This window comes from Nesiotobacter zosterae (assembly GCF_033843645.1).
GTDB classification, from domain to species: Bacteria; Pseudomonadota; Alphaproteobacteria; order Rhizobiales; family Stappiaceae; genus Pseudovibrio; species Pseudovibrio zosterae.
In genome coordinates this window covers 1-57,671 of record NZ_JAWXVZ010000007.1, presented here as the reverse complement: position 1 = coordinate 57,671, position 57,671 = coordinate 1, and the positions used below count along the sequence as shown (strand labels likewise).

The 57,671-nt window shown below is 56.3% G+C and carries 52 protein-coding genes (1 of these 52 running past the window's edge); 16 read left to right on the top strand and 36 right to left on the bottom strand.

The annotated features are described in order from the left end of the window. The 3 genes from hydA to aptA form a co-directional block, all read right to left on the bottom strand. On the bottom strand, window positions 1–1,226 hold the 5' portion of the coding sequence (hydA, locus tag Q3Y58_RS11770) for a dihydropyrimidinase (protein ID WP_319622362.1). 229 nt of this gene lie to the left of the window's left edge; 1,226 of the gene's 1,455 nt are visible here — the first part of the coding sequence; it begins with the start codon at window positions 1,224–1,226; the stop codon falls past the left edge of the window. 66 nt (window positions 1,227–1,292) lie between these two features. Beyond that, complete coding sequence (locus tag Q3Y58_RS11765) at window positions 1,293–2,561, bottom strand: Zn-dependent hydrolase (protein WP_319622361.1); 1,269 nt, start codon at window positions 2,559–2,561, stop codon at window positions 1,293–1,295. A 152-nt stretch (window positions 2,562–2,713) separates the two neighbouring features. Further along, window positions 2,714–4,042 (bottom strand): omega-aminotransferase AptA, encoded by a 1,329-nt coding sequence (aptA, locus tag Q3Y58_RS11760; RefSeq protein WP_319622360.1) that lies wholly within the window; start codon window positions 4,040–4,042, stop codon window positions 2,714–2,716. Window positions 4,043–4,788: 746 nt separating this feature from the next. On the opposite strand from aptA, the gene cofG reads away from it, so the two are divergent. From cofG to Q3Y58_RS11720, 8 genes are all read left to right on the top strand, one after another. Then, entirely contained in the window at window positions 4,789–5,928 is a 1,140-nt protein-coding gene (gene cofG, locus Q3Y58_RS11755; RefSeq protein ID WP_319622359.1) for a 7,8-didemethyl-8-hydroxy-5-deazariboflavin synthase CofG, read from the top strand. Continuing rightward, entirely contained in the window at window positions 5,925–7,232 is a 1,308-nt protein-coding gene (gene cofH / locus Q3Y58_RS11750) for a 5-amino-6-(D-ribitylamino)uracil--L-tyrosine 4-hydroxyphenyl transferase CofH (protein WP_319622358.1), read from the top strand. The genes cofG and cofH overlap by 4 nt, the downstream gene beginning before the upstream one ends. A 4-nt stretch (window positions 7,233–7,236) precedes the next feature. After that, window positions 7,237–8,217, top strand: coding sequence for a 2-phospho-L-lactate transferase (gene cofD, locus Q3Y58_RS11745; RefSeq protein WP_319622357.1), 981 nt, complete (start codon window positions 7,237–7,239; stop codon window positions 8,215–8,217). Beyond that, window positions 8,214–8,906 carry a 2-phospho-L-lactate guanylyltransferase gene (cofC, locus tag Q3Y58_RS11740; protein ID WP_319622356.1) on the top strand — a complete coding sequence of 231 codons (693 nt, stop codon included), beginning with the start codon at window positions 8,214–8,216 and terminating at the stop codon, window positions 8,904–8,906. The genes cofD and cofC overlap by 4 nt, the downstream gene beginning before the upstream one ends. After that, window positions 8,903–9,715, top strand: coding sequence for a coenzyme F420-0:L-glutamate ligase (gene cofE, locus Q3Y58_RS11735; RefSeq protein ID WP_319622355.1), 813 nt, complete (start codon window positions 8,903–8,905; stop codon window positions 9,713–9,715). Before cofC ends, cofE begins: the two co-directional genes overlap by 4 nt. Further along, on the top strand, window positions 9,712–10,380 hold the full coding sequence (npdG, locus tag Q3Y58_RS11730; protein ID WP_319622354.1) for an NADPH-dependent F420 reductase: 669 nt from the start codon (window positions 9,712–9,714) through the stop codon (window positions 10,378–10,380). Before cofE ends, npdG begins: the two co-directional genes overlap by 4 nt. Window positions 10,381–10,430: 50 nt before the next feature. After that, on the top strand, window positions 10,431–11,459 hold the full coding sequence (locus Q3Y58_RS11725) for a TIGR03842 family LLM class F420-dependent oxidoreductase (RefSeq protein ID WP_319622353.1): 1,029 nt from the start codon (window positions 10,431–10,433) through the stop codon (window positions 11,457–11,459). A gap of 282 nt (window positions 11,460–11,741) precedes the next feature. Then, window positions 11,742–12,368: a TetR family transcriptional regulator C-terminal domain-containing protein gene (locus Q3Y58_RS11720; protein ID WP_274219629.1), complete on the top strand. Its 627-nt coding sequence runs from the start codon at window positions 11,742–11,744 to the stop codon at window positions 12,366–12,368. Window positions 12,369–12,437: 69 nt separating this feature from the next. On the opposite strand, the gene Q3Y58_RS11715 is transcribed toward Q3Y58_RS11720, so the two are convergent. From Q3Y58_RS11715 to Q3Y58_RS11700, 4 genes are all read right to left on the bottom strand, one after another. Further along, window positions 12,438–14,237 carry an IlvD/Edd family dehydratase gene (locus Q3Y58_RS11715; RefSeq protein WP_274219628.1) on the bottom strand — a complete coding sequence of 600 codons (1,800 nt, stop codon included), beginning with the start codon at window positions 14,235–14,237 and terminating at the stop codon, window positions 12,438–12,440. A 46-nt stretch (window positions 14,238–14,283) separates the two neighbouring features. Then, window positions 14,284–15,606 (bottom strand): TRAP transporter large permease, encoded by a 1,323-nt coding sequence (locus tag Q3Y58_RS11710; protein WP_413697816.1) that lies wholly within the window; start codon window positions 15,604–15,606, stop codon window positions 14,284–14,286. Beyond that, on the bottom strand, window positions 15,606–16,169 hold the full coding sequence (locus tag Q3Y58_RS11705) for a TRAP transporter small permease subunit (RefSeq protein WP_274219627.1): 564 nt from the start codon (window positions 16,167–16,169) through the stop codon (window positions 15,606–15,608). Before Q3Y58_RS11705 ends, Q3Y58_RS11710 begins: the two co-directional genes overlap by 1 nt. A 78-nt stretch (window positions 16,170–16,247) precedes the next feature. After that, window positions 16,248–17,273, bottom strand: coding sequence for a TRAP transporter substrate-binding protein (locus Q3Y58_RS11700; RefSeq protein WP_319622352.1), 1,026 nt, complete (start codon window positions 17,271–17,273; stop codon window positions 16,248–16,250). 171 nt (window positions 17,274–17,444) lie between these two features. On the opposite strand from Q3Y58_RS11700, the gene Q3Y58_RS11695 reads away from it, so the two are divergent. Continuing rightward, entirely contained in the window at window positions 17,445–18,479 is a 1,035-nt protein-coding gene (locus Q3Y58_RS11695) for a LacI family DNA-binding transcriptional regulator (protein ID WP_319622351.1), read from the top strand. Window positions 18,480–18,585: 106 nt separating this feature from the next. On the opposite strand, the gene Q3Y58_RS11690 is transcribed toward Q3Y58_RS11695, so the two are convergent. The 4 genes from Q3Y58_RS11690 to Q3Y58_RS11675 are packed head-to-tail and all read right to left on the bottom strand — an operon-like array spanning window position 18,586 to window position 23,855. Continuing rightward, entirely contained in the window at window positions 18,586–19,074 is a 489-nt protein-coding gene (locus Q3Y58_RS11690; RefSeq protein WP_319622350.1) for a DUF2306 domain-containing protein, read from the bottom strand. Window positions 19,075–19,119: 45 nt separating this feature from the next. Continuing rightward, the gene (locus Q3Y58_RS11685; protein WP_319622349.1) at window positions 19,120–20,301 is read right to left on the bottom strand and encodes an osmoprotectant NAGGN system M42 family peptidase; all 1,182 of its coding nucleotides are present in this window, start codon (window positions 20,299–20,301) and stop codon (window positions 19,120–19,122) included. Beyond that, window positions 20,298–22,076 (bottom strand): N-acetylglutaminylglutamine synthetase, encoded by a 1,779-nt coding sequence (ngg, locus tag Q3Y58_RS11680; protein ID WP_319622348.1) that lies wholly within the window; start codon window positions 22,074–22,076, stop codon window positions 20,298–20,300. The genes Q3Y58_RS11685 and ngg overlap by 4 nt, the downstream gene beginning before the upstream one ends. A gap of 3 nt (window positions 22,077–22,079) precedes the next feature. Next, window positions 22,080–23,855, bottom strand: coding sequence for an N-acetylglutaminylglutamine amidotransferase (locus Q3Y58_RS11675; RefSeq protein WP_319622347.1), 1,776 nt, complete (start codon window positions 23,853–23,855; stop codon window positions 22,080–22,082). An 85-nt stretch (window positions 23,856–23,940) separates the two neighbouring features. On the opposite strand from Q3Y58_RS11675, the gene Q3Y58_RS11670 reads away from it, so the two are divergent. Then, the gene (locus tag Q3Y58_RS11670) at window positions 23,941–24,417 is read left to right on the top strand and encodes a MarR family winged helix-turn-helix transcriptional regulator (protein WP_274219620.1); all 477 of its coding nucleotides are present in this window, start codon (window positions 23,941–23,943) and stop codon (window positions 24,415–24,417) included. A 42-nt stretch (window positions 24,418–24,459) separates the two neighbouring features. On the opposite strand, the gene Q3Y58_RS11665 is transcribed toward Q3Y58_RS11670, so the two are convergent. After that, window positions 24,460–26,292 carry a PHA/PHB synthase family protein gene (locus Q3Y58_RS11665; protein WP_319622346.1) on the bottom strand — a complete coding sequence of 611 codons (1,833 nt, stop codon included), beginning with the start codon at window positions 26,290–26,292 and terminating at the stop codon, window positions 24,460–24,462. Between the two features lie 226 nt (window positions 26,293–26,518). Further along, a complete protein-coding gene (locus Q3Y58_RS11660; RefSeq protein WP_274219618.1) occupies window positions 26,519–26,827 on the bottom strand; it encodes an ArsR/SmtB family transcription factor in 309 nt (102 codons plus the stop codon). A gap of 250 nt (window positions 26,828–27,077) precedes the next feature. Between Q3Y58_RS11660 and Q3Y58_RS11655 the strand changes: the two genes are divergently transcribed. The 4 genes from Q3Y58_RS11655 to Q3Y58_RS11640 all read left to right on the top strand — a co-directional run bounded on the left by Q3Y58_RS11655 (window position 27,078) and on the right by Q3Y58_RS11640 (window position 30,331). Further along, the gene (locus Q3Y58_RS11655; protein ID WP_319622345.1) at window positions 27,078–27,965 is read left to right on the top strand and encodes a LysR family transcriptional regulator; all 888 of its coding nucleotides are present in this window, start codon (window positions 27,078–27,080) and stop codon (window positions 27,963–27,965) included. A 112-nt stretch (window positions 27,966–28,077) separates the two neighbouring features. Then, on the top strand, window positions 28,078–28,710 hold the full coding sequence (gene wrbA / locus Q3Y58_RS11650) for an NAD(P)H:quinone oxidoreductase (RefSeq protein WP_319622344.1): 633 nt from the start codon (window positions 28,078–28,080) through the stop codon (window positions 28,708–28,710). Window positions 28,711–28,712: 2 nt separating this feature from the next. Further along, complete coding sequence (locus Q3Y58_RS11645) at window positions 28,713–29,357, top strand: DsbA family oxidoreductase (protein ID WP_319622343.1); 645 nt, start codon at window positions 28,713–28,715, stop codon at window positions 29,355–29,357. Window positions 29,358–29,461: 104 nt separating this feature from the next. After that, a complete protein-coding gene (locus Q3Y58_RS11640) occupies window positions 29,462–30,331 on the top strand; it encodes an EamA family transporter (RefSeq protein WP_319622342.1) in 870 nt (289 codons plus the stop codon). A gap of 30 nt (window positions 30,332–30,361) precedes the next feature. Here the strand turns inward: Q3Y58_RS11640 and Q3Y58_RS11635 are convergent, their stop codons facing one another. From Q3Y58_RS11635 to Q3Y58_RS11585, 11 genes are all read right to left on the bottom strand, one after another. After that, on the bottom strand, window positions 30,362–30,952 hold the full coding sequence (locus Q3Y58_RS11635; RefSeq protein ID WP_319622341.1) for a TetR/AcrR family transcriptional regulator: 591 nt from the start codon (window positions 30,950–30,952) through the stop codon (window positions 30,362–30,364). A gap of 163 nt (window positions 30,953–31,115) precedes the next feature. Further along, the gene (gene phnX / locus Q3Y58_RS11630; RefSeq protein WP_274219612.1) at window positions 31,116–31,898 is read right to left on the bottom strand and encodes a phosphonoacetaldehyde hydrolase; all 783 of its coding nucleotides are present in this window, start codon (window positions 31,896–31,898) and stop codon (window positions 31,116–31,118) included. Between the two features lie 12 nt (window positions 31,899–31,910). Next, entirely contained in the window at window positions 31,911–33,107 is a 1,197-nt protein-coding gene (locus Q3Y58_RS11625) for a 2-aminoethylphosphonate--pyruvate transaminase (protein ID WP_319622340.1), read from the bottom strand. Between the two features lie 55 nt (window positions 33,108–33,162). Beyond that, a complete protein-coding gene (locus tag Q3Y58_RS11620) occupies window positions 33,163–33,924 on the bottom strand; it encodes an inositol monophosphatase family protein (RefSeq protein ID WP_319622339.1) in 762 nt (253 codons plus the stop codon). Between the two features lie 98 nt (window positions 33,925–34,022). Then, the gene (locus Q3Y58_RS11615; RefSeq protein ID WP_319622338.1) at window positions 34,023–35,525 is read right to left on the bottom strand and encodes a sulfatase-like hydrolase/transferase; all 1,503 of its coding nucleotides are present in this window, start codon (window positions 35,523–35,525) and stop codon (window positions 34,023–34,025) included. Then, window positions 35,525–36,031: a GNAT family N-acetyltransferase gene (locus Q3Y58_RS11610; protein WP_319622337.1), complete on the bottom strand. Its 507-nt coding sequence runs from the start codon at window positions 36,029–36,031 to the stop codon at window positions 35,525–35,527. Before Q3Y58_RS11610 ends, Q3Y58_RS11615 begins: the two co-directional genes overlap by 1 nt. Further along, window positions 36,028–37,059: an ABC transporter ATP-binding protein gene (locus tag Q3Y58_RS11605; protein WP_319622336.1), complete on the bottom strand. Its 1,032-nt coding sequence runs from the start codon at window positions 37,057–37,059 to the stop codon at window positions 36,028–36,030. The genes Q3Y58_RS11610 and Q3Y58_RS11605 overlap by 4 nt, the downstream gene beginning before the upstream one ends. After that, window positions 37,056–38,057: an ABC transporter ATP-binding protein gene (locus Q3Y58_RS11600; RefSeq protein WP_274219606.1), complete on the bottom strand. Its 1,002-nt coding sequence runs from the start codon at window positions 38,055–38,057 to the stop codon at window positions 37,056–37,058. The genes Q3Y58_RS11605 and Q3Y58_RS11600 overlap by 4 nt, the downstream gene beginning before the upstream one ends. Continuing rightward, the gene (locus Q3Y58_RS11595; protein WP_319622335.1) at window positions 38,057–39,178 is read right to left on the bottom strand and encodes an ABC transporter permease; all 1,122 of its coding nucleotides are present in this window, start codon (window positions 39,176–39,178) and stop codon (window positions 38,057–38,059) included. Before Q3Y58_RS11595 ends, Q3Y58_RS11600 begins: the two co-directional genes overlap by 1 nt. Then, window positions 39,178–40,182: an ABC transporter permease gene (locus Q3Y58_RS11590; protein WP_274219604.1), complete on the bottom strand. Its 1,005-nt coding sequence runs from the start codon at window positions 40,180–40,182 to the stop codon at window positions 39,178–39,180. Before Q3Y58_RS11590 ends, Q3Y58_RS11595 begins: the two co-directional genes overlap by 1 nt. A 76-nt stretch (window positions 40,183–40,258) precedes the next feature. Beyond that, entirely contained in the window at window positions 40,259–42,292 is a 2,034-nt protein-coding gene (locus tag Q3Y58_RS11585; protein ID WP_319622334.1) for an ABC transporter substrate-binding protein, read from the bottom strand. A gap of 129 nt (window positions 42,293–42,421) precedes the next feature. Between Q3Y58_RS11585 and Q3Y58_RS11580 the strand changes: the two genes are divergently transcribed. Further along, window positions 42,422–43,300 carry a LysR family transcriptional regulator gene (locus Q3Y58_RS11580; RefSeq protein ID WP_274219602.1) on the top strand — a complete coding sequence of 293 codons (879 nt, stop codon included), beginning with the start codon at window positions 42,422–42,424 and terminating at the stop codon, window positions 43,298–43,300. Between the two features lie 93 nt (window positions 43,301–43,393). Here Q3Y58_RS11580 and Q3Y58_RS11575 read toward each other — a convergent pair whose 3' ends face one another. The 7 genes from Q3Y58_RS11575 to Q3Y58_RS11545 all read right to left on the bottom strand — a co-directional run bounded on the left by Q3Y58_RS11575 (window position 43,394) and on the right by Q3Y58_RS11545 (window position 51,494). Then, window positions 43,394–44,440, bottom strand: a complete 1,047-nt coding sequence (locus Q3Y58_RS11575; RefSeq protein ID WP_319622333.1) for a M42 family metallopeptidase — start codon at window positions 44,438–44,440, stop codon at window positions 43,394–43,396. 140 nt (window positions 44,441–44,580) lie between these two features. Next, a complete protein-coding gene (locus Q3Y58_RS11570) occupies window positions 44,581–46,023 on the bottom strand; it encodes a carbon starvation CstA family protein (protein ID WP_319622332.1) in 1,443 nt (480 codons plus the stop codon). Window positions 46,024–46,185: 162 nt separating this feature from the next. Then, entirely contained in the window at window positions 46,186–46,896 is a 711-nt protein-coding gene (gene btsR, locus Q3Y58_RS11565) for a two-component system response regulator BtsR (RefSeq protein ID WP_274219599.1), read from the bottom strand. Further along, window positions 46,896–48,578: a sensor histidine kinase gene (locus tag Q3Y58_RS11560; RefSeq protein WP_319622331.1), complete on the bottom strand. Its 1,683-nt coding sequence runs from the start codon at window positions 48,576–48,578 to the stop codon at window positions 46,896–46,898. Before Q3Y58_RS11560 ends, btsR begins: the two co-directional genes overlap by 1 nt. A gap of 169 nt (window positions 48,579–48,747) precedes the next feature. Then, the gene (locus tag Q3Y58_RS11555; RefSeq protein ID WP_319622330.1) at window positions 48,748–49,521 is read right to left on the bottom strand and encodes a heme ABC transporter ATP-binding protein; all 774 of its coding nucleotides are present in this window, start codon (window positions 49,519–49,521) and stop codon (window positions 48,748–48,750) included. A gap of 12 nt (window positions 49,522–49,533) precedes the next feature. Next, on the bottom strand, window positions 49,534–50,637 hold the full coding sequence (locus tag Q3Y58_RS11550) for a FecCD family ABC transporter permease (protein ID WP_319622329.1): 1,104 nt from the start codon (window positions 50,635–50,637) through the stop codon (window positions 49,534–49,536). 14 nt (window positions 50,638–50,651) lie between these two features. Further along, window positions 50,652–51,494, bottom strand: coding sequence for a heme/hemin ABC transporter substrate-binding protein (locus Q3Y58_RS11545; RefSeq protein ID WP_319622328.1), 843 nt, complete (start codon window positions 51,492–51,494; stop codon window positions 50,652–50,654). Window positions 51,495–51,841: 347 nt separating this feature from the next. Between Q3Y58_RS11545 and Q3Y58_RS11540 the strand changes: the two genes are divergently transcribed. Beyond that, the gene (locus tag Q3Y58_RS11540; protein WP_319622327.1) at window positions 51,842–52,156 is read left to right on the top strand and encodes an antibiotic biosynthesis monooxygenase family protein; all 315 of its coding nucleotides are present in this window, start codon (window positions 51,842–51,844) and stop codon (window positions 52,154–52,156) included. Window positions 52,157–52,420: 264 nt separating this feature from the next. On the opposite strand, the gene Q3Y58_RS11535 is transcribed toward Q3Y58_RS11540, so the two are convergent. The 5 genes from Q3Y58_RS11535 to Q3Y58_RS11515 form a co-directional block, all read right to left on the bottom strand. After that, a complete protein-coding gene (locus tag Q3Y58_RS11535; protein ID WP_274219594.1) occupies window positions 52,421–52,807 on the bottom strand; it encodes a RidA family protein in 387 nt (128 codons plus the stop codon). Beyond that, on the bottom strand, window positions 52,804–53,673 hold the full coding sequence (pdxY, locus tag Q3Y58_RS11530; protein WP_319622326.1) for a pyridoxal kinase PdxY: 870 nt from the start codon (window positions 53,671–53,673) through the stop codon (window positions 52,804–52,806). Before pdxY ends, Q3Y58_RS11535 begins: the two co-directional genes overlap by 4 nt. Before the next feature lie 33 nt (window positions 53,674–53,706). Continuing rightward, a complete protein-coding gene (gene mtr, locus Q3Y58_RS11525) occupies window positions 53,707–54,978 on the bottom strand; it encodes a tryptophan permease (RefSeq protein ID WP_319622325.1) in 1,272 nt (423 codons plus the stop codon). Between the two features lie 76 nt (window positions 54,979–55,054). Then, complete coding sequence (locus Q3Y58_RS11520; protein ID WP_274219591.1) at window positions 55,055–56,455, bottom strand: tryptophanase; 1,401 nt, start codon at window positions 56,453–56,455, stop codon at window positions 55,055–55,057. 982 nt (window positions 56,456–57,437) lie between these two features. Beyond that, the coding region (locus Q3Y58_RS11515) for a hypothetical protein (RefSeq protein WP_319622324.1) at window positions 57,438–57,671 on the bottom strand (234 nt) is incomplete at its 5' end.

Below are 57,671 nucleotides of genomic sequence, written 5' to 3'. Positions count from 1 at the left end.
ATCACGGATTGCTGGCTGGTCGCGCTGATGGTCTTGGACCGGTTCGGATCCCACACCACAATGTCTGCATCCGCGCCTTCCAAAATGGCCCCCTTGCGAGGGTAGATGTTCAAGATCTTTGCAATGTTGGTGGAGGTGACGGCCACGAACTCGTTCATGGTTAGCCGGCCGGTGCGCACGCCATGGGTCCAAAGCATGGGCATACGGTCTTCCAGGCCACCGGTGCCATTGGGGATCTTGGTGAAGTCACCAATGCCAAAGCGCTTCTGCTCAATGGAGAAAGCGCAGTGGTCTGTCGCCACCACCTGCAAGGACCTCGCCTGTAAGCCGGCCCACAGACTGTCCTGATGCGCCTTGTTGCGGAACGGCGGCGACATGACACGCTGTGCTGCATGGTCCCAATCCGGGTGCTTGTACTCGCTTTCGTCCAGTGTCAGATGCTGGATCAACGGCTCTCCGAACACGCGCATTCCCTTCTGGCGCGCACGGCGAATGGCCTCATGTGCTTGCTCACAGGATGTATGCACGATGTAGAGCGGCACGCCGGCCATGTCGGCAATCATGATTGCGCGGTTGGCGGCTTCCCCCTCCACTTCAGCAGGGCGAGAATAGGCATGGGCCTCAGGACCGTTGTTGCCTTCTTCCAGCAGTTTTTGCTGCATGGTGGCAACCACGTCGCCGTTCTCGGCATGCACCAAGGGCATGGCGCCAATGGCCGCGCAGCGACGGAATGAGTCAAACATCTCGTCGTCGTCCACCATCAAGGCCCCCTTGTAGGCCATGAAGTGCTTGAAGGTGTTGATGCCCCGATCGACAACCTGTTGCATCTCGTTGAAAATCTGCTCGTTCCAGGAGGTGATCGCCATGTGATAGGAGTAGTCGCAGTTCGCCGCGCCCGACTTGCGCTCCCAGATCTCCAGCGCCTCCAGCAGCGATTGGTCCGGGGTGGGCAGGCAAAAATCCACCACCATGGTCGTTCCGCCAGCAAGGCCTGCGCGCGTACCGCTCTCAAAATTGTCCGCAGAAAAAGTCCCCATGAAGGGCATTTCAAGGTGCACGTGGGGGTCGATCCCGCCCGGCATCACATAGCAGCCGCTGGCATCCAGCACCGTATCGCCGGTCAGGTTCTCGCCAATCTCAACAATGCGATCGCCTTCAATCAGAACATCCGCCTCATAGGTCAGATCAGCGGTTACAATCGTGCCGCCCTTGATAACTGTTGTCATTGTTGTCCCTCCTTCTATGGAAAGGGCGCTGTCTCATCCCGCGTTCGGGAGAGCAGCGCCCTGTTTTTATTCCGCAAGCTCGGCTGTCTCGACGATGCCAGCCGTTTCCAGCACCGCATGGTAGAGAACATCGGCCCCCGCCTTGGCCCAGTCCTTGGTGATCTCCTCATCCTCGTTGTGACTGAGACCATCCACACAGGGGCACATGATCATGGCTGTGGGCGCAAGTCGATTGATCCAACAGGCGTCATGACCCGCACCGGAAATGATGTTCTGGTGCGAATAGCCCAGTCGTTCGGCTGCCTCCCGCACCTTGGATACGCACGTTGGGTCAAAGGTCACGGGATCAAAATGTCCGACAACAGCGATCTCTATGCCCAGTCCCAGCTCCGCAGCAATCTTCGGCGCTTCTGCTTCCAACTTTGCCTTCATGCCATCCAGCACGTTCTGGTGTGGGGAGCGGAAATCGATGGTGAACACCACCTTGCCCGGGATCACGTTTCGAGAGTTGGGATAGACGTCGCAATGGCCGATCGCACCCACAGCTTCCGGTTGGTTTTCCATGGCGATCTGGTGCACCAGCTCGGTGATGCGGGCCATGCCCAGACCGGCATTCTTGCGCATGCCCATGGGGGTTGAGCCGGTGTGGCTGTCCTTGCCGGTCAGCGTCACTTCCAGCCACCACAAGCCCTGCCCGTGGGTGACAACGCCGATGTCTTTTTGTTCCGCTTCCAGAATAGGGCCCTGCTCGATGTGCAACTCAAACATTGCATGCAGCTTGCGCTGGCCCACAGGCTCTTCGCCCACATAACCAATGCGCTTCAGCTCATCGCCAAACTTCTTGCCTTCAGCATCTTCCCGGTCATAGGCCCACTCTTGGCTGTGCACACCTGCAAACACGCCCGAGGCCAGCATGGCCGGGGCAAAGCGGGTGCCTTCCTCATTGGTCCAGTTTACCACTTCAATGGAGCGCTCGGTCTTGATGCCTTGATCGCGCATGGAGCGCACCACTTCAAGGCCTGCCAAAACACCCAGCACACCATCATACTTGCCGCCTGTTGGCTGCGTGTCGAGGTGCGACCCGATCATGACCGGCTCAAGGTCCGGATTGGTCCCTTCAAGACGGGCAAACATGTTGCCCATGCTGTCGATGGCCATGGTCATGCCCGCCTCCTCACACCACTTGGTGAACAGGCGGCGGCCCTCCGCATCCTCGTCGGTCAAGGTTTGCCGGTTGCATCCACCGCGCACACCCGGGCCAATCTTGGCCATTGCCATCAGGCTGTCCCATAGACGGTCTGCGTCGATGCGGTGGTTGGACCCTGGATTGCTCATTGCTCTCCCCCAAACGTGAGTGGTCACGGGCAGCCGTGCGCGCGCCCCTCGTCTTGATGATTTTCACGGTCTGCACGCGTCGGAAGGTGATGTTGTTATAAGTGTCGCGTGCGGCTTTGGGCGGCGGGTTTCCCCGCCACCGAAAAAGAGTGTCAGTCCAGTGACTTCAGGACGTCCCCAAGCGTGCCGATCAAGGTGTCTATCTCGTGCTTTTCAATGATCAGCGGCGGTGACATTGCAATGATGTCGCCCGTAGTGCGGATCAGCACACCCTTTTCATAGGCCTTCAGGAACGCGCTGAAGGCACGCCGGGTTGGCTCACCCGCGATCGGCTCCAGCTCTACCGCGCCGATCAACCCCCCACAGCGGATGTCGATCACAAAGGGATGATCCTTCAGGCTGAACAACGCCTCCTGCCAGTAGGGGGCCAGCTCATGCGCACGCTCAAAAAGCTGCTGCTCTTTGTAAACGTCCAGCGAGGCGAGACCTGCCGCCGAAGCCAGCGGGTTACCGGAATAGGTGTAGCCGTGGAACAGCTCGATCATGTATTCCGGGCCGTTCATGAATGCGTCGTGGATTTCATCACTCGCCAGCACAGCCCCCATGGGCACAATACCGTTGGTCAGGCCCTTTGCAGTGGTGATCATATCCGGCTGGACACCAAAGTAGTCTGCTGCAAACGGCGCGCCAAGGCGGCCAAACGCAGTGATAACCTCGTCAAAAATCAGCAGAATGCCATGCTTCTTGGTGATCTCACGCAGGCGTTTCAGATACCCCTTCGGCGGGAACAGCACCCCGGTCGAACCGGCCATCGGCTCTACAATACACGCCGCCACAGTCTCCGGCCCGTGCAACGCAACAATGCGCTCCAGCTCGTCAGCCAGCTCCATACCGTGCTCTGGCATTCCGCGGGTAAAGGCATTCTTCTCCGGCAGATGCGTATGCGGAAGGTGATCAACGCCTGTCAGCAGGCTGCCGAAATGACGCCGGTTGTTGACGATCCCGCCTACCGAAATGCCGCCGAAGTTCACACCATGATAGCCCCGTTCGCGGCCCACAAGCCGGGTGCGCGAGCCCTGCCCTTTGGCCCGATGGTAAGCAATGGCAATTTTCAGCGCGGTCTCAACCGACTCCGAACCGGAGTTGGTATAGAACACGTGGTTCAGATCACCCGGCGCCAGATCGGCCAGCCGGTTTGCCAGCTCAAACGCCTTCGGATGCCCCATTTGAAATGCGGGCGCATAGTCCAGTTCCGCCACTTGCTTCTGAATGGCTTCAACAATCTTTGGCTGTTTGTGCCCTGCATTCACACACCAAAGCCCAGCGGTTCCATCCAGCACCTGACGCCCATCCGCCGTGGTATAGTACATGCCCTCAGCAGCAACAAACATGCGGGGTTCACGCTTGAACTGGCGGTTGGACGTGAACGGCATCCAGAATGCGCTCAAGTCATTTGGTGCCGATGTGGAAGCTTCACTCATAGTCCCCTCCTGGCCTTTTTTGACCATTTGATAAATTCTGATGGATTTTGCAGTCTAGTCAACAATCCTGATTTATCAGATTGGCGCTGCTCTGCGTATCAACGCCCATTTTCTGGGCTCATCAAAGTTTTTTATTTAGAATTTCAATCAGGTAAGCATGGTTATTATTTGGCCTTTATACGCTAAAATTTGCGCATCTCAGCCCTCTACAAACCCTCCTCCCGGAATTATTATGTACTCTCGTAGGGTCGGCAGCTCCCCCTTGAACAAAACACGATGGATGAAACGGATTCGCATTTTTCGCTCCCGCAAATGATCATCTGTCGTTTCGGACCATGCAACTTGCTGCCATCCGCTTCAATGAGCATAAAGGTCAAGGCCCCTCCCCGCGCATCACCTAGCGTCATAAGGGAATATATTTTTATCTTATGGTCAAATAATTTTTTCGCTGGAGCAGCCTCACCGGCATCAATCACTGTCGCCAGTCAATGAATCATGCACCTTCAGACCCGAATCTCGTTTAAGCAATAAAAATATTCAACCGTCGCACATACATTAATCATTCTTCTACTTTTTGATCAATTCGATATCATTGTGCTGTTCTCCAGTAATATTCGAACTCTGATTGCGCAAAATTTTATTTTCAATCATTTCAATAACCTAGGGTCATCTTGCTGCGCGCATCACGAAATCCGAGTTGACAGATTTTTACCTACCGATAAATTTTTTATCAGGAGGTAAAATTTATGATTTCACTTCATGACGCGAAAATGCTCGCTGATGCCTCACCAGCTGTCCTAGAGGAACTGATGCAAGCGGCCTGCGAAGTACGCCGCGCCCACTGGGGCGATACCGTGACGTATTCGCGCAAAGTGTTCGTACCTCTTACCAATATGTGCAGGGACACCTGTGCGTATTGCACCTTTGTCAAACATCCGGATCACCCAGAGGCAACCATCATGTCGCCGGACCAGGTGCTGGCCGTTGCTCGGCGGGGGGAGGCCGCAGGCTGCAAGGAACTTCTGTTCAGCCTCGGAGAAAAGCCGGAGCTGCGCTATGAGAAGGCGCGCAAGGCGCTGAACATGCTCGGTCACGACTCCTTGGTGACCTATCTGGCGGAAATGTGCCAGTTGGTGCTGGATGAAACCTCCCTGCTGCCCCACGTGAACGCGGGCACATTGGCAGACGATGAGATCGATCAGCTGCGTCCTGTCAGCGCCTCCATGGGCATGATGCTTGAAACCATCAGCAAGCGGCTGACGAAAAAAGGGGAAGCGCACTACGCCTGCCCCGACAAAGTGCCCCTGCAACGCCTCAGAACGCTTGAGCGCACCGGTCAAAAAAGCGTCCCTTTCACAACGGGGCTACTCATCGGCATCGGCGAAACCTGGGAAGAGCGTATTGAAGCCCTGTTCGCCATCAACGAAGCGCACAGGCAGTACGGCCATATACAGGAAGTCATCATTCAGAACTTCCAGCGCAAGCCTGACATCGCCATGGCGAACCATCCTGAGCCCACCCTTGATGACATGCTGCTCACGCTGGCCGTGGCCCGCCTCATGCTTTCCCCCACGATCAGCATTCAAGCACCGCCCAACCTGCACAAGCGCCACGCCGACTATCTTGCCGCTGGCATCAATGACTGGGGCGGCATTTCGCCCGTCACCATTGACTACATCAATCCCCAGCACGAATGGCCGCAGATCGACCGGCTTGCACAGTCCAGCGCCAAGGCGGGCCTCACCCTGCAGGAACGGCTCACGGTCTATCCCGCCTATCTGAAGAAACCACAGCAATTTCTTGATGAAAAGTTGGTGTCCCGCGCAACAGCCATGGCCCGTGCCGATGGCCTTGCCCGCCACCAGGTTGCAGGAGGCACCCAATGACCTACGCTTTTGACAATGTGGTGCCTTTGGCATCCACGCGGCACAGCCTTTCCCTTGAAAGCCTTGGGGTCGACACCGCCGGGCTGTCCGCGCCCGTGCGCAGCGCTTTGGAGCTGGTTCTTGATGACGGCGAAGTGTCCCAAGCGCAGGGCAAAACGCTTTTTGAAGCACAAGGCGCTGACTTGCAGGCTATTTTGCGCACAGCGGATGCCCTGCGCGCGCGTACCAATGGCGATCGGGTTGGCTTCGTTGTCAACCGGAACATCAACTTCACCAATGTATGCTACATGGGCTGCAGGTTCTGTGGCTTTGCCAAACGCACGGAAGATGCGGACGCAGAGTGGCTAACGCTTGAGCAGATCGTGGGCCGCGCTCAGGAAGCATGGGACCGGGGCGCAACAGAGCTGTGCATTCAAGGAGGCCTCCATCCGAAAATGGATGGCACCTACTACCGGGATATCTGCCTCGCCATCAAGGCAGCTCTACCGGATATGCACCTTCATGCCTTCTCCCCCTATGAGGTCTGGTATGGGGCGCAAAAACGGCGCATGTCGTTTGCCGACTTCCTGCAGGATCTCAAAGAATGCGGTCTTGGCTCCATGCCCGGCACTGCCGCCGAAATCCTTGATACGGAAATTCGCAGGCAACTGACCCGCAACAAGCTGAGCACAGAGAACTGGGTGGAGATCATCCGGGCCGCCCACAGCGTAGGCATTCCGACCACTGCAACCATCATGTACGGTCACATTGATGGTCCGGAACATTGGGCCGCCCACATTGCCTTGCTGCGCGACATTCAAAAAGACACGGGCGGTTTCACGGAGCTGGTTCCCCTCAGCTTCGTTCATACGGACAGCCCGCTTTATCTGGAAAACCCGGAGAAGGTACGTCAGGGGCCGACCGCCAACGAAGTGGACAAGATGCACGCGGTGAGCCGCATCATGCTGCATGGCTGGATTGAAAACATTCAGGTGTCTTGGACCAAGCTCGGCGCGGAACGCGCCCGCGCTTTGCTTGCCTACGGCGTCAATGATCTGGGCGGCACCTTGATGAACGAGAGCATTTCTCGAGCCGCGGGGTCAGACCATGGTCAGGAAATCACCGCCCACGAAATGGTGCAGATCATCCGCAGCGCAGGACGCATCCCCTATCAGCGCAACACGGTCTACCGGGAGCTGGAGTGCTTCGAGCATCACAACCCCAAAGAGCAGAAGCCTTTGGTGGAGCGGAAGGCCCAGCATCAACCACTGGATTTTTTGGAGATGTTCCCAGAAGTCGCCCCACAGACTGCAACAGGAGCATGAGCTGATGTGTTGCCAACTGCTCGAAAAGCCCAAGGTTGTTCTGCTTGCTGGCGGGGTCGGCGGTGCCAAGATGGCAGAAGGCCTTGCAGGGATTGCGGGCATCGACTTGAAGATCATCGGCAACATTGCAGATGATGAGGCCTTCCATGGTCTTTGGGTCTCTCCAGACATTGACACCCTGACCTACTCTCTGGCTGGCGTCATCAATCGGCAGCAGGGTTGGGGGCTTGCCGATGAGGGCGACCGCGCACTCACAATGCTCAAGTCTTTGGGCGCAGATACCTGGATGTTCCTTGGCGACAAGGACTTCGGCCTGCACATTTACCGCACGGCGCGCCGGGCAAAGGGTGATCGCCCCTCACAGATCGCAGCAGACATAGCCACGTCACTTGGCGTTTCAGTTCCTCTTCTGCTGCCCACCGACGACGTGGTTCAAACCCGCGTCCAGACCGACGACGGATCTATTTCGTTTCAGGAGTACTTCGTCAAACTGAGGTGCGCACCAGAAGTACGCGCACTTTCGTTTGAGGGCGTAGAGCAGGCAAGGCCCACTTCGGAAACCTTGGCTGCAATTGAGGCGGCGGACCTGATCGTCTTCGCACCATCAAACCCGCTTGTGAGCATTGGGCCCATTCTGGCAATTCCGGGCATAAAGGAGGCGCTCCTTAATGCCCCTGCCCGCAAGATTGCTGTCAGCCCAATCATTGCAGGCGGTGTGGTGAAAGGCCCTGCAGACAGAATGATGGCATCCCTTGGGCTAGAGGCCAGCGCCCTCGGCATTGCCCGTCATTATGCGCGGATCATCGATGCGTTGGTGATTGATCGGCAGGACGCCGACAGCGCCAACAACATTGAGGCCCTCGGCATTGCGGCCTTCAGCGAAGACATCCTCATGCGCTCCAAAGAAGACAAGATCCGTCTTGCTCATGCGGTTCTGGACTATGGGTTTGCCATGTCGGGCTACCATGTGGAGGCCTTGCCATGACACCGCATCAGGCGCTCCCCCAATCAAGACTGCTGATTGCCATCCCCATGAAGGACCCGCAGTTTGCCAAGTCCCGTCTGGCAACCGTCTTGCCGGAGGAAGCGCGCAAGCGTCTTGCCATGGGCCTATACAAACAGACACTTGCCTTCTTCAGCGCCTTTCGGAAAACGTCAGGTATTCGCTACGATCTTCTTGTTGTCACCGGCAGCGAGCAGGTTGCTGATTTGGCCCGCGCTCACGGCGCCTACACATTGCCAGAGGATGCTTGCGAGGGGCTCAATGGCGCAGTAAGTGCCGCAGCACAGTGGGCCGCCGCCTGTGGCTATCACACGCTTTGTGTAGTGCCAGCTGATATCGCTGATCATGATGAGGCCGAGTTTACCCGCTTGCTTTCCTGCGAGATGGCAGAGCGCAGCGTGGTTTTGTGTCCTGCGCACGATCAGGGCACCAACGCGCTGCTGGTGGCCCCTCCAACCGCGCTGCCGTTTGCATACGGCAACAAGTCGTTCCACCGCCATCTTGCCCATGCAGAGCGCCTTGGCCTTTCCACGCGCATTCTGCCGTTACCGGGCATTGCGCAGGACATTGACACCTCAACGGATCTGGCCCTCCACCTGCCCGGTTTCTCTGAAGGAAAACCGGCGGCGGTTCGAGGTGCAACTGGCAGTGTTGTGAGGTCACCATCATGAACTCAGCGATCCCCAACCCGTTCGCGCCCCAGTCTGGGCTGTGCACCCTACAGATGGCGGCAGTTCCGGGCATCCCGGAAATCCATGAGGGGGACAACCTCCCCCAGATCATTGGCGATTGTCTGGAACGCGCGGGCCTGCATCTGGTGGACGGGGATGTCATCACCTCCGCGCACAAGATCTTCTCAAAGGCTGAGGGCTGTGTGGTGAACATGGCCGACGTCACGCCCGGGGAAGAGGCCCACCGTTACGCTGCAATGCTTAACAAGGATCCGCGCAAGGTGGAGGTCATCCTGCGCGAGAGCCAGTCCGTGGTCAAAGCCTTCAAGCACCCTGCGCAGCGCGAAGGCACCATGATCTGCGAGCACCGGCTCGGTTTCAAGTCGGCGAATGCCGCCGTTGATGAGTCCAACACTGGGGAGGATGGCGCGCTCATTCTCCTGCCCAAAGACCCGGATGCCAGCGCCCGTGCGCTGCGTGATGCGCTGTCAAAGCGCTTCCGGGCGCGGATCGGTGTTGCCATCACGGACACCTTTGGCCGCCCATGGCGCCTTGGGCAGGTCAACGTGGCCGTCGGGCTTGCGGGCGTACCCGCAACCATCAAGGAGCAAGGCAATGAAGACGCCTACGGCCGCCTGCTCAGTGTCACCGAACCCGCCTTTGCGGACGAACTTGCCGCCGCTTCTGGCCTCGTCATTCGCAAAGCAGCCCAAACCCCGGTGGTGCTGTTCCGGGGGCTGGACTGGCAGGAAACAACAAGCAGCGCGGCGCATCTGCTTCGCGCCCAGAAGGAGGACATGTTCAAATGACCATTGCGATACTCGGAGGCACCGGCCCACAAGGCCAGGGTCTCGCGCTTCGCTTTGCCCGCGCTGGTGTGCGCGTTGTGCTCGGCTCCCGTGACGGGGCCCGCGCGGCGGAAATCGCGAGCGAGCTTGCAGCTAAACTGCCTGCTGGTTCTGCCGAAATTGCCGGCATGGACAATCTTGCGGCAACTGAAGCGGCGGAAGAATTCGTCATTCTCGCCGTGCCATTCTCAGCCCACAACGCCACCCTTGAGGCTTTGAAGCCTGTGCTTGAGGGCAAGATCCTCGTTGATATCGTGGTTCCGCTTGCGCCCAACGATCCAAAGCTCGTGGAAATGCCACCGGAAGGCTCGGCCACCGAAGCGGCTCAAGCTCTGCTCGGCCCAGACATCCCGGTCATTGGCGCGCTGCACAACGTTTCAGCGGTCACACTCAACAATCTGGAGTGGAAGATCAACTGCGACATCCTCATCTGCGGCAACTCGCTGGATGCTCGCAAGAAGGTGATGGCGCTGGTCGATAAACTGGAGGTGCAAACCTACAACGCCGGTAACGCTCAGGCGGCACGCTGCATTGAGGCCATCACGCCCATCCTTATCCGCCAGAACATTTCCAAGGCCGTTCCCTTCACCCACGCCGGGATCAAGATCTGGGCGCCAGATCACTGAAAATCTAGATAAAACCATATAAAACAACACCTTGCCAGAGGAGTAGCACTATGGAGTTTGGGATTTGCTTTAAGGGCTTTGTAGAGCCTGAGCGCGCTCGCGCACTTGTACGTCAGGCCGAAAACGCCGGTTTCACCTATTGCTGGTTCTACGACAGCCACATTCTTTGGCGTGAGAGCTACATGGCCATGGCTATGTGCATGGAGCACACAACAAAGATGCGCTTCGGTCCCTGCGTCACCAATCCGAACACCCGCGACTGGTCGCTGGCCGCGTCCATGTTCGGCTCGCTTGCCAAGCAGTCGGGTGGCCGCTTTGACATTGGCCTTGGCCGCGGCGATAGCGCGGTGCGCGTCATGGGCAAGAAGCCCGCCCCGCTGAAACGCCTTGAAGAATTCACCCATGTGGTCAAGGCGCTGGTGCGCGGTGACGAAGCGCAATACGGCGAGTGTCCGGAGCCGGTGAAGTTCCCTTGGGCCACCGGGTACGAGCTGCCCGTATGGGTCGCTGCGTACGGTCCAAAGGCGCTGTCTTCGGCAGGCCGCGTCGGGGATGGTCTCATCCTGCAAATCGCGGAACCAAAGATCTGCAAGTGGCTTGCCGATCAGGCAAAAGAGGCTGGAAACGCCGAGGGCCGCGACATGTCCGGCTTCCGTGTCATGGCTGCCGCCCCAGCTCACACCGGCCCGCTGGATGAGGCGATTGAGAAAGTGCGCTGGTTCCCGGCCATGGTGGGCAACCACGTGGCGGACATTGTCGAGAAATACGGCACCGACAACAAGGACATCCCGTCCAGCCTGACCTCCTACATCGAGAACCGTCGCGGCTACGACTATTCCAAGCACGGCCAGAGCGACAACCCGTATCTGGACTTCATCACGGAAGACATCGTGAAGGAGTTCTGTGTTCTGGGCACGCCGGATGAGCACATCGCCAAGCTCAACGAGCTTGAAGCTGCTGGCGTTACCCAGTTCAACATCTATCTGGACAGCGGCGACGAGGAAAAGATCATCGCGGATTATGGCGACAAGATCATCCCGGTCTTCAACGAGAAGGCAAAGGAGAAAGCCGCCGCCTGATCCTTCGCGAATGCACCCGGCTCTTCTCAGGGCCGGGTTGCCCTGCCCTGTTGGGCACAGCTTGGAGCCCTCACCCTTGGTCGTCCCAGAAGGTTCGTTTGGCAGCGGCAGAACGATCTGCTATTTGCTCCTTCAAAGGTCACTGTGCGGTGAGAGCGACTGAGTGCAGCAGGTTCAACTTTGGGCCTGCAACCGTTGGTCACGCTCTCATAAAGAGAACCGGGATGTAGACTTCACCGTACTATATGGCCTGACAACAAACCAACGGGACGACAAACCGGCATGGCACGCGCTGCGAACTCAAAGGGCAGAACCCGCATTCAACAGGAAAAGACGGAGAAGATCCTTGCTGCCGCTCTGGATGTTTTTTCTGCCTACGGCTTTCGCGGCTCCACCATTGATCAGGTGGCCGAACGAGCTGGCCTGTCCAAACCCAACTTGCTCTACTACTTCGACAACAAGGAAGCGATCCACGCCGAACTGATCAAGCGCATGCTCTATATCTGGCTTGATCCGCTTCATCAGGTCCGTGAAGAAGGGGACCCCATTGAAGAGATCTGCGCCTACGTACAGCGCAAGCTGGAGATGGCACGTGACTACCCTCGCGAAAGCCGCCTGTTCGCCAACGAGATGTTGCAAGGGGCACCGCGTATTGGCCCGATGATCTCCGGTCCGCTGAAAACCATGGTGGATGAGAAAGCGGCCCTTATCGAAAGCTGGTCAAAGGCGGGCAAGATCGCCGATGTGGACGCCTACCATCTTCTGTTTTCCATCTGGTCCACCACCCAGCACTATGCAGACTTTGACGTGCAGGTCACAAAGCTGATGGGCAAACGCGCAAAGCACCGCTTCACCGACGCCTCAAAGTTCCTCGACCACTTGTTCCGCAGCGCATTGCAGCCCGAGTGAACATGAGAACGGCGCGATCCACCGACCGCGCCGCATTCATTTATCAAGACTGTTCTTGTTCGTGCCGGGTCAGTGACTGTGGCGCGGCATGATGGCGTTGCCAATATCACGATACTTGTCGGCATCCTCCAGGATCATGCCTTCGCTGAAAGGACGCACGTGCTGACGGAAGATCTGCTGCCACGGGGTCTGGCTGTCCGGGCAAGCGAAACCTCCTTGCTCTTCCAGCGCCTTGTGCCGCGCTGAAATCTCTTCAGCGCTTAGCTGCAACGTCACCTTTCGCAGCTTCAGATCAACGCGCAGCCGGTCCCCATCCATCAAGATCGCGAGATTGCCGCCATCCGCCGCTTCCGGGGACGCATTCAAAATGGACGCAGAACCGGATGTGCCGGATTGTCGGCCATCGCCAATACAAGGAAGTGTGTGTACCCCCTGCTTGATCAGGTAGGACGGTGGCCGCATGTTCACCACTTCCGCGCCGCCCGGATAGCCCTTTGGCCCCGCCCCGCGCATCACCAGAATGCTGTCCGGCGTAATGCCAAGTGCGGGATCGTCAATGCGTTTGTGGAAGTCCTCCGGGCCTTCGAACACAAACACCGGGCCTTCAAAAGCCAAGGGGTCAGCGGCATTGGACAGGTACCGATCGCGGAACTCGTCGTTGATGACGGAAGTTTTCATGATCGCCGTATCAAACAGGTTTCCAGTCATGTTCAGGAAGCCTGCGTGAGCCGTCATTGGCTGATCCAGCGGCTTGATCACCTCTGTATTCTCAATTTCACAGTCGCTGTAAAGGCTCTCGAACGTCTCGCCGGTGGCCGTTACAACAGACGGGTGCGGGATCTTGTTGTTGCGCAAGAGCTCGCCAATCACCGCAGGCAAACCGCCTGCCAGATGGAAATCCTCACTCAGGTACTCACCTGCTGGCTGCACATTGGCAATCAGCGGCACCTCATAGCCAAATTTCTCCCAGTCTGCGTTGGTCAGCTCGATGCCAAGCTGACGCGCGATGGCATTCAGGTGGATCGGTGCGTTTGTCGAGCCGCCAATGGCGGAGTTCACCGCAATGGCATTTTCAAAGGCCTGGCGGGTCATGATCTCGGAAGGCTTCATGTCTTCGCGCACCATCTCCACAATGCGCTTGCCGGTATAGTACGCCATCTGCGCACGCTCACGGTATGGCGCGGGAATGGACGCAGACCCCGGCAACTGCATGCCAAGCGCCTCGGCAAGGCTGTTCATGGTGGAGGCGGTCCCCATAGTGTTGCAGTAGCCAACGGAAGGTGCAGAAGAGGCAGCCATCTGCAAGAACTGCTCGCCATCAATTTCACCTGCGGCATGCATTTGGCGCGCCTTCCAGATCACCGATCCGGAACCGGCCCGCTCCCCTTTGTGCCAGCCATTGAGCATGGGGCCCACAGAGAATGCCAGCGCTGGAATGTTGACAGTGGACGCCGCCATCAGCAGCGCTGGCGTTGTCTTGTCACAGCCGATTGTCAGCACAACACCGTCAATCGGATAGCCAAACAGAGACTCCACCAGACCCAGATAGGCAAGGTTTCGGTCCAACATGGCGGTTGGCCGCTTGCCGGTTTCCTGAATTGGATGAACCGGGAACTCCAGAACAATGCCGCCCGCATCGCGAATGCCTTCGCGCACCCGTTTGGCCAGTTCAAGGTGATGGCGATTGCACGGTGACAGGTCTGACCCAGTTTGCGCGATCCCGATGATCGGCTTGCCAGAGCGCAGTTCTTCCAGTGTGTAGCCGTAGTTCAAATACCGCTCGATGTAGAGCGCAGTCATTTCCGGGTCACTGAGGTCGTTGAACCACGCCTCTGAGCGCAGAGGCTTCTTGGGCGTTCTTGTTGTCATTGTCTACTCCTTTCCGGCGAAGGGAACTGGCCTGCTGAAAGCAGGCTCAGCGACCCGTGATGCCGGGGAACATGATGAGCACAGCGAGAGCAAGGATTTGCAGGCAGATGAACGGCAGCAGTGACCGGAAGATTTCGCCAAGGGAAATGTCATCCGGTGCCACGGACTTCAGATAGAACGCCGCCGGTCCGAATGGTGGGGACAGGAAGCTCACCTGCATGTTCATAGCAAACACAACACCGAACCAGATCGGATCATAGCCAAGGCTTTTCACGATCGGCACGAAGATCGGCATGCAAAGCAGCGCAATCCCGACCCAGTCGAGGAACATGCCAAGCACGAACAAGATCGCCATCATGAACAGGATCACGATGATCGGCTCCTCGGAGATGCCAGTGATCAGACCGGAAACGAAGTTGATGCCACCCATCAGGTTGAACACGCCAACCAGAGCTGATGCACCAATGCCGATCCACACGATCATGCCAACGGTCCGCAAGGTTTGCTTGGCTGCGCCGATTACCAACTCTCTGGAGAACTCACCACGAATGATGGTGGAGAGCGTAACGCCGATAACACCAATTGCAGAGGCTTCCGTCACCGAAGCGATCCCGCCGTAGATTGAGCCAAGCACAAAGATCACCACCAGAACCGGAAGGAACAAACCTTTGAGCAGGCGCATCTTTTCGCGTGCGCTGATCTCTTCTGGCTCGGCAATCGGGGCCAGCTCCGGGTTCATGTAGGCGCGGATCAAAATGTATGCGGCATAAAAGCTGGCCAACATGAGACCCGGCACGAAAGCCGAGGTGAACAGATCCCCAATGGAAACGTTTGCCGTCAGGCCGTAGATGATCAACACGATGGAAGGCGGCACCATGGTACCAAGAGCTCCACCGGCACAGCACACGCCAATCGCAAGCCGGCGGTCATAGCCCAGGCGCAGCATCTGCGGCAGAGCGAGCAAGCCGAGCAAGATCACTTCGCCGCCAATAATGCCGGACATGGCCGCCAGAATTACCGCTACCAGAAGGGTCTGGATCGCCACACCGCCACGGATACGGCCAGCAAGCACCTTCATGGCGTCGAACAGGTCGCGGGCGATGCCCGAGCGGTCGAGAATGGCTGCCATCAGCACGAACATTGGCACCGAAACGAACACAAACGAGTTCACAAAGCTGAAGATACGGCTTGTGATCAAGGGCAGCGCCATGGGGCCGAACCAGCCCAAAGCAAAGATCAAGGCAACCAGAAGCGTCACGAACGCCAAAGGCATGCCGGTGAGAAGCAGTGCCAACAGCGCGGCGAACATCGCCAGCGTCGCACCCTCGATGCCGAGGGACTGCAGGTCAAAAAGGAAGGACATATCCATCAGTCAGCTACCTTGCGCCGCGCGTAGTTGAACGCCAGCACCAAAAACTGAATCGCCAGAACGATAAGAATGAAGAAGAGAAACACCTTCAGATAACCCGGAAACGGCGGGTTCCAGGCACTTCCGCTGGTCTCAAAGTGCAGGTCGCCAGTTGGCGTCCACACGGCACGCTTGACACTCTGCCATGCCGCCCAGGCAAAAAAGCCGGAGGCAATCATGCAAACACCTGAGATCACCACGTCGAAGGTCCGGCGCAGCCATGGGCTCAGATTGTCGTAGAACAGCACGACACGGATGTGCTTGTTCAGCGATGCCGCATAAAGGCCGCCGAAAATGAAGGCGGAGGCGTTGAGGAACACAACCGTCTCGTGCGCCCAAACCGTTGGCGCGTTGAAGACATAGCGCATGATCACTTCCCAAAACAGGATCAGCGCGGAAATCACGATGCCGATGGCAAAAACCAGACCGACCTTGACAATCCCGGCACCCAAGATGCCGGCTTCTGGGATGGCGCGATCGGGATCGTGATGCAGTAATTCTTTTTTTTCGGAAGGCTCGGACATATCAACCACCCCTTGTTCATGCCCTCAAGGTGTCCTTCCGGCGGGGCGCCGGAAGGACGAACGATCACAAGGTGGCGATCAGTTTGCCAGCATGCCGTTCTTTTCAAGGTAAGAAATCAGAGTGTCGTAGACCTTCTGAGAGTTTGCGGAGGCTTTCGCAGCTTCCTCCCACTGGGTGCGGGCGATAGAACGGAACTTTGCGCGCTCTTCAGCAGACCAATCGTGAACGGTTACCTTGCCAGCAGCTTTTGCTTCTTCGACAGCCGCCAGATCGCGCTCGTTGATTGTGTTGGACTGATAGGAAGAGAACTCGACAACACTTTCTGTCAGCGCGTTTTGCAGCTCCTCAGGCAGCGCGTCCCACTTTGCCTTGTTCACGCTGACTTCAACCAGCGGCATGGAGTGGAAACCTGGATAAACAGGGTGGTAGGCGATGTCGTGCAGCCCCTGCGCCTGGTTCGTTGAAAAGGCGCTGTAGTCAGCAGCGTCAATGACGCCTTTGTCCAGAGCCGTGAACACTTCAGAACCCGGCAGGTTTACCGGAGCAGCGCCTGCTGCCGCAAAAACCTTCTGCACCATACCTTCCGGCGCGCGAAGCTTGAGGCCCTTCAGGTCGTCAACGCCATCGAGCGGCACCTTGGAGACGAACGCTTCAAGACCCGGTGTCGTTGCACCAATGAAATGCAGGCCATACGGCTGAAGCATTTCGTTCATCAGCTCCTTGCCGCCACCAGTATTGATAAAGTCAAACATTTCCTGAGGCGAAGACCAAGCTCCCACTGGGTTTGCGATCAGGCCGAACGCTGGATCTTTACCTGCGAAATACGAGGTGTCAGTAAAGTGACCATCCAGAATGCCCGCAGCAACGGCATCCTGTGTTTCGCTATGCGCCACGATTGTGCCAACCGGCAACATCTGAATTTCAACGCGGCCATCTGTCTTCTGCTTCACCATCTCAGCCCATTCTTGCTGGAGCTGATAGTTGGTGTTGCCTGCGGGGTCAGATGACTGAATGCGGAACAGATATTCCTGCGCCATAGCGCTTGAAGCCATCAAGCTGGCTGCAACGCCACCCAGTACCATTAGTTTCATCTTGGAAAACATGTCGTCTTTCCTCCCTGGTCTCCACAAGTGCCTCAGTGATCAGTCCGCCAAGAACTCTATGAATCGGCCCCTGAACAACGCGAGTATTTGCACATTAATGATTGCGCTATCATTTGTCAAAGGTGTATACTGCGTACTGATGTTTCAGAACGGTTAGGCCTTGTATTAGCTATGAAAAAAAATGCGGATCTGTCTCCCGGCAGCATAACGCTGGTGGATGTAGCGAAAGAAGCAGGTGTTAGCGCTATCACAGTGTCGCGCACGATCCGCAGCCCTGAAATTGTTTCAGAAGCTTCCAGAAAAAAGGTTGAGACGGCCATCGCCAAGCTCGGCTATGCGCCAGATCCGGCGGCATCTGCTCTGGCGTCCAAAACGACTTCAACCATCGGCTTGCTTGTACCTTCACTCACCAACAACGTTTTTGCCGATGTGGTGCGCGGGGTTTATGACGGCATTGAAGGGACACGCTATTTCGTCCAGATCGGTAACTTCCGATACAGTGCCTTGAAAGAAGAAGATCTGCTCCGGGTCTTCCTTCGCCAAAAGCCTGCAGGTCTGATCGTCTCTGGCTTTGACCAAACCGCACAAGCTTGCGACCTGCTGCGCAATGCGCCCTGTCCGGTGGTTCAGATCATGGACTTCGGACCCGAGCCTGCGGATATGGCCATTGGCTTTGAGCATCGTGACGCAGCGCGAGCCGCAACACAACATCTTTTGGATAGCGGTTACAAGAAACCCGGCTTTCTGGGGGCCCGGATGGACCCACGCTCCCAAGCACGTCTGGAAGGCTTCAAGGATGTGTGCCGCGCAGCAGATATTATGGATGAGGCACGCATAGTAACTACACGACAACCCTCCAACGTGGGCATGGGACGCCAGCTGTTCGAGCTGCTGCTCTCGCGCGCCCCGGATACGGATGCCGTTTTCTGCAACAACGATGACTTGGCCATCGGCGTTCTCATGGAGGCCCAACGGCGGAATATTACCGTCCCGACGGATTTTGGCGTCTGCGGTTTTAACGACATCGAGATCGCTCGCAACATGGTCCCAGAGATGACCTCTGTATCCACACCGCGCTATGACATCGGACGCCGCGCCATCCAGATGATCCTGGACGAGATCAAATCACCGGGCTCGGTTGAGGACAGAAACTGCAATCTGGGTTTTGAGCTGATTGAGCGCAGTTCCACGCTCAGAAGATCCTGAATTCTTTCAGAGCAACGCAAAACCAACGCAAAGCGACCGGCCGAGAACCAGCACCTGAAGCGCCACCGCGCAGCAACCGTTAGCCGTGCGTTATTCATGAGAGCAGCTAAGCCATAGCCTTCTGTCGTCGTGCCGCGTAAAGGATCACGGCAAGTGTGATGACACCCACCCCAATAAAGCCCAGCCAACTACCGCCAAAGATCATCTCGTTCATCAGTCGGTCAGGCAAGAATGCCAAAACACCGGCCCCGCCAAGCGCGTAGGCCGCAAGCTGGCGCATGGTGCTGCCATGCCGGTCGATCTGCCTGCGCCGGGCCTGAAAGAGCGCACGGGTTAGCTGGATCAGCGTGTAGATGGACAGCAGATGGATCGGACTGAAAGGCCCAACGATTTGAAGGCCTTGCAGCCAAAAAGAACTGACGGCAAGCACGGTCATTGCCAGAGCCCAGCTATATCCCAACAGCTTGTGCAGCGTATCTCCCTTCCGGCGCCCCAGAATTGCGGGAAGGAAGATGACGGCGGCAACAGCCGCCCCAACATGGACCTGCAAAGCCAAGTCGGCATCCAGCAATCGCCCAAAAGATGCGTCTTGCATCGGCTCCCCCTCGATTTGCCCCCCTAGGCGACCAGCCTGAGCCGCCTAGCTTTGAGCATCCGCAGCCAGCTTGTCCGGCTCATTGACCTCGGGCACAAGTTCTTGATCCGCCTCACCAGTTGGCTGGTGGGTAAAGCCCTTGATACTGGCAAACTCGCGCGCATCGCGGGCAATTTCCACCGGACTAAGCGCATAACTCACGCACAACTCCGCCAAAGACCGGAGAGCATGCATGTGAATGCGCTCATAACCGTGACTGGCATCAACACCAAAGGTCGCCAGTGCCGTGCGTACATCCGCGCCCGCTTCCACGGCAGAGGCCGCATCAGAGCGGTAGTAACGGAAAATATCCTTACGTACCTTGATGTTATGCTCCTTGCAGAGGTGCACCAGCTTTTGAGTGAGGTGGTAATCAAACGGACCTGTCTGGTCTGCCATGGATATCGTCACCCCGAACTCGGCAGAGTTCTGCCCCGGCGCGGTGGTGCCGTTATCAATAGCCACCATGGAAGCAATTTCCGGCGTCAAGATGGACGTAGCGCCGTGACCGATTTCTTCGGCGATTGTGAAGAGCCAATAAACATCCACTGTCGGCTTTCGGTCGCACTCAACGAGCGCCTTCATGGCCGCCAACATCAAGGCAACCCCGGCCTTGTTGTCGAGATGGCGAGAGACGATGTACCCGTTCTCCAGGAACTCCGGCTGCGCATCGAAGGCAACAAAGTCACCTATCTCAATACCAAGCTTTTCCAAATCGCTGGCGGTGTTGGCATAGGCATCTACCCGCAGTTCCACATAATCCCAACCGATCGGCATGGTGTCGACGCCGTCGTTGTAGGTATGTCCTGAAGCGCGAAGCGGAAGGACAGTTCCTGTGTAGGAACCGCGCTCACTAAACAGTGTCACCCGGCCGCCCTCTGCAAAACGGGCAGACCAGTGTCCGATCGGCACCAGCTCCAAGCGACCGTTTTCCTTCAAGGATTTGACTTGAGCACCGAGCGTGTCGAGATGGGAAACCATTGCACGCGCGGGCTTGCTGGCCTGTCCCTTGATACGGGCACGGATCGCCCCACGCCGGGTGAGCTGATAGGGAATCCCCAGCCGGTCGAGTTCTTTACCAACCCGATGCGCAATTTCATCTGTATAACCGGTCGGGCTTTGCAGATGCAGCAGATCCTTGAGCGTCGCCGCCAAATACTCAAGGTCGATCACTGGAAGGTTCGTCACGTATCCCTCGCTTGATGAGCCGTCTCGATTGAAGTTTTGGTCAAGGGAAACAAAAAGTCGATAAATTTTTCTGCAGTTGGCTGTGGTTCGTGGTTTGCAAGACCCGGACGCTCATTGGCTTCGATGAAGCGATACTCCGGCTCGCGCGGTGATTTCACCATCAGATCAATGCCTGTTACCGGAATACCAATAGCTTTCGCCGCCTCTATGGCCGCATTTATCAGCTCGCGGTTGGTCTCACCAGTCACGTCATGAATGGTGCCTCCAGTGTGCAGATTCGCAGTCCGCCTTACGAACAGGCTTTGGCCTGCATCCGGCACACTTTCCAGCGTATATCCCGCAGCGCTTAAACAGCGTTCCGTTTCCTCGTCAATCGGGATTTGGGATTCCCCGCCCGTGGCGGCGGAGCGGCGGCGGCTTTGCGCCGTAATCAGCTCCTTGATGGAGCTGCGTCCGTCTCCGGTCACCTCCGCTGGTCTGCGCACAGCAGCAGCCACCACACGGTAATCGATTACGATAAGGCGCAGATCCTGCCCTTCTACAAACTCTTCAATGAGAACATCAGAACAGTATTGCCGTGCGGTTTCGATGGCAGCTTTCACCTCATCCAAGGTCGTCAGTCCAACGGAAACGCCCTTACCTTGCTCGCCGCTTGCCGGTTTCACCACCGCCGCACGATGCCGGGTCAAGAACTCTTCAATCGCCTCGTTGTCTTCACTGCCCAACCGTTCCGGCACATGAATGCCGACCTGCTCGACAAGTCTGCGCGTCACTGTCTTGTCATCGCAAATGGAGAGAGCGACAGCACTGGTAATCTCGCTCAAGGACTCCCGACAGCGGATTGTTCGCCCGCCATGGGTCAGGCTGAAGAAGCCTCCCTCTGCATCAATGATTTCCGTGTGAATGCCACGTCGGCTCGCTTCATTGACGATGATGGCACCGTAGGGATTAAGGCCATGCCCCTTCGTCTTGCCGATAAACAAGGACTCGTTGATCGGATTCTTGTGCTTCACGGCGAAGAACGGCACACGCGTAAAGCCCAGCTTTTCATAGAGACTGATGGCCTTGTCGTTGTCGTGCATGACAGACAGGTCCATGTGCGGGTTGCCGCGGGCCTGAAACAGTTCTGCCAAGCGACGCACCAACTCCTCCCCCACACCGGCAGGCCGTGCCTGCGGGGAGACAGAAAGGCACCAGAGCGACGAACCGGGATCACCGCCCTTCGTCGCTCGATTGTGGTCCACGCCCATCGCGGTGCCGATGATTTCACCGGTGTCATCGTCTTCCGCAACCAGCACAGCCAGCACCTTGGGGTCCATGGCATCCCAGAAGAAATCCGGCGGGATGGTCACCATCCCCCGCGCCGCGTACAGCACATTCAGCGCTTCGGCATCCTCACGGGAAGACAGGCGCCGGATCGTGAACCCACGACGGCGATTGCGTCCCGCGCGATACGTGGCAAGCATCAAACGGTAGGTGTGAGACGGGTCGAGAAACAACTCCTGCGGCGCGGACGCGATCAGCACATGCGGATCGCGCACGTAAAACGCGATATCGCGCCTGTCACGTCGCTCTTGCCTGATTGTCTCCAGAAGAGGCTCTGGCTCCATAAAGGTACTGCCGAGGATCAAACTACCCCAACCGCAATCAACGCTGACATTCTCAAGCGTCTGTTCTTCGCCTTCTCGCAGTTCATGCGGCATCGCGTTGTCACGCATCCGGCGCAAACGATGATCATAGGCAGCCTTGAGACGGTGGTTCACCTGATCAGCCATGCCTTATACCTCCTGTGACTGCAGCCACATTTCGAGAAGCGCAACCTGCCACAGTTCCGAGCCACGAAGCTTGGTAATGTGGTCGCTTGGGTTAGCGAAAAGTTGATCCAAATAGCCTTGATTAAACAGACCGCGCTCACGAGCCGACTGACTGGAAAGCGCATCGCGCACCATGTCCAGATAGCTGCCTTCCAGATACTTCAGTGCCGGAACCGGGAAGTATCCCTTCGGACGGTCGATCACTTCGCTCGGCACGACCAGACGGGCTGCTTCCTTCAAAACGCCTTTGCCTTCATGCGCCAGCTTGTGGCGCGAAGGAATCCGGTTGGCGAGTTCCACAAGTTCGTGGTCAAGGAACGGCACCCGAGCTTCAAGGCTCCATGCCATGGTGTGGCTGTCCACGCGCTTGACCGGATCATCCACCAACATCACGTTGGTGTCGAGCCGCAATGCTTTGTCTACCGGGTCGGTCGCCCCGGACAACGCGAAATGTTGCTCCACAAACGCGCGGCTCTCATCCCGATCGGTCCAATAGTCCTTGGAAAGATGCGCGCGCATCTGATCAAACGAGCGATCGAAGAACGCGTCCATATAAGCTTCTACCGGGCTGTTGGCCCCAACCATCTTTGGATACCAGTGATACCCGCCGAAGACCTCGTCCGCACCCTGCCCGGATTGCACCACGCGAATGTGCTTGGAAACTTCACGGGACAGCAGATAGAAGCCGATGTTGTCATAGGACACCATTGGCTCTGACATGGCGGCGATAGCATCTGGCAGATGCTTCTGCATCTCACTGGATTCAATGAAGATCTTGGTATGGTTTGTGCCATAGTGCTTGGCGATCAGATCAGAGTAGACGAACTCGTCGCCGCGCTCGCCGTTCGCTGCTTCAAAGCCGATGGAGAACGTAGCCAACCCTTGCTGCCCCTGCTCTGCCAGCAACCCGACAATCATGCTTGAATCCACGCCGCCAGACAGGAGGACGCCCACCGGTACGTCAGCAATCATGCGGCGGTCCACAGAAGTGCGCAGGCCTGACAACACCATGTCGCGCCATTCTTCCATGCTGCGCTCTTCATCCTCAACGCTACGCTCAAAGCTTGGCGCCCAGTAGACGCGATCAGTAACGTTTCCGTCGCGGTCGTAGCGGCGGATGGTTGCTGCAGGCAGCTTTTTGACACCGTTTAGAATGGTGTGGGGTGCGGGCACCACAGCATGCCAGCTCATGTAGTGGTTCAAGGCGATGCGGTTGATGCTGGTGTCAATCTCACCGCCAGCCAGCAACGCCGGCAATGTGGAGGCAAATGCAACACGGCCGTTGTTCTGTGAATAGTAGAGCGGCTTGATGCCAAAACGGTCGCGCACGAGGTGAACCTCGCCGGACTCATGGTGGTAAACGGCAAAAGCGAACATGCCATGGAACTTCTCGGGAGCCTTGTCACCCCATTCAGCCCAGGACTTCAGGATCACTTCCGTATCGGAGGTGGAGAAGAAACGATAGCCTTTGGCGCTCAGCTCTTCGCGCAGTTCTTTGTAGTTGTAGATACAGCCGTTGAACACCAGCGTCAGGCCCAAGTCCGGGTCCTGCATGGGCTGGGTGCCGCGCTCGCTCAGATCGATGATAGTCAGGCGTCGGTGGCCAAAGGAAACCCGGCCTCTGGTGGTAACACCCATGGCGTCCGGACCGCGTGCCGCCATCTGGTGAGCCATCCTCTCGACACGCGCGGTATTCGCGACTTCGGCTCCGAATACAAACTCACCACAAATACCACACATACCTAATTCTACCTCCATACATTCAGATTGACGCGCTTTACATAGGCCTCTAATCATTAGAGGTCAAATTATCGGAACTCGAACCATGGCAATAGAACACTCAGACCGGATTTTTAAATCGATCCGGCGCATCGTGCGGGCCATTGATCTTCGCTCACGTGAAGTAGCCCGTGCCAGCGGTCTTACAATTCCGCAAATTGTTGTTTTGCAAGGGATTAATGATCTTGGAGAAGTCACTTCAAAAACCCTTGCCCAACATGCTGACCTATCGTCAGCTACCATTGTGACAATTTTGGATGCGCTGGAGAAGAAACAACTTGTGGAACGCTACCGCTCCGGCAAGGATCGGCGAATCGTTCACACGCGTCTGACGAACGACGGCACGGCGGTATTGCAGAGCGCACCCGCGCTGCTCCACGAAGATTTCAAGGATGAACTGGCCCAGTGCTCGGAGGCGGATCGGGAGGCGTTGTGTGCTGCAATTGAGCAGATCGCTGAAATGATGAACGCCCACAAACTGGATGCCTCCGCAATCTTGACAGTCGCCTCAGTGCCGAAGTGAAAGGGCTAGGGCTTAGCCCAACCCTTCCCTTCTCTCGGCGCTTTACAGCTGGTGAATGTACTCACCCGGCGCATCACAGAGCACCTTGTAGCCCTTGCGCGGTGCGCCCATTGTCGGCGGCTTGCCCTTCTCGCCAGATCGCTCGGCCAGCCAAGCGTGCCATTCAGGCCACCAGGAGCCCTCTTTGGTTGGGGCCTGGGCCTGCCAAGTGTCTGGATCCACGTAAGGGTCGCCAGACTTGATGGTCTGCACCTGATAGTGGCGACGTGGATGGCCCGGCTCGCTCACGATGCCCGCGTTGTGCCCCCCGCTGGTGAGCAGGAAGGTCACATCTGTTGCCGGATGCGCGGTGATTTTGTAGGCGGAGCGCCATGGCGCCACGTGATCCTTCACCGTACCGACCGCAAAGATCGGTGCGCGAATGTCTGCGATATGAATTGGGCGGTCTCCAACCATATAGCGCCCACTTGCCAGATCATTGTGAAGGAACAGCTTGGTCAGATACTCCTTGTGCATGCGATACGGCATGCGCGTCAGATCCGCATTCCAAGCCATCAGGTCGTTCACGCCAGTGCGTTCGCCAATCAAGTAGTCATGCACGAGGCGAGACCATACCAGATCGTTTGACCGCAGAATCTGGAAAGCACCTGCCATCTGCATCCCGTCCAGATAGCCCTGCTCCCACATCATGTTGCTCAGGAACGCGATTTCACTGTCGCGAATGAACAGCATCAGCTCACCCGCTTCGGTAAAGTCCACTTGCGCGGCCAGCGTGGTCAGAGAGGCAAAACGGTCATCGCCATCACGGGCCATCGCCGCTGCTGCGATCGAGAGCATGGTGCCGCCAAGGCAATAGCCCACGCCGTGAATTTTCTGATCCGGCACAATGGTGGAGATGGCATCCAGCGCGTCCATGACGCCCTGCTGGCGGTAGTCGTCCATGCCAAGTTCGCGGTCTTCCGCAGTAGGATTGCGCCAGGACACCATGAACACGGTGTGTCCTTGCTCGACCAGGTACCGCACCAAAGAATTTTCCGGAGACAGATCAAGAATGTAGTACTTCATGATCCACGCAGGAACGATGAAGATCGGCTCTGGATATACAGTTTCCGTGGCCGGGCTGTATTGTATGAGTTCAATCAGATGGTTGCGGAAGACCACTTTGCCTTCGGTGGCGGCCACCGCTTCACCCGGCTTAAACTGGTCCAGACTCTCCGGTCGCTTGCCCGACGAATATTGCTCAAAATCTTCAGCGAAGTTCTCTGCGCCGCGCACAAAGTTCATGCCGCCTTCCTTCAGTGCAGTCTTGAGCACTTCCGGATTGGTTGCAATGCCGTTGGAAGGAGCAAACATGTCCAGCAACTGACGGGCAACAAAAGACACCTCGCGTTCGTCTTTTGAGGAAAGGCCATCCACATTGGTGGTCGCCTCCTGCCACCATTCCTGGTTCAGAAGAAAAGCCTGATAAAGATAGTTGTAGGGCCACTTCTGCCAGTCTTCGCTGGAGAAACGACGATCGCCGTTTTGGGGCTTGGCAAAAGGCTCTGCTTTTGCCCCCATCGCTGCGTCACCCAAATGGCTCCACAGCAGCATGTTGTTTTTCAGCGCCTTTTGCGCCAGCAACATTTGCTTGCCGGGAGAAAGAGCCAAGTGTGCTGCCCACGAAAAGCCTTTGGTCGCCATGCCCGCTGGCGACAGGCCTTTGGTCATATGGGCAATGCTGGACTTGAACGCCTTGTCGATCACGTCCGCCGCACCTTCCATGTCGGCAGGTGCCTGTATTTTGGCAACAGGCTTGCCGCGCGCACCGCTGGCGGCAGCTGAGCGTCCATCCGCATGTTCAAATTGGGCTGATGATTTCGAGAAATTCCGCATCGTCCAAGTTCCTCCCGGTCTGGCGCGATGCGCCGTGACTCAACTGTAGCGGTTCAGCTTGCAGCTCTGACGCATAGGTAGTGCCTAAGGGGAAGGAATAACGAATACCGCAGGGGCATGTCAACAAAATTGCTGCATCGCAACAATCATGCCGGGCGAAAATTGTGCTGTGCACGCAAGCGAAAATGAAGGCCTGACAACATCTAAGCTAAGATGAGCAGGCTCCTTACAAATCGCGCTTCAACTGTTGAAGAAACGCGGCGATGTTCTCCTCGTCGCGCTTGTAGTAGGTCCAGGCACCAATGCGCTTTGACACAACCAATTGGGCCCGTTGCAGCGTTGCCAGGTAAGAAGAGATCGTCGACTGAGACAGCCCGGAGCGCTCCTGAATCAGGCTCACGCAAACGCCCTCTACGCCCGCATCCACTTGCTGACGCGCAACATCGAAGTTCTCGAGTGGCTCTTTCAACCACTTCAAGATATCCATACGAACCGGATTGTTGATTGCCTTGAGGGCTTCGCCCAGATCTACCATTTCCGCCTGCTCAAAATGCGTAATAGCGAGGTATTACGATATCCACTTACGCAGGTAAAGCCTATCAAAACGACGATTTGGACCGTGGCCGTTGGTGAAACACGCTGCGAAACGGGCCTACCTTTTAACGCGACACACGTTTACCACCATTGAGCCGTTCCATTTGGCATTCCTTAAGTGGCTGTGCTACCTGTTCGTTTGGTTGCTCCCCTTCAAGCTGCCACCTTTCTCAAGCCCAAGAAAACTCACTATGGATAAACTCAGTGTCATGCGTGCCTTCTGCCGGATTGTGGAGCTGAAAAGCTTTTCAAAGGCCGCAAAGGATCTTGGTCTTTCTCCCGCCATTTTGAGCCGAGAGACCAAGCTGCTTGAAGAAAGTCTCGGCTGTGTGCTGCTCACGCGCACCACCCGCAGCATGACGCTCACCGAGCACGGCGCCCACTACTACGAAGAGGCCCGCCGCCTGCTTTCTGAAGTGGAGGCCTTGGAAACCGGCATTCAGGCCCGCGCGCAGCAGCTCAAAGGCACCTTGCGCGTCAATGCGCCCCTGTCCTTCGGCATCGCCGTTCTTGCCCCCATCACAGCAAGGTTTCGGGAGCTTTATCCCGACCTTCATCTCGGCATCACATTGGATGACCGGGTTGTCGACATGGTGGAGGGCGGCTTCGACATCTCCATCAGGGTGCTGCGGGAACTTCCCGATTCCTCCCTCATCGCCCGCAGAATTGGTCGGTCGGATCAAGCGCTGTTTGCGGCCCCAAAATACCTGTCCGAGCGCGGCCGCCCAACCTCCCCTGAAGACCTTTCAGCTCATAGCAAGCTCGGCTTTTCCCTCGCCGATCACGAACACACGTGGCAACTGGAAGGCCCCGCCGATGGCACGACGCTGCTGGTCACTCCCGAAGTGAGTGTCAATAATAGCCTCTTCATTCGGGATATGCTGCTTGCCAATCAGGGCATTGGCTCTCTGCCAAGTTTCCTGTCCGCTCCTTTGGAAGGAAGCGGCGTTCTTGAACGGGTTTTGCCCGAATATTCATTACCTTCGCGCAACATCTACGCCGTGTTGGCCAGTCGTCTGGCGGCAGATGCCAAGGCCCGCACCTTCATCGAGTTTCTGGAAAGTGAACTCAGCGCCTAAGTGATTTTTTACTCCTCGTAAAAAGTCCTCTCACTTTCCCACGGTTATTCACGCCGCAGCTCTCCCTCATAGTCAGCACAGATCACAACCCAACCAACCAAGTGAGCGTGTTATGACTAAAGTACTTGTTCTGTTTTACTCCAGCTACGGCCACATCCACACCATGGCGCAAGCTGTTGCAGAAGGGGCGCGCCAGGTGCCAGGCGTCACTGTTGATGTGAAACAGGTGCCAGAAACCGTGCCGCAAGAGGTGCGCCATAACGCTGGTTATCAAGACTTCGAAGTGCCCGTGGCCACTGTTGCCGAACTTGAAACCTATGACGCCATCATCTTCGGAACCCCATCCCGTTTCGGCAACATGGCTGCACAGATGAAGCAGTTCATCGACCAGTGCGGCGGCTTGTGGGCGCGCAACGCAATGGTTGGTAAAGTCGGCGGCATTTTCACCTCCACCGGCTCTCAACACGGCGGCCAGGAAAGCGTGATCCTGTCATTCCAGATTGCACTTCAGCATTTGGGCATGTTGATTGCCGGAATGCCTTACACCTTTCAGGAACAAACGCGGATTGACCACATCATCGGCGGCTCGCCTTACGGTGCAGGCACTGTCGCTGGCGGGGCGAGCGAACTGCAGCCCACAGAAACCGATCTGGCCGGGGCTCGCTTTCAGGGCGCACACATCGCACAAATAGCTGCACGGCTGGTGGCCACTCCATCTGTCACTGAACAGCCTGAACTGGTGTAACCATGGCCCGCCCCATGCTGACACTCGACTTCTTCCATGACGTGGTGTGCGGCTGGTGCTTCAACCTGTCACCTCGCCTACGCACGCTGTCCTCGGAGTTTGCTCTGGAGATCATCCATCACACGTTTGTTCTGCAGGAAACCAGAGAGCAGATGATTGCCGCGTTTGGCTCCATGCCAGAGGCCAAGGAAACAATCCTTGGCCATTGGCAAGCCTGCAAGGCCGCTTCGGACACGCCTGAGCGGATCAATATCGCTGCCATGCGCGCTGCGCCCTTCGAATACCCTTGGGGCCTGGTTGCTGCCAAAGCCTGCAAGGCAGCGGAACGGCAAGGCGGTCAGGAGGGCCATTGGGCGTTGTTTGATGCCCTCCAACAAGCGCACTTAACGGATGCCCGCAATGTTGCCGACCCGAAAACCGTTTTGGATGTGGCTGCTTCCATCGGCTTTGATGGTGAGTTGATGGAGCGCGACATTCAAAGTGACCGAATTGCCGAAGCGGTCAGCGCAGATCAACTTCAGGCCCGGAAGCTTCATGTGCGCTCGGTTCCAACCGTCATCGTGCGCGAAACGGGAATGCGTCTCATCAACACGCCGTTGGAAGACTTGCGCGAACAGCTATTGGCCAACATGCGTCTGGCTCTGTAACAACTCAGGATTACAAGGTTAGCTGCAGGGCACTGGTGCCGCCCGCTCCACCCCCAATTTCAGGGCGGCACCAGAAACACAAGAAACAGAAAAGGAGAGGAACGATGGTTCGCCTCTCAGACATTCTTTTAACCGCGCTTGCCCCGGCAATTTGGGGCAGCACCTATTATGTAACCACGGAATTTTTGCCTCAGGGCTACCCGGTTACCATGGCGGCCCTGCGGGCGCTGCCCGCCGGGCTCTTGCTCCTGTTGCTGGTGCGCCGCCTTCCCTCCCGCGAATGGGTAGGGCGCATTTTCCTGCTCGGGGCATTCAACTTCGCGATTTTTTGGGTGATGCTGTTTGTCGCCGCCTACCGGCTTCCCGGTGGCGTCGCCGCCATTGTGGGTGCCGTGCAGCCGCTTTTCGTCATCTTCATCGCCTTTTATCTCATCAAGACACCCATCTTTCTGTTTGCTGTGATTTCGGCCATAGGTGGCATCTTCGGCGTGGCGTTGTTGTTGCTTGGTCCATCCGCCGCTCTTGACCCCATTGGCATTATCGCCGGGCTTGCTGGCGCACTGTCCATGGCGTTCGGCACGGTTCTCAGCCGCAAATGGAAACCGCCCGTGTCCTTGCTGACCTTTACTGCGTGGCAACTCAGCGCTGGCGGCCTCTTGCTGCTGCCCCTTGCCTATTTCATGGAGCCCGCCTTGCCGCCGCTGACCTCCACCAACATCCTTGGCATTGCGTATTTGGGTCTTATCGGTGCTGCGCTTACCTACTACATCTGGTTTCGCGGCGTCGGCCTGCTTGCCCCATCGGCTGTCTCAACGCTTGGCTTCCTGAGCCCAACAACGGCCGTCATTCTGGGCTGGGTCCTGCTGGACGAAAGCCTGACACCAGTGCAGATGCTGGGTGTAGGGGTTGTGCTCGCAAGCATCTGGGTCAGCCAGATGGCGGGGCGCAAAGCCTCAGCGCCAAAACCGGCCTAGCGGTAGTCGCCAGTGTTCCTCAGCGGCCTGTTACTTCAAGCCGCTGCGGAACAGTTCAAGAGAACTCTCGACCATCGCATGGTACCGGTCCTCGCCAAGTGAGAACAAGCCGCGATGCAACAAAAGCCCGTCAACCTGAGCTGCCAAGGCCCGTCCCATAACATCAGGGTCGATGGAGGACCGCACCTCCCCCTTTTCCTGCAGCAGCTTCAATTTTGCTGAGTACGTCTGGCCAAGACGCTCAAAGAAATCGGAGATGCTGCCCGTAAAAGCGTCTGATCCGAAACTGGGGCCCAAAACCTCAAAGAATACCGGAATAGAGCGTGCGTGCTCATCCGTGATGCAGAGCGCCTTTCGCAAAACCGTGAGGAACGCCTCAAGGGTCTCGGTCTGACCGGACCTCATGTAGAGAGTTTCAGCCTCAGCAAAATGGCGTTCCGCAAGCGCCGTTGCCAACGCCTCTTTACTCTTGAAATAGAGGTAAATCGTGCCCTTGCCGAGCCCTGCCACACCTGCAACGTCATTCATGGTCGTGCTGTGATAGCCGCTGTCGCGGAATGCCTTCATGGCGGCGTCAAGGATGCTGTTCTGCATCTCGGCTCTATCGACGATCTTCGGCAAACCGGGCTCCGTTTCCTGCGTGTTTTGAATATGTTGCGCTAATCTCGCACACATCCATACGGACCTGCAACGCTTCTGGATGCACCTGCCAGCCTGGCATTTGCAAAAAGAGGCAGCCCCGTGGACTGCCTCCTGCCTTCATCATCGTGGTTAAGCGATTGCTCTATTCAGCTTCCAGTTTTTCAAGAAGCGCTGGAAGATCGGCAACCGTATCAATCACATGGTCAGCACCAGCTTCCTTCAGGATCCGTGTCGCCTTCTGGCGCAGGGCATCAACGTCTGCTTCTGGGAGCGCGGCCAGCTCCTCGGGCGTCAGGCCAACGGCATTTCCCGACAGCGCGACCCCAACGGTCACACAGCCAGCGGCCACGCCTTCTGCGATACCCGGTGCCGTATCATCCACTTTCACCACAGCAGACGGTGGATAAACGGCCAGATCAACAAACGTCTGGTACATGCCAAGCGGGCCTGGTCGACCTTCAGCCAGATCATCGGCGCAGATCAGGTTGTCCGGGCTATAGCCCTGTTCCGCAGCTACAGGCAAGACACGCTCCATGATGGAACGCACGTAGCCGGTCGTGGAGCCGATCTTCATGCCTTTGGCGCGCAAGCTCTCCACCATTTCCCTGGTACCGGGAACCAGCGTGGCATAGTCCACCACAACCTCTTCATTCATCGGCACGAAGATCTTGTAGACCTCATCCACATCCGCATCCGTTGGGGTGCGGCCATACTTTTCCTGCCACTGTGCGGAGATTTCAGGCACATCCATCATGGCGCGAATATGATCCCACTTCGGCGCGCCCATGGGGCCGCGGGCCTGTTCGATTGTGGCGTTAATGCCAAATTTTTCAAAGGCTTTCACAAATACGCCCATTGGCGCAAAGGACCCAAAGTCAATGGTGGTGCCAGCCCAGTCGAATACGGCAGCTTTAAACTTTGTCATCTTTTCTCTTCCTTAGGGTTGAACTGGCCATGCAGCCAATGCGGCACGTTCTTTCAAGGCCGCAGCGGGTGGCGCGGCACTGGTGACACCAAGCTCGGAGAGGCTTTCGGAAGCGGCCACCACAACGTCGCGCATCACGTGCTCATCCATCTGACCGATACAGCCGACGCGGAAGCTGTCCACCACGGTGAGTTTGCCCGGATAGATGATGAAGCCCTTCTTCTTCATCAGGTCGTAGAACTGCGTGAAGTCGAAGTTCTCATGCTCCGGACAAAAGAAGGTCACGATGATTGGCGAGAGCCACTGGTTGTCCAGCAGGGTCTCAAAACCCAGCTCCCGCATTCCGGCCACCAGGACGTCACGGTTGTTGGCATAACGAGCCCCGCGTGCGCGCACACCGCCTTCGGCCCTGTGCTCTTTCAGGGCCTGAATGAACGCCGCAACAACGTGGGTTGGCGGTGTAAAGCGCCATTGGCCGGTCTTATTCATGTGGGCCCACTGGGCATGCAGATCCAGCGACAAGGAGTTGCTGTTGCCTTTTGCCGCTTCCAGTTCATCCTTGCGGGCCAGCACAAAACCAAATCCGGGAACGCCCTCAATGCACTTGTTGGCCGAAGAAACCACCGCTTCATAGCGAATGTCTTCCGGCTTCAACTCGATTGCGCCAAACGCGGACATGCTGTCCACCAGCAGTTTGCGGCCTGCGGCATAGGTTGCCTCGGAGATTTCCTTGATCGGGTTCAAGATGCCCGAGCTGGTTTCACAATGGATAGCAATTACATGGGTAATCGCCGGATCTTCGCTCAGGATCTGGGTGACCTCAGGCCCGCGTGGTGGCAGATAGTCTCCCTTGTCCAGCAGGGTGTAGTCACGGCCCAAATAGTCAAGTGTCTGCGCCGCGCGCTTGCCGTATGCCCCGTTTGCCAGCACCAGTGCCTTGCCATCCTTGGGGATGAAGGAACCCAGCATGGCTTCCACCACAAACGTTCCGCTGCCCTGCAGGGGTACGCAGTCAAACGCGTCCTTGCCTTCGCCGAGCAGCGCCAAAAGGCGCTCGCGCAGATCACGGGTCATGGCGCGAAAATCGTCGTCCCAGCTGCCCCAGTCGCGCAGCATGGCCTCCTTCACAGTGAAAGACGTCGTCAACGGACCCGGGGTGAGCAGATAGGGCTCACCAAGCTGTGGCGCTTTCAGTCTGTTATCGCTCATGTTCTTGTTCCTTTTCGTGCAAAACACCCGCGCTCCCTGAAGCGGGCATCAATTCTCAAGAGGTCTCGTTGAGTACTTTCAAAAGCGCAGCATGAAGTTCAGGCGTTGCCGCCGAGACCACCGCCCCGCGCGACCTCACATCCAGCGCGTTGCCAGACCAGTCGGTCATCACACCGCCAGCCGCTTCCACCACCACGCACACCGGCAGAATGTCATAGGGCTCAAGGCCGTAGTCGATCACCGCATCCACATAGCCCGCTGCGACCAAGGCGTGGGGGTAGCAGTCAAAGGCCAAGCGGCGGTTCTTGCCCACGCAAAGCAGCCGCTCGAACACCTCGGGGCGATCGCGGTAGAGCCGTTCACCTTCGTTGATGTAGATGTTCGCCTCAGAAAGATCGGTCTGCCCCGAGCATGAGATTTCCTCGCCGTTCAGCTCAGCAGGGCCGCCCTTTTTTGCGGAAAACACCTCTTCCAGCGCCGGCATGCAGATCACGCCCACATCCGGCTGCCCTTTGTGCAGGTGTCCCAGCAAGAAGCCGAAGAGCGGATGGCCCGTCATGAAGGAGCGCGTGCCATCAATAGGGTCCACGATCCACATCTCGTCGCGGTCACCACCTTCGATGCCTTGCTCTTCGCCAAAGATGCCATGCTCCGGAAACTTTGAGGCAAGAAGGGCCCGGACTTCGTCTTCAATGGATCGATCTGCTTCGGTTACCGGACTGAGGTCAGATTTGACCTCAATGCGGACGGGCTTGCGGAAGTAGTGACGTGCCTTGTCAGCTGCCACCGCCGCAATTTCCCGAGCCTCTTCCAACATTCTTTTTGTCCTTGTTTTGAGTTCCATGCGGCAATAGCCGCCCATCCGCGTAAAAGCGTCCCGTCACGCACGCGTCCGGTATTCGAGTTGCTTGCTGCCTACTTGAGCAAAACGTTGTTTGCGCTTTGGGAATCGTCCGCCGCCCGCATACGCGCCGTCATCATGGCTTCCAGAAGCGGGTACGCGATCTCCTGACCTTCCGGGGTTTCAAACAGGTTCACCGTGCAATCAGGGTCGGTTTCCAGATCGAACAACACCGGAGGAACGGAGGGCGAATACGCCAGCAAATAACGCTCATCACGGCGCACCATCAGCTGATAATCGGTCACCCGGCGACCTTCCGTGTCCAGCCAACCCGGCTCGACCATGTAGCGGAAATCAAACTCCCACAGCGCCGCATCGCGCCAGCCCACTGGAGTCTCACCCGCCATCAGCGGCATGAGGGATTGCCCGTCGAGCGCGTTCTTCGCCTCAATGCCCGTCATCTCCAGCAGCGTGGGGAACAGATCGACGGCAGAAGTCATCGCCTTGCACGGGGCCTGCGGTGCCATGCCCGGCACCTTGATGATCAGCGGAATATGCTGGCTTTGATCGTAAAAGCCGCCCTTGCCCAACATACCGTGGTCGCCCATCATCTCGCCGTGATCGGAGGTAAACACAATTACGGTGTTATTCCAGGCGCCCATGGTTTTCAGATGATCAAACAGGCGGCCAAGCTGCGCATCCACTTCAGTGATCAAGCCATAGTAAACCGCCTTGATCCGCCGCAGATCCTCTTCACCGAGGTCCTCAACCAGTCCTTCGGTTCCGGGCACAAAATCACTAGCGCTCATCTTGCGGCGCATGAGCGCCACAAGCGGATGCGACGCCGCCACCAGATCATCACGGCCAGTGCCCTTGAAGCCCGGCACGTTTTCCGGCGCGTACATGTCGTTGTAAGGCGCTGGAGCCACGAATGGCGGGTGCGGATGAATGTAGGAGAGATGCGCAAACCATGGGCGTTCAGCCGGTTGCTCATCGAACCACTCCATAAAGCGCTCAGTCAGATAGGCCGTCTGAGTTTCTTCGGCGGAGAATACGGCCGGGCCATTTGGAATGGTGCGGCCTTCCTGCTTCGGCAGCAGGTACGGCTGGCTCACATCTTCCTTTGCATGCCCCCGGCGGCGCAACCAAGCCTTCCATGGCGCTTCATCGCCAATCAGCGCCTGCTCCACTTCAAATCCCGGAAGCACACCCTCGTAGGTCTTCCCGGCCGGGTCATTGGGGTCTAGCGTGCGCGGGTCCGCAGCAATGTCGGTATACCCGAAAAGCGTTGGCGTATAACCGGCGCGCCGCGCAGCCCTTGCGAAGTTGTCAAACCGATTGTCCAGCGGTGTGCCATTGGCGACCACACGGTTGTTCATCTGGTAAAGGCCGGTATACATGGCCGCACGGGCTGGCGAACACGGTGCAGCCGCCGCATAGTGGCGCAGGAAGGCACGTCCCTCGCCCGCCAGCGCGTCCACATTCGGCGTTTGCACCACCGGGTTTCCCGCATAGGCCACGCTGTCGCCGCGCCACTGGTCTGCTGTAATGAACAAGATGTTTGGGCGCTTCTGCATTACTCACCTGCCTCCTGAAACAGCGGCTTCACACTGCCGTTTTCAGTCACTTTTCTCGCCATGAATATTCTCGTGAGATCGTCTTTTTGGGTTGGGTGTCGGCCTTTGCGTTCCAGCACGAACCCCAACCGCTCATAGAAGCGGCGCAGGTGGCCATATTGCTCCAGCGTGTACAGCTCCAGAACATGGAAACCGCGCGCCGCAACCTCGTCCACCACGGACGCCATCATCTGGGCAGCTTGCCCGGTACCCTGTTGGTCGGGCGCAAGGGCGAACATGGAGAGCGTCACGCGGCCCTCTGCTGTCCCCTCGTCCAAAACAACGATACCCGCGCGGCCCTTCCAGAACAGAACCATTTCGCGGGCGACACTATCCGCCAGCCACGGGTACGGGCCGGTTTGGGAACGGCCCGCCCCTCGGGCATACTCAGCAAACCCCGCATGCAACAGCTGTTCAGCTTCCTGCACCTCGTGAGGCTTCACCACTTTCAGCACTGCACTGCTCATGCACTCACCGATTGCGTTGCTGTGCTTTGAGCCAGAACGGGCAGGTCAACCAGGTGACAGGCCACCTTGTGCTCCGCATCACCGCGCATGATCGGCTCCACAACGCGGCAACGGTCGGTTGCGTGCGGGCAGCGGGTATGGAACTTGCAGCCCGCTGGTGGATTGACGGGACTCGGGATCTCGCCCTTGAGCTTGATCGCCGTGCTCTGGTGATCAGGATCCAAGGACGGGATCGCCGAGAGCAGCGCTTGGGTGTAGGGATGGCGCGGCGCTGCAAACAGCTTGCGAGGCGGCGCAACTTCAACAATGTTGCCCAGATACATGACGGCAACCGTGTCACAGGTGTGCGCCACCACGGAAAGGTCGTGGCTGATAAACAGGAAGGTCAGCCCCATGTCGCGCTGAAGCGACTTCAGAAGGTTCAAGATGTCCGCCTGAATGGACACATCCAGCGCTGCCACACTCTCATCCGCCACGATGTAGGACGGCTGAGTTACAAGCGCGCGGGCGATGGATATGCGCTGACGCTGCCCCCCTGAGAAGGCATGGGGGAAACGGCGTAGATGCTCCACGTTCAAGCGGCACCGGGCCGCAATCTCACGCACACGCTCGTCGGTTTCGGCGCGAGATTTGGTCAACTTCATCACTTCCAGCGGTTCGGCGATGATGTCCCGAACGGTCATGCGCGGACTAAGTGCAGCGTAAGGGTCTTGAAAGATCAATTGCGCGCGTCGGCGGAAGTCTTTCTCTTCCTTGCGGTCCATTTTAGCGAGGTCAAAAACACGGTCTTTACTGTCCGTGAAGGTGATATTGCCCTTTGAAATTGGCGCTGCATGAAGGGTTGCGCGGCCAAGAGTGGTCTTGCCGGAACCGGACTCGCCCACCAGACCAAAGAAACTGCCGCGCGGAATGTCGAGGGACACACCGCCCACAGCCGTCAGAATTGGCGGCTTGCCAAACATTGACTTGCCGATGGAGAACTCAACCGAAAGGTCCTTGATGGAAACCGCGACTTTCTTGTCGGTCATGCCGCTACTCCTTGGCGCTCTTCACTCAAGAAACAGGCTGAGGTGTGTCCCGCCACCACCTGCACTTCAGGCGGCACCATCTGGGCGCATTTGCCCTCGATGGCGCGCTGACAGCGCGTATGGAACACGCAGCCGCTAGGCCGCTCCAACGGGCTGGGAATATCGCCCGGCACTGGCGTTAGCGGCGCGTCCAGATTTTCCAGTTTCGGCAGCGCATTAAGCAGGCCCTGCGTATAGGGGTGCGCCGGATTGCGGATCACTTCACGAACAGGGCCGGTTTCGATGATCTTGCCCAGATACATGACCGCCACCCGGTCAGCGGTTTGGGCAATCACGCCCAGATCGTGGGTGATAAAGATGATGCCCATGCCAAACTCAGCGACAATCTCCTTCATGAGATCAATCACCTGCGCCTGAATGGTCACGTCCAAAGCGGTCGTGGGTTCATCGGCGATCAGCAGCTTCGGCTTGGTGGAAAGCGCCATGGCAATCATGGCGCGTTGGCGCATGCCGCCGGACAGTTCGAAGGCATATTGATCGAACCGTTTTGAAGCTTCAGAAATGCCAACCCGGTTCAGCAGATCAACGGAAAGCTCTCGTGCTTCTGATTTGGTCATTTTCCGGTGCAGCATCAGCTGCTCGGTCATCTGCTTGCCAATGGTGATGGCGGGCGCAAAGCTCGCCATGGGCTCCTGAAAGATCATGGAGACCAAATCCCCGCGCACCTTGCGCAGTTGCTTTGGCGTCTTCAGGCGAAGGATGTCCACTTCCTCCTCACCACTGCGAAGGATCATGGAGGAGCCTTCGCCATACCGTGTGTTGCCTGCGTTGAGACGCATCAGAGAACGGGCGGTAACGGACTTTCCGGAACCACTTTCCCCAACAAGGCCAAGCACTTCGCCCGGTTCAAGCTCAAACGAGATCTTGTCAACGGCGGTGATTTCGCCCTCAGCAGTTGCGAACTTCACCTCTAGGTCTTTGACGGTCAAAAGGGTCATCAGTGTCGCTCCGAGTAAGGGTCAGCCGCATCGCGCAAGCCATCGCCGACGAACACAAACGCCAACACGATGGCCACGAAGATAGGCACCGGAATGAAGTACCAGTGGTAGTTGAGCAGCACGTCTACCTTGGTCACGTTCTGGAGCAGAACACCCAGCGAGTTCACCGGGTCTTTCAAGCCCAGCCCGATGAAGCTGAGGGAGGTTTCGGCGAGCACCATGTAGGGGAACGAGATCACCAGATCCACGATGATGTAACTGGTGAAGCTGGGCAGCAAATGACGCCCGATAATGTGGGCTGGACCGGCGGATGACAGCTTGGCAGCCAGCACATAATCAGCGGTGCGCTCCGCCAGAACATGGGTGCGGATACGGCGTGCCAACGTTCCCCAGCCCAGAAAGCCAAGGATCATGGAGATGAATGCAAAGCGCATCTCGGCAGACCATTCGTCTGGAATGAAGGCTGCGAGCGCCATGAACAGCGGGATGGTCGGCGTCGTCTTCACCGTGTCCATCAAGGCCTGCAGCACTGTGTCCACCCAGCCACCGAAGTAACCCGCAACACCGCCAATAATCAGCGCCAGCACAAAGGAGATCAGAACGCCGATTGTTCCAACCGCAAGAGAGATGCCGATGGCGTGAAGCGTACGTGAGAAGATGTCCTTACCGGCCGCATCGGTGCCAAACAGGTGAATGAAACCTTCTTCCACGCCAAACAGGCGGTGTTCCATCGGGATGCCAAGCATCCTGTAGGGCTCCACCTTCGGCAGGAAGGTCATGTAGTTTCGCTCGTCGGTCTGGCGTGTTACCCAGCGAAAGTTCGTATCCATTCCGCGGTAGCGTTCCACCTTGTGAATGAACGGAACCAACGAACAGCCATTGTCATCACAGAACTGGGGAACTTGCGGTGCCCCATTGGTGTAATCCGCATTGCGGCCCGCAGCGGTGGGCGCGTAAGGGCCAATGAAGGCGGCGAACACCCCGCACAGGATGAAGAAGACCAAGAAACCCGCCGCCACCATGGCAGAGCGCTTCTTTTTGAACCGGGCCCAGACAAGCTGCATCTGGGACGCGGTGTAGTAGTCTTCTTTCTTGACGGTTTTGGCAGAGAAAAGACCCATCAGAAGAACCCCCGGCGTACGCGCGGATCAATGATCGCGAGAATGATGTCGGTGATGAAATTCAAAGAGACGATTGTTGCGGTCATGATCAAAATGATCGCACCGGCCAATTGCTGGTCGTTTGAGCGGGCCAGCGCGTCCAGAAGCAGCGCCCCTGCATCAGTCAGCGCCAGAACGGCAGCCACAATCGGCAAGTCATTGAAAATGCGGTTCAAGTCAAACCCGATGGAGTTGATCACCGGCCCCAGGGCGTGACGGGCGGGATAGCGCAGCAGCAGCGCAGAACCGGAAATGCCCCGTGCCCGTGCAGCCGTCACGTAGAGCTTGCCCTGCTCGTCGGACATGAGCGCGCGGATGGTCTGAAGCTGAATGGCGGTGGCAGACCAGCCCAGAATGACGATCGGCAGCCACGCCCGGCTCATCATGTCGCCAAACTTGGCAAGGCTCCACGGGGCATCGCGGTACTGTTCGCTGAACAAGCCCGTCATGGTGTCACCAAAGTAGATGGTAGCAACCAGCATGACGCCGAGCGCCAGAAGGAAGTTAGGCAGGGCGAGGCCCAGATAGCTGACAACGCGCAGGGAGCTGTCGAACCAACTGTCCCGCAGGCTTGCGGACAGGATGCCAACCGGAACCGCAATGATGTACGTGAGTATGAGCGCGGCGAAGGACAGCCCAAGGGAGATCGCGACCTTGTCGCCAATCAGTTGGGTCACATCCACACGCCACAGGCAGCTTTCACCAAGGTCAAAGTGGAGGATCGCGTTGGTCACCCACTTGGCCCACCGTTCCAGGTAGGGTCGGTCGAGCCCCATTCGGATCTCCTCGGCCAACACGTCGGCTTCGGTGATCATCTGGCCCTGTGTTGTCTTGTAGGCGATGTAGCGCTCTGCGCAGTTGCCCGGGACCAGCTCCATCAAAGTGAAGACGATCAAGGACACCAACAACATCGTCACGACGGCGGCGCTTAATCGGATTCCGACAAATTTCAGGAATGCTGCCATGTTTTCGCTCCTGTGAGGCAGCAAGGGCAATCGCCTGTGATCGCCCTTGCCGTTAGTTTTCAAAGGACTACGTCGCTTACTCGCTCAGGAACCACTGCTGAGCGCGGTATGGATAGGTGCGGTAGTAGTCGTAGGAAGACGTCTTCGGCGTTTCGAAGTTCTGCAGCTTGTTGGAGCGGTAGATTGGTGCAGGAGCTTTCACGGTACCGATCATCAGGAAGTTGTCGTGGAAGATCTGGATGATCTCGTTGCCAACCTTGTTGGAGGCATCCGTGCCGGGAACCAAAGACTGCCATTCGGTGATCTTGGCTTCCAGTTCCTTCGTCCATGCTGGCGGCTCCATGCCTTCAGCACCGTTGGTGTCCTTGTACTGAGCCCAGAGCATACCGTTGCGCAGACCGAAGAAGTCATCGAAAGGAACGATGAAGTCCTTCGCCGTGCCCTGAATCACAGGGATCGGCTGCCCCTTGGTCCATGCCAGAACATCCAGTTCATTCGCGGACTGAGCCGACCGGTATTCATCGGAAGTAACTTCCTTTATGGTGGTCTGTACGCCAACGTTGGACCAGTCTTGAGCCACCAGTTCAGCAACAGTGGTCGGAACGCCCTGCGTGGAGAACTGCATGTTCAAGGTCAGCTTGCTGCCAGATGGCAGGTCGCGCCAGCCGTCGCCGTCCTTGTCCACCAGACCGATCGCGTCCAGCATGGAGCCCGCCTTGACCGGGTCGAACTCGGTTGCGAACTTCCGCTGCTCTGGCGTTGCAAACTCTGGAGCCGGATCGAACGCGATGTAGGCCATTGGCTCGCCGAGGTCGAAGTAGGCAACGGAATTGATCTCATCACGGTTGATCGCGTAAGACATGGCAAGACGGAAGTCTTTGTTGCCAAAGATTGCCCGCTTGTCGTCGTCCGTGGACGTCACGTTGAAGGAGAAGGTTGGCAGGCCAATGGTTGGGCGCAGTTCAACGGTGTAGTCACCCTTTTCCTGACCATCCAGAAGGGTCGGTGCGTCTGGCAGGTTCACGGACTGAGACTTGTAGTCCATTTCGCCGTTGACCAGCTTGAGAACACGCACTTCATTGTCAGAAACGTAGGACTCGTTCACTTCGTTGATGTAAGGCAACTGGTTGCCGGCGGTGTCGACCATATGGAAGTATGGGTTTGCAACAACACGGCGACCTTCAGTGGTGTCTTCAACAACCACGTGGCTTTCCAGAGTTGGCACAACTGCGCGCGGCAGCTTTTCGACCTTGGAAGCATCCTTCAGGAGTGGGGACGGAACGTCTTTCCAGTCAGATCCGCCATAGTAGAAGTTGATGACTTCATAGCCGTTTTCGAAACCAGCAGCCTGCGCCAGTGCATCCGCTTCCGGGTTGATGGCTGGGTGGAACTGGCCGAGGAAGTGCTTCGGCTGGAACGGCTGCGCGTAGTTGGTTGCCAGCGCGGAGAGAAGGCCTGGCTTCGGAGCCTTCATCTTGAAGACCACAGTCTGGTCGTCGGTTGCAATTACTTCGATCGGCTCGCCGCCAGCACTCCAGAGATCCTTCGGCTTTTCAACGACCTGCGGATCCATGGTCATGTTGTTGTACCAGAACGCAATGTCATGGGCGGAGAAGGGCTCACCGTCAGACCACTTGTGGCCTTTGCGCAAGGTAAAGGTAAGCTCGGTGTAGTCGTCGTTCCACTTGTAGTCCTTGGCCACATTGGGAACGATGGTCACGAGGTCGTCTGAAAAGCGAACAAGGTTCACGTGACGAACAGACAGAAGGTCAGAGGAGCCCGCTTCGGTCGCGTTGGACATGCCGTCCAGAACGCCGCCGTAGTTCCCGATCTGCTGGTAAGGTGCCACAACAAGTGGCTCTTCCGGCAAACGCTGCTCAACCGGCGCAAGGTCCTTGTTGCCGATGATGCGAGCGTTCAGCTCTTCGATTTCAGGGTTCTGAGAGAAAGTCAGCTCGCAGTTGGCTGCTGATTCAAATTCAACCAGTTCGAACTGCTGCGGGTACTTGCCAGCCAGATCCTGGGCATCAGCCACTGTGATCTGCGGGCATTCGGCAGCCATGGCAGCCGATGAAAGAACAATCAAACTTGCGGAAACGAGGTATTTCATTGCGGCATTCCTCCTTGTAAGACCGAGGCCGCAAAAACACATAGGGACCGCTTGCGAAAGGCGAATGACAAATATTATTGTTACTATAAAAGCATAACATGACCTTATAGATTGAGATAAGCCGAATTCATGAGAGCAGCTCAGGCACCTACCATTCGCCAACTTCAGGTATTCATTGCGGTAATTGACGAGGAGAGCGTCAGCGGTGCTGCGCGAAAGCTGGGCGTGAGCCAGCCCGCTGTCACAAACATGATAAAAACCCTCGAAAAAGAAATGGGCACCGCCCTGTTTCGTCGCATCGGTCGCAAGATGCTCCTCACCACTCCGGGCAAGAAAGTAGAGCGCGCGGCCCGCAACACGCTTCACGAAACGAGCCGCCTTCTGGACACCGTGAAGTACGCCGTCGGCAACACAGTCGCCCCCCTTCGCATTGGCTATACGGCACCTCAGCTGGTGCTCACCGCCGCCCGCAAGTTTCAGCTGGTCGATCCGCTCGTGCCGCTGGAGTTCCATGCAGCCAACACCTCAACGCTCTTTGACATGTTGGATGACTATCAGGTCGATCTGATCAGCATCGGCATCAACAACCCCTCCGATGACTACTACTATCAGCTGTTCGCCCGTCAAACCTTGCATGTTCTTATGCGCGTTGATGATCCTTTGAGCCATCTCGCCGAAATATCGATTGCAGAAATGGAGGGACTGCCGATGGTCCTGCGCGAAAAGGGCTCCTACACCCGCCAGTCCTTCTTGGATGCCTGCAACAAACAGGGCGTCCGACCCAACATCGCGCTGGAAATCTTTGGCCGTGAGTCCGTCAAGGAAGCATCAGCTCAAGGGTTTGGCTACGGCATTGTGCTGCACCGGGAACTCACCCCAGACGCAAGGCTGAAGAGCATTCCCATCAAGGACAGCAAGGACATTGCCAGCGAGTATCTGGTGTGCCGCAAGGCCGCCATGAGTTTCCCGCCTCTCAAACGCTTCTTTGAAGTGAACAAGCGCGCCTGAGCCATAAAAGAACAGCGCACCGGGAACCGATGCGCTGCGCTCCATTTAATAAGCTGCAGAGAAATCCGCCCCGTGGGCGTCTCTCTTTCGCTGCTAGTGGCGCTTGAGATAGGCCGCCAGAATGTCCCGCGCTGCAAGCAGATCCGTGCGATCAATCATTTCCGTCACGGTGTGAACGTAGCGGGTGCCCACCATGATACCGACAGCTTTTGCGCCTGCTGCAGCCTGCTGAGCTGCCGCGCCGTCCTGGCCGCCGCCCTTCAACATGGTGCGCTGGTATGGGATCTCTTCTTCAATGGCAATCTGTTCCACTTCCTTCACAAGCCCCAGATCCGCAATGAACGCACTGTCTTTCACGTGCAATCCGAACCCTTTGCCCTGCTGAGTGGTCTGCTCCTGCTCGGCCACACCCGGCGTGTCGCAAGACAGCGTGATATCAACGCCAAAGCCAATGTCCGGCTTCACCGCATAGGCCGCCGCTTTTGCACCCCGCAGGCCAACTTCTTCCTGACAGGTGAAGGCAACATAAATCTCGCAGGCGTGCTCCGCTTCTCCGAGAGCCCGGATGGCCTCGATGCCAAGCCAGCAGGCAACACGATTGTCCAGCGCTTTGGAAACGACCTTTTCGCCCATTTCGATCAGCGGTTCATCAAGTGTCACCATGTCACCGACTTTGACCACGTCCTTTGCCTTTTCTCCAAGGCCCAGATCGATGATGAACTCGGTCACTTCCGGAATCTTCTTCCGCTCTTCTGCGCTTGCGGTGTGAATGGGGCGGCCGCCCGGGTTCATCACCCCTTTCAGGTCCCCTTCGTCCGTCGAGACCAGTACACGGCGGGAAAACAGGTTACGCGGATCAAAGCCACCAACCGGCTGAACATAGATAAAGCCCTTGTCAGTGATGTGGGAGACGAGGAAGCCGATCTCGTCCATATGACAAAGCAGCATTACCTTTTTTGGCGTCTCGCCATTGGCCGCAGGCTTGCGTGCAGCACGACGGCAAATGAGGGATCCCAGCGCATCGGTATGCACTTCATCAAACAGGCCCTCGATTTCCTTCAGGATGAGCTCGCGAACTCTATGTTCATGACCAGGAACACCCGGTGTTTCACAAAGGCGGCGTAGCAGATCTATGTTCATGACAACTTTCAATTCTTGATAGAGATAGCGTGCAACATGCAGCCAAACGCATGGGCGCGCAATGAAACATAGAGCCTAGATACAAAAAAGCAGCGCACCGATGACCGGCGCGCTGCGTTTTTTGGTGAATGGACTGGGGCTTATGCAGTTTCTGCAACGTCCTCTGGGTCCACTACCTTGCCTTTTGCTTTCGCAATGACCAGCCCGGCGATTGCGATTGCAGAGACAACACCGATTGCTGTTGCAATGCCGATTGGAAGGCCGAAGCCGAGGGTTGCAGAGCTTGCGATGAAGCTCACGACAACGGTGGTCATGAAGGTTGCTGGGATGGTGCAGATCCAGTGCAGCTTGTGATGACGCAGCAGGTATGCAGCAGCAGTCCAGAGCATCATTGCAGCGGTTGCCTGGTTAGCAACACCGAAGTAACGCCAGATCACACCGAAGTCCACTTGGGTCAGGATGCCGCCCAGGATGAACAGTGGGATAGCAAGCATCAGGCGCTTTGCAATTACCTTCTGGTCCATGTTGAAGAACTCAGAGAGGATCAGACGTGCAGAGCGGAATGCAGTATCGCCAGAAGTGATTGGCAGTACGATCACACCGAGGATAGCCAGTACGCCACCAACTGCGCCAAGCAGGCCGTTAGATGCTTCGTACACTACGTTAGCCGGGCTACCACCCATGCCTGCCTGCAGACCTTCGACGCCGCCGAAGAAAGACAGGGCAATCGCACACCACAGCAGAGCGATGATGCCTTCACCGATCATTGCGCCGTAGAATACGAACCGACCGTTGGATTCATTCTCCATGCAACGTGCCATCAAAGGAGACTGAGTTGCGTGGAAGCCAGAGATCGCACCACAAGCAATGGTGATGAACAGCGCTGGCCACAGTGGCATGTCACTTGGGTGGTTGTTCTGGAAGAAGTTACCCAATTCAACACCTGGCAACAGAGTGTGGTCAGGAGAGAATACGAGTGCCAGCGTCAGACCAACAGACATGAACAGCAGCAGTGCGCCGAAGAATGGGTACAGACGACCGATGATCTTGTCGACAGGAACGATTGTTGCGACCAGGTAGTACACGAAGATCACGCCAAGGAAGATCATCATGTCCATGCCGGTGAGCTTGGCAAGCAGACCTGCTGGAGCGGAAATGAAGACCACGCCAACGAGCAGCAGCAGAACGATCGCGAAGACGTTCATGAAATGCTTTGCGTTTGTGCCAAGATACTTGCCGACCAGGTTTGGTACAGACTGACCGTTGTTACGAACAGAAAGCATACCTGAGAAGTAGTCGTGTACTGCACCAGCGAAGATACAGCCGACAACGATCCAGAGCATGGCAGATGCGCCATACATGGCACCGAGGATCGGGCCGAAGATTGGGCCCACGCCAGCGATGTTCAGGAGCTGGATCAGATAAACCTTCTTTTTGGACATCGGGACGTAGTCCACGCCGTCCGTCTTGGAAAATGCAGGTGTCTGACGACCAGGCTTGACACCAAACACTTTTTCAACAAATGCGCCGTAGATGAAGTATCCGCCTATCAGCAGCGCGATACACACGAGAAAGTACAGCATCTTTCATCCTCCTAATGAAAACCTCACGCATTTTTTATCAAGGTTTATCTAGCGGGGTTTGGAGGATCTCATGAGTGGTCGAAAAGAGCCCTTAAGCGGTCGAAATAGGGCCTAAGCGGTCGGCGAAAATTGGCTGGAATCGCGCCTAGTAGAATCTACTGATCAGTGATAACCGAACAATTGCTTAAGTGATTTCAAGTATCTACGAGAGATGGGAACTTTGGTTCCAGAGTGCGTAATGGCCTCTGCGCCGGACTCCAAAAGGACAATTTCAGAAATGGCTTCCGGCGAGATCAGGTACTGCTTGTGACTGCGCACGAGCGGCGTTTTTTCTTCCAGAACCTTCAAGGTAAGCTGGGTATGGACGTAGTCCTGACTGGTCGCAACATGAACGCCGCTCAGGTCTGTAAAGATGTACTCAACCGCTGACACCGGTACGACCTTGAGCTTGTTGCCAAGGTAACACGGCAGGTGTGTCAGGGTTTGCGGCACGATCTCCGCCATGACGCGAGGGGCTAGATCCCGGCGCACCTTTTGCAAGGTCTTCGCCAGCCGTTCTTCATCAATCGGCTTCAGGAGGTAATCAAAAGCGTGGTGCTCAAAGGCCTTGATGGCGTATTCATCATAGGCAGTGGCAAAGACAATGCGGGGCATGGTCTCGGGGTCGAGCATGGCGATCAGTTCAATGCCCGAAATCTGGGGCATCTGAATATCCAGAAAAACGAGCTGCGGCTTTTCCTTGTTAATGACCGACAGCGCGTCAATGGCATTGCCGCACTGGCCGATGATCTCGATGTCCGGGGTTTGAGAGAGCAGGTCCGCAAGCTCCTCGCGGCTGTAGGGCTCGTCATCGACAATCAGACATGTGATCATTAAGCCATCTCCGGCACAGTCATCGGCAGTCTGATATGCACTTTTGTAGACACATCAGGCTCGCACTCAATCTCCAACCCATATTCCGGGCCATACTGATTTTTCAGCCGTTTATCAACCAGATTGAGCCCAAGCCCCTCGCTCTGCGGCTTGTGCTGAAACAAACCAGCATTGTCTTCCACACACAACTCGAGCACATCGTCGTGCTGCGCCCCAGTTACGGTTACCGTGCCCGGCCCCATCATCTGTGAGATGCCGTGCTTGACCGCATTTTCAATGATCGGCTGCAGCGTGAACGCTGGCAGTTTGACCAAATGCAGCTCGTTGGGAATATCAAAGTTGATTTCCAGACGGTCGCTGAAACGCGCTTTCTCCACGTTCAAATAGGAATCGATGTGATCCAGTTCATCGCACAACGACACCAGACCGGTGGTTCGCTTCAAATTGATGCGCAGGTATTTGGAAAGCTGGAGCAACAGTTTACGCGCATTTTCAGGGTCGCGCCGCGTAATGATGGCGATGGTGTTCAGCGCATTGAAGAGAAAGTGCGGGTTGACCTGCGCCTGCAACAGTTTCAATTCCGACTGCGTTAACAGGTGCTGCTTTTCTTCCAGCTGGCCGTAGAGGATCTGGTTGGAGAGAAGCTTGGCGATCCCCTCTCCCAGCGTGCGGTTGATGTTCAAGAACATCTTGTTGCGTGCTTCATACAGCTTGATGGTGCCAATCACCTCACTGTCACTGGTAAGCGGAATCACAAGACAGGAACCAAGACGGCAGTTCCACGAGAGCGAGCAGCTGTAGGGAAAGTCCACGCCATCAGCAAACATGACGCGGTTGTACTTCATGCAGTCGATGGTCAGCTGAGAGGAGATCGGGCGACCGGGGATGTGGTGATCGTCACCTATGCCGATGAAAGCCAGCAGCTTCTTGCGATCGGTAATCGCAACAGCGCCCACTTTGGTCTCTTCAATGATGATCTGCGCGACTTTTGCTGAGGACTTTTCATCAAACCCCTTGGCCAGCACCCCGACGCAGCGCTCCGCAATGCGCATGGCCTGATTGGTAAAGGAAGAAGACAGCTTGTCGTACATGGCCTTTTGGTCACGCACCATGCTCATGAACAACGCCGTTCCGATGGAGTTTACGATCAGCATCGACGGCGCGATCTGCAGCACCAGTTCCAGCGCCTGGTCGAACGGTCTGGCCACCAGCAGGATGATGGCCATCTGCATCATCTCCATGAACACGGTGAACCAGAACACGAACAGGGGTTTGAACCGCAAGGCGTTAAGGCCAATACTGCGGAAGTAATAGGCAATCAGACCCGCGGAAAGGCCTTCCATGGTGGTCGAGATTGCGCAGGCGAGATCGGTAAAGCCGCCGAATGAATAGCGGTGGATGCCCGCAGTCAGCCCCACGAAGAAGCCGGTTACCGGACCACCCAACAGGCCGCCCATGATGGCACCCATCACACGTGTGTTGGCGATGGCGTCGTTGATCTGTTCACCGAAATAGGTGGCCATGATCCCGAAGCCGGAGAACACGATGTAGATGACGACCTTGTGCGGCAGACGCGGCGAGGCCTCTGTCAGCACCTTGAAGAACGGCGTCTTGCTCACCAGGTAGACGATCACCAGGTACACGCACATCTGCTGGGTGAGTAAGAGAATAAGCGACATCATTGTCCGGTCGTTTCTTGCATTTCGCTCGACAATCCGACGCCGCAACGCGCTCCGAACCGCCCGCCTGTTTTAAGCCGTTTCAGGCCAGACAGGCAATCATGCAAAAAATCACGTTTTCTTTCAATTCCGTGCAAAACCTACGTATGGTCAACGCAAACAAGGAAGCGCCTCAGGCGAGCTGCTTCATTCCCCATTTCAGCTCGATCATCTCGTCACTGAGGCCATAGACCTGGCTCAACATTTTCCGCGTTACAACCACCTCAGGCGCGCCGGAAGCATGAACGCGCCCCTGCTTCAAGACCACCACGTGATCGGCATAAACACTTGCTAAATCAATATCATGGAGAACAGCAACGACACAGCCCCCCGCTGTCGCATAGTCCCGCGCCAGCTCCAGAACGCTAATCTGATGCTTCAAGTCAAGGCTCGAGGTCGGCTCATCCAGGAACAACGCCGAAGGTATTCCATCCTTCACAGGCTCCCAAACCTGACAAAGAACACGTGCTAACTGCACACGTTGCTTTTCTCCTCCGGAAAGCAAGGCATAAAGCTGATCGGGGTAATGCCCCAACCCAACACGCTCCAGCGCTTCGCTAACGCGCCCATCCACGTCGTAAATCGGTTGGGATGAAGCCCCGGAACGAATGCCGAGGGCAACAACCTCGCGAAGCGTAAAGGGAAACGACAGGGTCGAAGCTTGAGGCAACACGGCCCGCCGCGCGGCAATTTCCTCGCTACGATAGCTGGAGAGCGGTTTGCCATCCAACATGACGGAGCCTTGATCCGCATGCAGCTCGCCGCTTAAGCATTTGAGAAGTGTGGACTTTCCGGCTCCGTTCGGGCCTATGATAGCGGTGAATACGCCCGCTGGCGCGGCAAGGGTGGCTTGGCTCAGCAAGGTTCTGCCGCCGCGCACCACCATAATTCCTTGTGTAGAAAACATGCATCTGCCCCGTTAAAGACTGATCAATGAACGTCGGCCGAGCAAGATGGATAGGAATACGGGCGCCCCTATCACCGCCATGATGATGCCGATCGGCAGCTCCGCAGGCGCAACGATGCTCCGGCTCACCATATCCGCCGCCACCAACAATGCCGCGCCGAGCAAGGCACAACAAGGCAACAGCAAGCGGTGATCCGGTCCGATCAGAAGCCTCAACAGATGCGGCACGACAATGCCGACAAACCCGATTGCGCCAGCCGCAGAAACCGCCGCACCCGTCGCCGCGGCGACCACGATGATCAAAATTCGCTTCAGTTTCTGCGTGTTGAAGCCCATGTGGAAGGCTTCTGCTTCCCCCAACAAAAGTGCATTCAAGCCTTTGGAAAGAAACGGAATTGAGAACAACAATGCCAGAACGAATGGCAAGATCGAGAGCACCCGTTGCCATGTCGCAGCCCCCAAGCTGCCCATGCTCCAGAACGTGAAGTCACGCAGCTGAGCATCATCACTCTTGAAGATCAAAAGCCCAGTTACCGCCCCAGTCAGCGCGCCCAGAGCTATCCCTGCAAGCAACATGGTTGCGATTGATGTCTCGCCGCCGCGGGTGGACACCTTGTAGAGAACAAGGGTGGTGACCAGTCCCCCTAAAAATGCAGCAAGTGGAAGCAGATAGGTGCCAGCGTGCACCGCCAGAGCCACCGGCAAATGGCTCGCCAACACAATTACTGAAACAGCGGCCAGGCTGGATCCGGAGGCAACGCCGATAAGCCCTGGATCTGCAAGAGGGTTGCGGAACAACCCCTGCATCATGGCACCCGCTACCCCCAGCGACGCACCAATCAACGCACCCAGTACCGTTCGCGGCATCCGAATATCAAACAGCACCACATGATCTCTGAGAGAAAGCGCCTCACCGCCAACCAAAGAGACCAGCCAACGTCCAAGCGCGCCAAAACTCACCGACGTGGGCCCAATGGCGACGGACAAAATCATCACGACAGCAAACACGACAACAAGCGATGGCAAACAGATCGACTTCCAAAAGTCTCTCGGGTTCCTGGTTGCTCCTTGCCCAAGTTCCGATGAATTATCAAAGCTCTCTGCAACAGATGCCATGACTGCAACCCTCCCTAACCCTTTGGCGCGGAGGCTTTGAGTTGCGCAGATAGCTCACGAATGGCATCGGCTGTGCGTGGACCAAAGCCCAGCAGATACGCGCCGTTCATGGCAATAAAGGCTTGGTTACGACCCGCTGGAGTTTGTTTCAAAGCCGCGAAGCTGTTGAGAGTTTCCTTCATGTTTGCACCGCCGTGACGGTCCATCATCAAGACCACGTCAGGCTTAGCGGAAAGCAGAGCTTCAGTGACCACAGGCTTATAGCCAGAAAAACCTGTCATGGCATTTTCTCCGCCGGCCAGCTCTATGATTGCCTCTGCCGCCGTGTCGGTTCCGGCAACGGTCAGCCGGTCACCAGCAATTGAGAGCACGAACATCACCTTGGGCTTTGCACCGCTTTGGGCTGCATCGTTGATTGCTGCATCCATATCAGCACTCACCTTAGCGGCGAGTACCTGCGCCTTATCTTCAACCTCAAGCGCTTCACCAATCACGCGGATCTTTTCGATGATTGCGGCCTTGGAAAAGCCCTCTGGAATGGAAATGAGTGGGACTGCCGACGCTTTCAGCACATCCAGCGTTGCCGCAGGACCGGCCCCTTCCATCATCAACACCAGCTCCGGCTCAACGGAAAGCAGACCTTCAGCACTCAGGGCACGAATGTAGCCCACATTGGGCAGCTTTGTTGCCGCCTCTGGGTAGGAACTGGTGGTGTCGACTGCGACCAAGCGGTCCTCTTCGCCCAGAGCATAAACAATCTCCGTGGCAGAGGAACCGATAGCGACCACCCTTGATTCTGATTGCGCGTTCGCGGTGAATGAAGCCTGAGGAAGCGCAAGCAGAACAAGGATGGCCACTAAACCAAATGCTGCTGATCTTTTGAAAAGGGCGCAGGCAGTAAAAGGTCTCATAAATCGTCCTCACAATCTGTTTCCAGCTTGGGGTTGATTTGAGAAGCCTCAACTCGCACCTACGCACTCTCTTGCGAGTCGCTCGCAAGTTATTTCTTGACTTTAGTACTCATATTTAAATAAGAAATCAACGCCCTTGTTGAGCCTCAAACACAATACCCGCTGGACCAAGGGCGCAGCACACATCACCAAAACCCCTTGAACCCTGTTAGAGGGAACGCCAGCTAACCGGGATGTTACATCACTTCGCCCTGTTGCCAGCATCAACCGATCAATGAAATAGGAATTTAGGCATGTACATCGCAATGAACCGCTTCAAGGTTGTCCGTGGGCATGAAGAAGAGTTTGAAGACGTTTGGATATCCCGCGAGCGGCACCTCAACACAGTGCCGGGCTACCTTGAGTTCAACATGCTGAAGGGCGCGGCACACGAGGACCATACGCTGTATGCATCACACACTGTTTGGGACAGCGAAGAGAACTTCATTGCCTGGACCCGTTCTGAAGCCTTCCGTGCCGCTCATAAGGGAGCGGGCGATCGCAAGCACATGTACCTTGAAGGACCGCACTTTGAAGGTTTCGAGGTCATTTTGACAGAGAAGCGCTAAAGTCTTAGAGGCCACACCGGTAGACAGGCCTCCCGCGACCCGTTCGGGTCATTGGTCTTTCGCCGACACCTGCGCTGCTGACCAGTGCACGGATGCTGCTTAGTGGAGCATCACATCGTCAGCGCGCTCTCCTGAGATACGCAAAGAAAGTCCCCGCCATAATAAATGGCGGAGACTTTCCATCAAAGCTGTCAGGCTTTACCGACCAACGCCAGCCCAAAGGGCTATCTTGGAGCCTGACGCCTCATCATACCGACAAGCGGATTAGCCGCGTGGGTATGCCAGAACTTCGATCTCGACCAGCGCATCCTTTGGAAGACGTGCAACTTCCACGCAAGAACGTGCTGGGAACGGAGCTTCGCGGTCTTCAAAGAACTTGCCGTAAACTTCGTTCACCTTTGCAAAGTCGTTGAGATCCTTCACAAAAACAGTTGTCTTCATGATATCGCGTACGGTCAGGCCGCCTTCTTCAACGATTGCCAGAGCGTTCTTCAGAGACTGAAGGGTCTGCTCTTCAACAGTCGCAGGCATTTCGCCGGTAGCGACATCAATTGGCAGCTGACCAGAAGTGATGACCAGATCGCCCAGAGTTACACCCTGAACATATGGACCAATAGCGGCAGGGGCGTCTTTAGTATCGATTGAGATCATGAAGTTGTCTCCATTATGTTTTGTGCACGGAGCTGGCTGGTTGGAACATCAAATTCGCGTTGTGCCGCAATGGTTTGAAGCTCCCATTCATCCAGCGCCTGAGTAGTTTTAAGGACACCGTAAACGGCGTTATGGGTATGCTCAAAAGCAGCCAGAGGACTGCGGCCGGTGAGCAAGCCGGCCATGAAAACTGCTGAAATTAAATCCCCAACGCCAACAGGCTGGCGTTCGAAGGTCAAATGCGGTCGCTGCGCCAGATAGGTTCCCTCGCCGGTCGCCATGACCATTGAGAACTCCGTCTCAGACATGCAATGCAAATGCTTCGCAACGACAATATCCGGACCCAGCTCACGCGCGCTTTGGCATAGCTCAAATGCATCCTTTAAAGTTGCAATTGGGCGACCGACAAACTGCGTCAGCTCAAATTGATTTGGGACCAAGATATCTGCCAGGGGCATTAAAGTGTGGATGAGGCTTTCAGCAACGCCTTCACTCACCACACATCCTTTCTCTGGCGAGCCCATTTCGGGATCACACAGATAAAGACACTCAGGGTTCTCCGCTTTTACACGGGTTACAATGTCGGCAATGACATCACATTGTGAAGCATCGCCGATGTAGCCCGTCAGGATGGCAGAGACGTTCTGCAGGACACCCAGCCCAACAAGCCCCTCAAAAATCTCTGCAATCTGTTCCGTTGGCATCACTTGCCCCCGCCACCCTTCAGGGTATTGGGTGTGATTGGAGAAGTGCACCGTGTGGATCGGCCAGACCTCCAGCCCCATGCGCTGCATTGGAAATACGGCGCAACTGTTCCCGGCATGACCAAAAGTCACATGAGACTGAATAGACAGAACACCCTTCACAGTACACCTCCCCTTTTCACTAGAGCCATTTCCTTATGGATAGACCGGCAACAGGTGCATCATGCCAAGAATATGGCTGATTGCGATCAGGAGGCCGTATGCGATGATCAGGTAGATCAATGCCGTACCACCCCACACACGGAACTGTGGGTTACCAAACTTCTCGCGGCTGGCCTTGGCCATCAAAGCAGGGACGATTGCAGCCCAGATTGTTGCTGCCAGACCGGCAAAACCAATTGCGATGATGAAACCGTTCGGGAAGAACAGGCCACCGATGATCGGCGGGATCAAGGTCACCGCAGCCGTTTTCGTCCGGCCCGCCCGGCTATTGTCGAACTTGAAGAAGTCGGCGAGGAAGTCAAAAAGGCCCAACGCCACACCGAGGAACGAACTGGCCACGGCCATATTGCCGAAAGCAGACAGAAGGTTGGAAGCAGAGACGTTCTCTACGGTCCGGCCCAGAGCATCCACGAGAACACCGATGTTGCCGCCCTCTGCAATGACCTGTGCAAACTCAGGCCGAGGAATGTTACCCAAGGTGGCAAACAGCCAGACGATGTAAAGACACAGCGCCAGACCGGTGCCCAATGCCAGTGACTTGACAATCTTGCGCGGCTCTTTGCCGTAGTACTTCATCAAGCTCGGCACATTGTGGTGAAAACCGAAGGAGGCCAAGCAGAATGGCAGCGCCGCAAACATATACGGGAAGTAGCTGAGAACACTCTGATCGTTGCCGGTATCAAAGAAGACATCGGCCTTCATTTCAAAGGTGTAACCAGATACGGACATCACGAAGGTGATGACCATACCGCCAATCAGAATGGTGGTGAATCGGTCAACAGCCTTGGTTGAATACCAAACGAATGCCCCAAGGCCCAAAGCAAAGATGAAGCCCGCAATTATCTGCGGAGGCGCAACACCGACGGTTGCCATCAATGTGTGGTTCACGATGGACCCGCCGCCAGAAATATAGGCGTAGCACAGAATGTAGCCGACGAAGGCCACAGAAAGGTTGTTGATGATGTTCCACCCGCTCCCGAGGGTGTCTTTCACCATTGTATCGAAACTCGAACCGACTGGGTAGTTCAGATTGGTTTCCAGGATCATCAGACCTGAATGCAGCATACAAAACCAAGTGAACACGAGCGCGAAGATCGCCCAAATGCTCCACATGCCCGCACTCACGGTTGGAACAGAGAACATGCCTGCCCCTACCGCCGTACCGGCAATGATCATCGCACCTCCCAGAAACGATGGACTTACTTTGGATTGGCCAGCAGCTTTGGCCTCAGTAACGTCGGTCATCTTACTTCTCTCCCATGAAGTAATGATTGATAATGAAAAGGGAGGCACATTCCCATAGGTGCCTCCCCTAAGTGCCTTATTTCACAGGCTTTAACCGAGCGGTGAAGTGACGCAGGACCGGCGGTTCATAGTCGAAGTCCAGGCCCTTCAGCTTTTCGGCATTCTTGACGACCTCGATGAGACCGTCAGCGATGTAGTCCATATGGTCGTTGGTGTAGACACGGCGTGGGATGGTCAGACGCATCAGTTCAAGCGGTGACTCCTTCTGCTTGCCGGTCTCTGGATCACGGCCCAACAAGAAGGAACCGATCTCAACCGGACGCACACCGGCTTCCAGGTAAAGCGCATTACAAAGCGCTTGCGCTGGGAACTGATCGCCGGGAATGTGCGGCACGATCTTACGCGCATCAACAAACACAGCGTGACCACCCGTTGGATACTGGATCGGCACGCCACCTGCGCGCAGGCGTTCACCCAGGTACTCAACCTGTGAGATGCGGTAGTGCAAGAAGTCTTCGTCCGCCCCTTCATGCATGCCGCGAGCCAACGCTTCCATGTCACGACCGGCCAGACCGCCGTAAGTTACGAAACCTTCCATTGGCACGCACAGGGTCTGAACCGCACGGAACAGATCTTCCTTCTCACGGATCGCGCACATGCCACCGATGTTCACCAGCGGATCCTTCTTGGCGGACATGGTCAGCATGTCGCCGTAGGAGTACATTTCGCGGATGATGTCGGTAATGGAGTGGTTTTCGTATCCAGCTTCACGCTTTTTGATGAAGTATGCGTTCTCGCAATAGCGTGCGGAGTCAATCACGACCGGAATGTCGTTCTTGGCAGCAAGTTCATATACCGCACGCATGTTGGCCATTGAAACAGGCTGACCACCGGAAGAGTTACACGTCACTGTGGTGATGATCGCCGCAACGTTCTTCGAACCGTGCTTCTTGATTTCCGCTTCCAACTTGTCCAGGTCAAAGTCACCCTTCCAGTCATAATAGGAAGTGGTGTCATAAGCCTTTTCCGTGACCACGTTGATGGCCTTCGCGCCGTTCAATTCAATATGCGCAGCCGTGGTATCAAAGTGGTAGTTGGAGATGAAAACTGGGTTCTCACCGCCACGCACGTCGCGCATACGCTTGATCAGCGCTGGGAACAAAATCTGCTCAGCGCCACGGCCCTGGTGTGTTGGAACCACGTGCTTGTAGCGGAAGAAGTGATGAACAGCAGCCTCAAGGTTGTAGTAGTTGCGGCTACCGGCATAAGCCTCATCACCCATCATCATGCCTGCCCATTGGTAATCGGACATGGCACCAGTGCCGGAGTCAGTCAAAAGGTCGATGTACACATCATCGCTCTTCAGCAAGAACGGGTTGTAGCCCGCTGCTGCAAGGGCCTTTTCGCGATCATCGCGATTTGTCATCTTGATTGGTTCAACCATCTTGATGCGGAATGGCTCAGGAATGCGCTTCATCTTACTATCCTCGTCGAAGATCAAGCATCAATGTACTGCTCCCACAGCACAGAAATGCGAGAATTCATTTAATTTTCTTCACGCGAGTGGCGTGGTTACTCAGTCAAATTGTTGGATTTACTTCCCATCGCGCATCAACACACAGCACAGATTTTCCGAGCCTCAGGGCGTACCAACGTGCAAAGACGCAAAGCAGCCTTCATGGACTCATGAATCTCTAGTAATCGCTATGTATTGATTGGGGACTTTAAATGATTAGACCGCGCGACGTGGGAAGTCGTAGGCAAGCATAATGTCTTGCGTAAACCACGCCTTGTAAAAATATACATTCTTCTGAGCAAAAAGCTCTGCGGATCTCATAACCTGCTCCTCACATCTTGCGTCTTGTAGAAAGAACGCCAGCAGATGAGTTCCATTCAATAAACAAATGGCGAAACTGTCAACTCAAATATATCTAAAACAGCACCGGTATTAATACCTAAACCCCGAAGGGCAATACTTAAAGTTATTTTATTAGTCTAAGATGCATTTTTGACATTTTATATTTCACAAGCCGCCCTTCAATCGACGATTAATTACAGTCAAGATTGCGGGTGATTGTGAATTATGTGCGCCGCACAATGCCTGACCTGACCTCAACAGATGAATCAAAAGCACGTATTGGCCTCCCCGGAGATTGCAACGAGCATCACACCAATGCTCGGCCATGCCAACAGCCGCAACCCATGAGGTCCGAGCGCCGACTACGGCCTCGTGAACACGTGATATATCTGAAATGATCAATACCAATCATCTCAGGTGATCCAATTTACGTCCAAATCAACCCGCGCGGCGATCCCAATCAGTGAAATACAAACCGATTCACAAATTTTGTCCCGAATGGGCCCAGCAGCGAGAAAATCTATTTTTTTACAGTGATTTCCAGTTGGAAACTGACGACGAGCCAAATGGCCGCAGAAGCCGATTTCAAACCTCATTGCCATCAGGGCAACCCAAGGAGCTTGAGCCATCCCCTTGATAAATAGAGGAATTTTTGTGATCGATTTTGTTGTTTTTCTTGTACTTTTCCGTTTCCATTTTGCTCGTTTTTGTTGCTTCTGTAGTATACCGGATATGAGGTTATGTATTTTGGTGTGCTAGTAAGGTTACGCAAGATTATTTGGGTTTTTGGTTTGTTTTGTTTTTTTGAGCCATTTGCCCTTTGGTTGACCGCGGT

Bases quoted from the DNA above. Each gene is read 5' to 3' on its own strand.
- Q3Y58_RS11765 (WP_319622361.1), bottom strand. From the start codon at position 2,561: ATGAGCAATCCAGGGTCCAACCACCGCATCGACGCAGACCGTCTATGG.
- aptA (WP_319622360.1), bottom strand. From the start codon at position 4,042: ATGAGTGAAGCTTCCACATCGGCACCAAATGACTTGAGCGCATTCTGG.
- cofG (WP_319622359.1), top strand. From the start codon at position 4,789: ATGATTTCACTTCATGACGCGAAAATGCTCGCTGATGCCTCACCAGCT.
- cofH (WP_319622358.1), top strand. From the start codon at position 5,925: ATGACCTACGCTTTTGACAATGTGGTGCCTTTGGCATCCACGCGGCAC.
- cofD (WP_319622357.1), top strand. From the start codon at position 7,237: ATGTGTTGCCAACTGCTCGAAAAGCCCAAGGTTGTTCTGCTTGCTGGC.
- cofC (WP_319622356.1), top strand. From the start codon at position 8,214: ATGACACCGCATCAGGCGCTCCCCCAATCAAGACTGCTGATTGCCATC.
- cofE (WP_319622355.1), top strand. From the start codon at position 8,903: ATGAACTCAGCGATCCCCAACCCGTTCGCGCCCCAGTCTGGGCTGTGC.
- npdG (WP_319622354.1), top strand. From the start codon at position 9,712: ATGACCATTGCGATACTCGGAGGCACCGGCCCACAAGGCCAGGGTCTC.
- Q3Y58_RS11725 (WP_319622353.1), top strand. From the start codon at position 10,431: ATGGAGTTTGGGATTTGCTTTAAGGGCTTTGTAGAGCCTGAGCGCGCT.
- Q3Y58_RS11720 (WP_274219629.1), top strand. From the start codon at position 11,742: ATGGCACGCGCTGCGAACTCAAAGGGCAGAACCCGCATTCAACAGGAA.
- Q3Y58_RS11715 (WP_274219628.1), bottom strand. From the start codon at position 14,237: ATGACAACAAGAACGCCCAAGAAGCCTCTGCGCTCAGAGGCGTGGTTC.
- Q3Y58_RS11710 (WP_413697816.1), bottom strand. From the start codon at position 15,606: ATGGATATGTCCTTCCTTTTTGACCTGCAGTCCCTCGGCATCGAGGGT.
- Q3Y58_RS11705 (WP_274219627.1), bottom strand. From the start codon at position 16,169: ATGTCCGAGCCTTCCGAAAAAAAAGAATTACTGCATCACGATCCCGAT.
- Q3Y58_RS11700 (WP_319622352.1), bottom strand. From the start codon at position 17,273: ATGTTTTCCAAGATGAAACTAATGGTACTGGGTGGCGTTGCAGCCAGC.
- Q3Y58_RS11695 (WP_319622351.1), top strand. From the start codon at position 17,445: ATGAAAAAAAATGCGGATCTGTCTCCCGGCAGCATAACGCTGGTGGAT.
- Q3Y58_RS11690 (WP_319622350.1), bottom strand. From the start codon at position 19,074: ATGCAAGACGCATCTTTTGGGCGATTGCTGGATGCCGACTTGGCTTTG.
- ngg (WP_319622348.1), bottom strand. From the start codon at position 22,076: ATGGCTGATCAGGTGAACCACCGTCTCAAGGCTGCCTATGATCATCGT.
- Q3Y58_RS11675 (WP_319622347.1), bottom strand. From the start codon at position 23,855: ATGTGTGGTATTTGTGGTGAGTTTGTATTCGGAGCCGAAGTCGCGAAT.
- Q3Y58_RS11670 (WP_274219620.1), top strand. From the start codon at position 23,941: ATGGCAATAGAACACTCAGACCGGATTTTTAAATCGATCCGGCGCATC.
- Q3Y58_RS11665 (WP_319622346.1), bottom strand. From the start codon at position 26,292: ATGCGGAATTTCTCGAAATCATCAGCCCAATTTGAACATGCGGATGGA.
- Q3Y58_RS11660 (WP_274219618.1), bottom strand. From the start codon at position 26,827: ATGGTAGATCTGGGCGAAGCCCTCAAGGCAATCAACAATCCGGTTCGT.
- Q3Y58_RS11655 (WP_319622345.1), top strand. From the start codon at position 27,078: ATGGATAAACTCAGTGTCATGCGTGCCTTCTGCCGGATTGTGGAGCTG.
- wrbA (WP_319622344.1), top strand. From the start codon at position 28,078: ATGACTAAAGTACTTGTTCTGTTTTACTCCAGCTACGGCCACATCCAC.
- Q3Y58_RS11645 (WP_319622343.1), top strand. From the start codon at position 28,713: ATGGCCCGCCCCATGCTGACACTCGACTTCTTCCATGACGTGGTGTGC.
- Q3Y58_RS11640 (WP_319622342.1), top strand. From the start codon at position 29,462: ATGGTTCGCCTCTCAGACATTCTTTTAACCGCGCTTGCCCCGGCAATT.
- phnX (WP_274219612.1), bottom strand. From the start codon at position 31,898: ATGACAAAGTTTAAAGCTGCCGTATTCGACTGGGCTGGCACCACCATT.
- Q3Y58_RS11625 (WP_319622340.1), bottom strand. From the start codon at position 33,107: ATGAGCGATAACAGACTGAAAGCGCCACAGCTTGGTGAGCCCTATCTG.
- Q3Y58_RS11620 (WP_319622339.1), bottom strand. From the start codon at position 33,924: ATGTTGGAAGAGGCTCGGGAAATTGCGGCGGTGGCAGCTGACAAGGCA.
- Q3Y58_RS11615 (WP_319622338.1), bottom strand. From the start codon at position 35,525: ATGCAGAAGCGCCCAAACATCTTGTTCATTACAGCAGACCAGTGGCGC.
- Q3Y58_RS11610 (WP_319622337.1), bottom strand. From the start codon at position 36,031: ATGAGCAGTGCAGTGCTGAAAGTGGTGAAGCCTCACGAGGTGCAGGAA.
- Q3Y58_RS11605 (WP_319622336.1), bottom strand. From the start codon at position 37,059: ATGACCGACAAGAAAGTCGCGGTTTCCATCAAGGACCTTTCGGTTGAG.
- Q3Y58_RS11600 (WP_274219606.1), bottom strand. From the start codon at position 38,057: ATGACCCTTTTGACCGTCAAAGACCTAGAGGTGAAGTTCGCAACTGCT.
- Q3Y58_RS11595 (WP_319622335.1), bottom strand. From the start codon at position 39,178: ATGGGTCTTTTCTCTGCCAAAACCGTCAAGAAAGAAGACTACTACACC.
- Q3Y58_RS11590 (WP_274219604.1), bottom strand. From the start codon at position 40,182: ATGGCAGCATTCCTGAAATTTGTCGGAATCCGATTAAGCGCCGCCGTC.
- Q3Y58_RS11585 (WP_319622334.1), bottom strand. From the start codon at position 42,292: ATGAAATACCTCGTTTCCGCAAGTTTGATTGTTCTTTCATCGGCTGCC.
- Q3Y58_RS11580 (WP_274219602.1), top strand. From the start codon at position 42,422: ATGAGAGCAGCTCAGGCACCTACCATTCGCCAACTTCAGGTATTCATT.
- Q3Y58_RS11575 (WP_319622333.1), bottom strand. From the start codon at position 44,440: ATGAACATAGATCTGCTACGCCGCCTTTGTGAAACACCGGGTGTTCCT.
- Q3Y58_RS11570 (WP_319622332.1), bottom strand. From the start codon at position 46,023: ATGCTGTACTTTCTCGTGTGTATCGCGCTGCTGATAGGCGGATACTTC.
- btsR (WP_274219599.1), bottom strand. From the start codon at position 46,896: ATGATCACATGTCTGATTGTCGATGACGAGCCCTACAGCCGCGAGGAG.
- Q3Y58_RS11560 (WP_319622331.1), bottom strand. From the start codon at position 48,578: ATGATGTCGCTTATTCTCTTACTCACCCAGCAGATGTGCGTGTACCTG.
- Q3Y58_RS11555 (WP_319622330.1), bottom strand. From the start codon at position 49,521: ATGTTTTCTACACAAGGAATTATGGTGGTGCGCGGCGGCAGAACCTTG.
- Q3Y58_RS11550 (WP_319622329.1), bottom strand. From the start codon at position 50,637: ATGGCATCTGTTGCAGAGAGCTTTGATAATTCATCGGAACTTGGGCAA.
- Q3Y58_RS11540 (WP_319622327.1), top strand. From the start codon at position 51,842: ATGTACATCGCAATGAACCGCTTCAAGGTTGTCCGTGGGCATGAAGAA.
- Q3Y58_RS11535 (WP_274219594.1), bottom strand. From the start codon at position 52,807: ATGATCTCAATCGATACTAAAGACGCCCCTGCCGCTATTGGTCCATAT.
- mtr (WP_319622325.1), bottom strand. From the start codon at position 54,978: ATGACCGACGTTACTGAGGCCAAAGCTGCTGGCCAATCCAAAGTAAGT.
- Q3Y58_RS11520 (WP_274219591.1), bottom strand. From the start codon at position 56,455: ATGAAGCGCATTCCTGAGCCATTCCGCATCAAGATGGTTGAACCAATC.